The organism is Micromonospora sp. D93 (genome assembly GCF_018070365.1).
Taxonomy (GTDB): Bacteria; Actinomycetota; Actinomycetes; order Mycobacteriales; family Micromonosporaceae; genus Micromonospora; species Micromonospora ureilytica.
The window spans coordinates 56,899-110,977 of the sequence record NZ_JAGPXW010000006.1 but is presented as its reverse complement, the minus strand read 5'-3'; the positions used below and the strand labels follow the sequence as shown (position 1 = coordinate 110,977).

Annotated in this window: 62 protein-coding genes, 2 pseudogenes and 1 riboswitch (2 of these 65 running past the window's edge); of the genes and pseudogenes, 32 read left to right on the top strand and 32 right to left on the bottom strand. The window is 71.6% G+C overall.

Going from position 1 to position 54,079, the window contains the following annotated elements:
- Positions 1-616, bottom strand: partial view of an FAD-binding oxidoreductase gene (locus KBX71_RS09775; RefSeq protein WP_210817651.1) — the beginning only. 785 nt of this gene lie to the left of the window's left edge; 616 of the gene's 1,401 nt are visible here — the first part of the coding sequence; the start codon lies at positions 614-616; its stop codon lies beyond the left edge, outside the window.
- Positions 617-684: 68 nt separating this feature from the next.
- Here KBX71_RS09775 and KBX71_RS09770 point away from each other — a divergent pair, with 68 nt between their 5' ends.
- Positions 685-969 (top strand): DUF4031 domain-containing protein, encoded by a 285-nt coding sequence (locus tag KBX71_RS09770; protein ID WP_210817650.1) that lies wholly within the window; start codon positions 685-687, stop codon positions 967-969.
- On the opposite strand, the gene KBX71_RS09765 is transcribed toward KBX71_RS09770, so the two are convergent.
- Complete coding sequence (locus tag KBX71_RS09765; RefSeq protein ID WP_210817649.1) at positions 941-1,597, bottom strand: metal-dependent phosphohydrolase; 657 nt, start codon at positions 1,595-1,597, stop codon at positions 941-943. The genes KBX71_RS09770 and KBX71_RS09765 overlap by 29 nt on opposite strands.
- 139 nt (positions 1,598-1,736) lie before the next feature.
- Here KBX71_RS09765 and KBX71_RS09760 point away from each other — a divergent pair, with 139 nt between their 5' ends.
- Positions 1,737-2,939 carry an FUSC family protein gene (locus KBX71_RS09760; RefSeq protein WP_307847034.1) on the top strand — a complete coding sequence of 401 codons (1,203 nt, stop codon included), beginning with the start codon at positions 1,737-1,739 and terminating at the stop codon, positions 2,937-2,939.
- Positions 2,940-2,963: 24 nt separating this feature from the next.
- On the opposite strand, the gene KBX71_RS09755 is transcribed toward KBX71_RS09760, so the two are convergent.
- Positions 2,964-4,232 (bottom strand): aminotransferase class V-fold PLP-dependent enzyme, encoded by a 1,269-nt coding sequence (locus KBX71_RS09755; RefSeq protein ID WP_374102591.1) that lies wholly within the window; start codon positions 4,230-4,232, stop codon positions 2,964-2,966.
- Positions 4,233-4,278: 46 nt separating this feature from the next.
- Positions 4,279-4,399: riboswitch (SAM riboswitch) on the bottom strand.
- Between the two features lie 23 nt (positions 4,400-4,422).
- On the opposite strand from KBX71_RS09755, the gene KBX71_RS09750 reads away from it, so the two are divergent.
- The gene (locus KBX71_RS09750) at positions 4,423-5,913 is read left to right on the top strand and encodes a PrsW family intramembrane metalloprotease (protein WP_210817648.1); all 1,491 of its coding nucleotides are present in this window, start codon (positions 4,423-4,425) and stop codon (positions 5,911-5,913) included.
- A gap of 7 nt (positions 5,914-5,920) precedes the next feature.
- On the opposite strand, the gene KBX71_RS09745 is transcribed toward KBX71_RS09750, so the two are convergent.
- Both KBX71_RS09745 and KBX71_RS09740 read right to left on the bottom strand, forming a co-directional pair.
- Positions 5,921-6,088 (bottom strand): hypothetical protein, encoded by a 168-nt coding sequence (locus KBX71_RS09745; RefSeq protein WP_167493175.1) that lies wholly within the window; start codon positions 6,086-6,088, stop codon positions 5,921-5,923.
- Positions 6,089-6,181: 93 nt separating this feature from the next.
- The gene (locus KBX71_RS09740) at positions 6,182-6,520 is read right to left on the bottom strand and encodes a co-chaperone GroES (RefSeq protein ID WP_091402887.1); all 339 of its coding nucleotides are present in this window, start codon (positions 6,518-6,520) and stop codon (positions 6,182-6,184) included.
- A gap of 106 nt (positions 6,521-6,626) precedes the next feature.
- Between KBX71_RS09740 and KBX71_RS09735 the strand changes: the two genes are divergently transcribed.
- A complete protein-coding gene (locus KBX71_RS09735) occupies positions 6,627-7,991 on the top strand; it encodes an AI-2E family transporter (protein WP_247683205.1) in 1,365 nt (454 codons plus the stop codon).
- A 12-nt stretch (positions 7,992-8,003) separates the two neighbouring features.
- On the opposite strand, the pseudogene KBX71_RS34800 reads toward KBX71_RS09735, so the two are convergent.
- Positions 8,004-8,699 (bottom strand): annotated as a pseudogene (locus KBX71_RS34800) (ATP-dependent DNA helicase); the annotation flags it as partial.
- A gap of 111 nt (positions 8,700-8,810) precedes the next feature.
- A pseudogene (locus KBX71_RS34795) lies at positions 8,811-10,208 on the bottom strand (ATP-dependent DNA helicase); the annotation flags it as partial.
- A gap of 102 nt (positions 10,209-10,310) precedes the next feature.
- Between KBX71_RS34795 and KBX71_RS09725 the strand changes: the two are divergent.
- Entirely contained in the window at positions 10,311-10,817 is a 507-nt protein-coding gene (locus tag KBX71_RS09725) for a DUF402 domain-containing protein (protein ID WP_210817645.1), read from the top strand.
- A 28-nt stretch (positions 10,818-10,845) separates the two neighbouring features.
- Here the strand turns inward: KBX71_RS09725 and sigJ are convergent, their stop codons facing one another.
- Complete coding sequence (sigJ, locus tag KBX71_RS09720; RefSeq protein ID WP_210817644.1) at positions 10,846-11,811, bottom strand: RNA polymerase sigma factor SigJ; 966 nt, start codon at positions 11,809-11,811, stop codon at positions 10,846-10,848.
- A gap of 190 nt (positions 11,812-12,001) precedes the next feature.
- Here sigJ and KBX71_RS09715 point away from each other — a divergent pair, with 190 nt between their 5' ends.
- The 3 genes from KBX71_RS09715 (at position 12,002) to KBX71_RS09705 (ending at position 14,709) form a co-directional block, all read left to right on the top strand.
- A complete protein-coding gene (locus KBX71_RS09715) occupies positions 12,002-12,943 on the top strand; it encodes a PPK2 family polyphosphate kinase (protein WP_210817643.1) in 942 nt (313 codons plus the stop codon).
- A gap of 127 nt (positions 12,944-13,070) precedes the next feature.
- Complete coding sequence (locus KBX71_RS09710; RefSeq protein WP_030327784.1) at positions 13,071-13,697, top strand: DUF47 domain-containing protein; 627 nt, start codon at positions 13,071-13,073, stop codon at positions 13,695-13,697.
- A gap of 4 nt (positions 13,698-13,701) precedes the next feature.
- Entirely contained in the window at positions 13,702-14,709 is a 1,008-nt protein-coding gene (locus KBX71_RS09705; RefSeq protein WP_210817642.1) for an inorganic phosphate transporter, read from the top strand.
- Positions 14,710-14,766: 57 nt separating this feature from the next.
- On the opposite strand, the gene KBX71_RS09700 is transcribed toward KBX71_RS09705, so the two are convergent.
- Positions 14,767-15,735: a Gfo/Idh/MocA family protein gene (locus tag KBX71_RS09700; RefSeq protein WP_210817641.1), complete on the bottom strand. Its 969-nt coding sequence runs from the start codon at positions 15,733-15,735 to the stop codon at positions 14,767-14,769.
- Positions 15,736-15,894: 159 nt separating this feature from the next.
- Here KBX71_RS09700 and KBX71_RS09695 point away from each other — a divergent pair, with 159 nt between their 5' ends.
- Positions 15,895-16,728, top strand: a complete 834-nt coding sequence (locus KBX71_RS09695; RefSeq protein WP_210817640.1) for an NUDIX domain-containing protein — start codon at positions 15,895-15,897, stop codon at positions 16,726-16,728.
- Between the two features lie 171 nt (positions 16,729-16,899).
- Here KBX71_RS09695 and pstB read toward each other — a convergent pair whose 3' ends face one another.
- The 7 genes from pstB to KBX71_RS09660 form a co-directional block, all read right to left on the bottom strand.
- Positions 16,900-17,676, bottom strand: coding sequence for a phosphate ABC transporter ATP-binding protein PstB (gene pstB, locus KBX71_RS09690; protein ID WP_124820311.1), 777 nt, complete (start codon positions 17,674-17,676; stop codon positions 16,900-16,902).
- A 17-nt stretch (positions 17,677-17,693) separates the two neighbouring features.
- Complete coding sequence (pstA, locus tag KBX71_RS09685) at positions 17,694-18,782, bottom strand: phosphate ABC transporter permease PstA (protein WP_210817639.1); 1,089 nt, start codon at positions 18,780-18,782, stop codon at positions 17,694-17,696.
- Entirely contained in the window at positions 18,779-19,870 is a 1,092-nt protein-coding gene (gene pstC / locus KBX71_RS09680; protein WP_196919983.1) for a phosphate ABC transporter permease subunit PstC, read from the bottom strand. The genes pstA and pstC overlap by 4 nt, the downstream gene beginning before the upstream one ends.
- Before the next feature lie 34 nt (positions 19,871-19,904).
- Positions 19,905-21,011: a phosphate ABC transporter substrate-binding protein PstS gene (pstS, locus tag KBX71_RS09675; RefSeq protein ID WP_210817638.1), complete on the bottom strand. Its 1,107-nt coding sequence runs from the start codon at positions 21,009-21,011 to the stop codon at positions 19,905-19,907.
- Between the two features lie 290 nt (positions 21,012-21,301).
- On the bottom strand, positions 21,302-22,228 hold the full coding sequence (gene mshD, locus KBX71_RS09670) for a mycothiol synthase (protein ID WP_210817637.1): 927 nt from the start codon (positions 22,226-22,228) through the stop codon (positions 21,302-21,304).
- 58 nt (positions 22,229-22,286) lie between these two features.
- A complete protein-coding gene (locus KBX71_RS09665) occupies positions 22,287-23,162 on the bottom strand; it encodes a polysaccharide deacetylase family protein (protein ID WP_210817636.1) in 876 nt (291 codons plus the stop codon).
- 157 nt (positions 23,163-23,319) lie between these two features.
- Positions 23,320-24,039, bottom strand: a complete 720-nt coding sequence (locus tag KBX71_RS09660) for a response regulator transcription factor (protein ID WP_196930392.1) — start codon at positions 24,037-24,039, stop codon at positions 23,320-23,322.
- 241 nt (positions 24,040-24,280) lie between these two features.
- Here KBX71_RS09660 and KBX71_RS09655 point away from each other — a divergent pair, with 241 nt between their 5' ends.
- The 5 genes from KBX71_RS09655 (at position 24,281) to KBX71_RS09640 (ending at position 27,793) form a co-directional block, all read left to right on the top strand.
- A complete protein-coding gene (locus tag KBX71_RS09655; protein WP_210817635.1) occupies positions 24,281-25,339 on the top strand; it encodes a hypothetical protein in 1,059 nt (352 codons plus the stop codon).
- A gap of 104 nt (positions 25,340-25,443) precedes the next feature.
- Positions 25,444-26,232 (top strand): DUF2993 domain-containing protein, encoded by a 789-nt coding sequence (locus KBX71_RS09650; protein ID WP_196929303.1) that lies wholly within the window; start codon positions 25,444-25,446, stop codon positions 26,230-26,232.
- A gap of 105 nt (positions 26,233-26,337) precedes the next feature.
- Complete coding sequence (locus KBX71_RS34790) at positions 26,338-26,415, top strand: Ms5788A family Cys-rich leader peptide (protein WP_310503780.1); 78 nt, start codon at positions 26,338-26,340, stop codon at positions 26,413-26,415.
- Positions 26,416-26,621: 206 nt separating this feature from the next.
- Positions 26,622-27,470, top strand: coding sequence for a sulfurtransferase (locus tag KBX71_RS09645; protein ID WP_210817634.1), 849 nt, complete (start codon positions 26,622-26,624; stop codon positions 27,468-27,470).
- Positions 27,471-27,472: 2 nt separating this feature from the next.
- On the top strand, positions 27,473-27,793 hold the full coding sequence (locus KBX71_RS09640; RefSeq protein WP_124820321.1) for a DUF1416 domain-containing protein: 321 nt from the start codon (positions 27,473-27,475) through the stop codon (positions 27,791-27,793).
- 179 nt (positions 27,794-27,972) lie between these two features.
- Here KBX71_RS09640 and KBX71_RS09635 read toward each other — a convergent pair whose 3' ends face one another.
- Positions 27,973-28,425, bottom strand: coding sequence for a nuclear transport factor 2 family protein (locus tag KBX71_RS09635; RefSeq protein WP_210817633.1), 453 nt, complete (start codon positions 28,423-28,425; stop codon positions 27,973-27,975).
- Between the two features lie 182 nt (positions 28,426-28,607).
- Between KBX71_RS09635 and KBX71_RS09630 the strand changes: the two genes are divergently transcribed.
- Together KBX71_RS09630 and KBX71_RS09625 are read left to right on the top strand one after the other, a co-directional pair.
- Positions 28,608-29,054, top strand: coding sequence for a winged helix-turn-helix domain-containing protein (locus KBX71_RS09630; protein ID WP_247683204.1), 447 nt, complete (start codon positions 28,608-28,610; stop codon positions 29,052-29,054).
- A gap of 71 nt (positions 29,055-29,125) precedes the next feature.
- Positions 29,126-29,989, top strand: coding sequence for a hypothetical protein (locus tag KBX71_RS09625; RefSeq protein WP_210817631.1), 864 nt, complete (start codon positions 29,126-29,128; stop codon positions 29,987-29,989).
- Positions 29,990-30,008: 19 nt separating this feature from the next.
- On the opposite strand, the gene KBX71_RS09620 is transcribed toward KBX71_RS09625, so the two are convergent.
- The 3 genes from KBX71_RS09620 to KBX71_RS09610 all read right to left on the bottom strand — a co-directional run bounded on the left by KBX71_RS09620 (position 30,009) and on the right by KBX71_RS09610 (position 32,894).
- Positions 30,009-32,063, bottom strand: coding sequence for a glycogen debranching N-terminal domain-containing protein (locus tag KBX71_RS09620; protein ID WP_210817630.1), 2,055 nt, complete (start codon positions 32,061-32,063; stop codon positions 30,009-30,011).
- Positions 32,060-32,440, bottom strand: a complete 381-nt coding sequence (locus KBX71_RS09615) for an SCP2 sterol-binding domain-containing protein (protein WP_210817629.1) — start codon at positions 32,438-32,440, stop codon at positions 32,060-32,062. Before KBX71_RS09615 ends, KBX71_RS09620 begins: the two co-directional genes overlap by 4 nt.
- Positions 32,441-32,519: 79 nt before the next feature.
- Positions 32,520-32,894, bottom strand: a complete 375-nt coding sequence (locus KBX71_RS09610) for a DsrE family protein (protein ID WP_124820325.1) — start codon at positions 32,892-32,894, stop codon at positions 32,520-32,522.
- Positions 32,895-32,906: 12 nt separating this feature from the next.
- On the opposite strand from KBX71_RS09610, the gene mtfM reads away from it, so the two are divergent.
- A complete protein-coding gene (gene mtfM, locus KBX71_RS34400) occupies positions 32,907-33,011 on the top strand; it encodes a small membrane protein MtfM (RefSeq protein WP_030327764.1) in 105 nt (34 codons plus the stop codon).
- A gap of 55 nt (positions 33,012-33,066) precedes the next feature.
- Entirely contained in the window at positions 33,067-33,654 is a 588-nt protein-coding gene (locus KBX71_RS09605) for an FABP family protein (protein ID WP_091402847.1), read from the top strand.
- 21 nt (positions 33,655-33,675) lie between these two features.
- Here KBX71_RS09605 and KBX71_RS09600 read toward each other — a convergent pair whose 3' ends face one another.
- Positions 33,676-34,554, bottom strand: a complete 879-nt coding sequence (locus KBX71_RS09600; protein WP_210817628.1) for an aminotransferase class IV — start codon at positions 34,552-34,554, stop codon at positions 33,676-33,678.
- A gap of 69 nt (positions 34,555-34,623) precedes the next feature.
- Here KBX71_RS09600 and KBX71_RS09595 point away from each other — a divergent pair, with 69 nt between their 5' ends.
- From KBX71_RS09595 to KBX71_RS09580, 4 genes are all read left to right on the top strand, one after another.
- Positions 34,624-35,052 (top strand): Fur family transcriptional regulator, encoded by a 429-nt coding sequence (locus KBX71_RS09595; protein WP_210817627.1) that lies wholly within the window; start codon positions 34,624-34,626, stop codon positions 35,050-35,052.
- Positions 35,049-36,161, top strand: coding sequence for a folate-binding protein YgfZ (locus KBX71_RS09590; RefSeq protein WP_210817626.1), 1,113 nt, complete (start codon positions 35,049-35,051; stop codon positions 36,159-36,161). Before KBX71_RS09595 ends, KBX71_RS09590 begins: the two co-directional genes overlap by 4 nt.
- A gap of 23 nt (positions 36,162-36,184) precedes the next feature.
- The gene (locus KBX71_RS09585; RefSeq protein WP_210817625.1) at positions 36,185-37,012 is read left to right on the top strand and encodes a 3-keto-5-aminohexanoate cleavage protein; all 828 of its coding nucleotides are present in this window, start codon (positions 36,185-36,187) and stop codon (positions 37,010-37,012) included.
- 94 nt (positions 37,013-37,106) lie between these two features.
- A complete protein-coding gene (locus tag KBX71_RS09580) occupies positions 37,107-38,066 on the top strand; it encodes an asparaginase (protein WP_210817624.1) in 960 nt (319 codons plus the stop codon).
- Between the two features lie 7 nt (positions 38,067-38,073).
- On the opposite strand, the gene KBX71_RS09575 is transcribed toward KBX71_RS09580, so the two are convergent.
- Positions 38,074-38,871 carry an alpha/beta fold hydrolase gene (locus tag KBX71_RS09575; protein ID WP_210817623.1) on the bottom strand — a complete coding sequence of 266 codons (798 nt, stop codon included), beginning with the start codon at positions 38,869-38,871 and terminating at the stop codon, positions 38,074-38,076.
- 112 nt (positions 38,872-38,983) lie between these two features.
- Between KBX71_RS09575 and KBX71_RS09570 the strand changes: the two genes are divergently transcribed.
- From KBX71_RS09570 to KBX71_RS09545, 6 genes are all read left to right on the top strand, one after another.
- The gene (locus tag KBX71_RS09570; RefSeq protein WP_210817622.1) at positions 38,984-39,571 is read left to right on the top strand and encodes a helix-turn-helix transcriptional regulator; all 588 of its coding nucleotides are present in this window, start codon (positions 38,984-38,986) and stop codon (positions 39,569-39,571) included.
- Positions 39,568-40,200 carry a hypothetical protein gene (locus KBX71_RS09565; protein WP_210817621.1) on the top strand — a complete coding sequence of 211 codons (633 nt, stop codon included), beginning with the start codon at positions 39,568-39,570 and terminating at the stop codon, positions 40,198-40,200. Before KBX71_RS09570 ends, KBX71_RS09565 begins: the two co-directional genes overlap by 4 nt.
- A 71-nt stretch (positions 40,201-40,271) precedes the next feature.
- Entirely contained in the window at positions 40,272-40,586 is a 315-nt protein-coding gene (locus KBX71_RS09560) for a DUF2516 family protein (RefSeq protein WP_210817620.1), read from the top strand.
- The gene (locus KBX71_RS09555) at positions 40,583-41,470 is read left to right on the top strand and encodes an alpha/beta fold hydrolase (protein ID WP_210817619.1); all 888 of its coding nucleotides are present in this window, start codon (positions 40,583-40,585) and stop codon (positions 41,468-41,470) included. Before KBX71_RS09560 ends, KBX71_RS09555 begins: the two co-directional genes overlap by 4 nt.
- Positions 41,471-41,481: 11 nt before the next feature.
- Positions 41,482-42,219, top strand: a complete 738-nt coding sequence (locus KBX71_RS09550; protein ID WP_210817618.1) for an alanyl-tRNA editing protein — start codon at positions 41,482-41,484, stop codon at positions 42,217-42,219.
- Between the two features lie 55 nt (positions 42,220-42,274).
- Positions 42,275-43,189 carry an SDR family oxidoreductase gene (locus KBX71_RS09545; RefSeq protein ID WP_210817617.1) on the top strand — a complete coding sequence of 305 codons (915 nt, stop codon included), beginning with the start codon at positions 42,275-42,277 and terminating at the stop codon, positions 43,187-43,189.
- Here the strand turns inward: KBX71_RS09545 and KBX71_RS09540 are convergent.
- From KBX71_RS09540 to KBX71_RS09520, 5 genes are read right to left on the bottom strand one after another with little or no spacing between them, the layout of a single operon-like run.
- Complete coding sequence (locus KBX71_RS09540) at positions 43,180-44,148, bottom strand: YafY family protein (RefSeq protein WP_210817616.1); 969 nt, start codon at positions 44,146-44,148, stop codon at positions 43,180-43,182. The genes KBX71_RS09545 and KBX71_RS09540 overlap by 10 nt on opposite strands.
- A 23-nt stretch (positions 44,149-44,171) precedes the next feature.
- Positions 44,172-44,813, bottom strand: coding sequence for a response regulator transcription factor (locus tag KBX71_RS09535; RefSeq protein WP_124820340.1), 642 nt, complete (start codon positions 44,811-44,813; stop codon positions 44,172-44,174).
- Positions 44,810-46,078 carry a sensor histidine kinase gene (locus KBX71_RS09530; protein ID WP_247683203.1) on the bottom strand — a complete coding sequence of 423 codons (1,269 nt, stop codon included), beginning with the start codon at positions 46,076-46,078 and terminating at the stop codon, positions 44,810-44,812. The genes KBX71_RS09535 and KBX71_RS09530 overlap by 4 nt, the downstream gene beginning before the upstream one ends.
- Before the next feature lie 11 nt (positions 46,079-46,089).
- Positions 46,090-46,824: an ABC transporter permease gene (locus KBX71_RS09525; protein WP_210817614.1), complete on the bottom strand. Its 735-nt coding sequence runs from the start codon at positions 46,822-46,824 to the stop codon at positions 46,090-46,092.
- Between the two features lie 12 nt (positions 46,825-46,836).
- Positions 46,837-47,745 carry an ABC transporter ATP-binding protein gene (locus KBX71_RS09520; protein ID WP_210817613.1) on the bottom strand — a complete coding sequence of 303 codons (909 nt, stop codon included), beginning with the start codon at positions 47,743-47,745 and terminating at the stop codon, positions 46,837-46,839.
- A 197-nt stretch (positions 47,746-47,942) separates the two neighbouring features.
- Here KBX71_RS09520 and KBX71_RS09515 point away from each other — a divergent pair, with 197 nt between their 5' ends.
- Positions 47,943-48,734, top strand: a complete 792-nt coding sequence (locus KBX71_RS09515) for an EI24 domain-containing protein (protein WP_210817612.1) — start codon at positions 47,943-47,945, stop codon at positions 48,732-48,734.
- A gap of 1 nt (position 48,735) precedes the next feature.
- Complete coding sequence (locus KBX71_RS09510; RefSeq protein ID WP_210817611.1) at positions 48,736-49,260, top strand: O-acetyl-ADP-ribose deacetylase; 525 nt, start codon at positions 48,736-48,738, stop codon at positions 49,258-49,260.
- A gap of 298 nt (positions 49,261-49,558) precedes the next feature.
- On the opposite strand, the gene KBX71_RS09505 is transcribed toward KBX71_RS09510, so the two are convergent.
- The gene (locus KBX71_RS09505; RefSeq protein ID WP_247683202.1) at positions 49,559-50,290 is read right to left on the bottom strand and encodes a helix-turn-helix domain-containing protein; all 732 of its coding nucleotides are present in this window, start codon (positions 50,288-50,290) and stop codon (positions 49,559-49,561) included.
- A gap of 206 nt (positions 50,291-50,496) precedes the next feature.
- On the opposite strand from KBX71_RS09505, the gene KBX71_RS09500 reads away from it, so the two are divergent.
- Both KBX71_RS09500 and KBX71_RS09495 read left to right on the top strand, forming a co-directional pair.
- Positions 50,497-50,790, top strand: coding sequence for a hypothetical protein (locus tag KBX71_RS09500; RefSeq protein WP_307847025.1), 294 nt, complete (start codon positions 50,497-50,499; stop codon positions 50,788-50,790).
- On the top strand, positions 50,787-51,056 hold the full coding sequence (locus KBX71_RS09495) for a hypothetical protein (RefSeq protein WP_210817609.1): 270 nt from the start codon (positions 50,787-50,789) through the stop codon (positions 51,054-51,056). Before KBX71_RS09500 ends, KBX71_RS09495 begins: the two co-directional genes overlap by 4 nt.
- Before the next feature lie 7 nt (positions 51,057-51,063).
- Here KBX71_RS09495 and KBX71_RS09490 read toward each other — a convergent pair whose 3' ends face one another.
- From KBX71_RS09490 to KBX71_RS09475, 4 genes are all read right to left on the bottom strand, one after another.
- Entirely contained in the window at positions 51,064-51,960 is an 897-nt protein-coding gene (locus KBX71_RS09490; protein WP_210817608.1) for a GNAT family N-acetyltransferase, read from the bottom strand.
- Between the two features lies 1 nt (position 51,961).
- Complete coding sequence (locus tag KBX71_RS09485; RefSeq protein WP_210817607.1) at positions 51,962-52,375, bottom strand: RidA family protein; 414 nt, start codon at positions 52,373-52,375, stop codon at positions 51,962-51,964.
- A gap of 238 nt (positions 52,376-52,613) precedes the next feature.
- Positions 52,614-53,621, bottom strand: coding sequence for a LacI family DNA-binding transcriptional regulator (locus tag KBX71_RS09480; RefSeq protein ID WP_210817606.1), 1,008 nt, complete (start codon positions 53,619-53,621; stop codon positions 52,614-52,616).
- A 19-nt stretch (positions 53,622-53,640) separates the two neighbouring features.
- Positions 53,641-54,079 carry the final stretch of a GH1 family beta-glucosidase gene (locus KBX71_RS09475; RefSeq protein ID WP_210817605.1) on the bottom strand. Its footprint extends 941 nt past the window's final position, so only the last 439 of its 1,380 coding nucleotides appear in the window; its start codon lies beyond the right edge, outside the window; it ends in the stop codon at positions 53,641-53,643.

The window sequence follows — 54,079 nt, the reverse complement described above, 5'->3', positions numbered from 1 at the left end:
CGCCGAGGGTGCCCTCCGAACCGACGAACAGCCTGGTCAGGTCGTAACCGGCCACCCCCTTTGCCGTACGCCGCCCGGTCCGCAGCACCTCGCCGGAGGCGAGCACCACCTCCAAACCGAGCACGTACTCGGTGGTCACGCCGTACTTCACACAGCACATGCCCCCGGCGTTGGTGGCCACGTTGCCGCCGATCGTGGACGACTCCCAGGAGCCGGGGTCCGGCGGGTACCAGAGGCCCTGCTTGGCCACCGCCCCGGCCAGCGCGGCGTTGACCACCCCCGGTTGGACCACAGCGATCCGGCTCACCGGGTCGATCTCCCGGATCTCGTTCATCGCGACGGTGCTGAGGACCACCGCGCCGTCCACCGCGTTCGCCGCGCCGGCAAGCCCGGTCCGCGCGCCCTGCGGCACCACAGGTACGCCGTGCCGGGCGGCGGCCCGGACCACGGCGACCACCTGCTCGGTGGTGCGCGGGCGGGTCACCACCAGCGGGATGCCGGCGGGGCACAGGTCGGCCTCGTCCCGTTGGTGCATGCGCAGCAGGTCCGGGTCGGTGAGCACGGCGTCGGCACCGAGCGCGGCGCGCAGGTCGTCGAGGAGCGCGGTGGGGGCCATGCAGCCGAGGCTAGGTCGCCGACCGGCGATCATCAACATGATCGACTGGGCGGGATAACTTGGGCACCATGCTCTACCTGGACCAGCCGGCCTGGCCGTGGCGCGGTCGGCTCTGGTCGCACCTGATCAGCGACGTCTCGTACGCCGAGCTGCACGCCTTCGCGGAGGCGCTCGGCGCGCCCCGGCGCGGCTTCGACCGGGACCACTACGACATCCCGGCCGACCGGTTCGCGGCGGCGGTGTGGCTCGGCGCCCAGGTGGTGCCGAGCCGGGAGCTGGTCCGGTTGCTCCGCGCCGCCGACCTGCGGCGGCCAAAGCACCTGGTCAGCCCGCGTTCTCCGGCTCCTCGGTGAGGGTGGCCAGCTCGCGGCGCACGTTGTCCCGGGCGGGCTCCTCCCACCGGCTCGCCAGCGGTGGCGACCGGAACAGCGCGGGCAGCGCCAACAGGTTGGTCAACACCGCGGCCCGCCCGGCCCGGAAGGCTCGCTCCGGCACGTGGGCGTACTCCCGGCGGATCGCCGCCGCGTAACGCTCGTAGCGGGCCGGCGGCGCGGCCAGCACGGCCAGGTCCGCATCACAGAGCAGCGCGCCGTCCCGGTCGTCCGCCGCCACCGCGTGCCCGGCGGTGAGCAGCACCAGCCGGCGCACCTCGGCCACCGTGGGCGTCGGCACCCCGAGCCCGGTGAGCACGCTCTCGGCCAGTGCGGCGCTGTCGCGTTCATTGGCGTCGCCAGCGGCCCGGGGGTCGTAGACCGCGTCGTGGAACCAGGCCGCCAGCCGGACCACGTCGGCCCGAGCGGCCAGGTCGGCGTGCTGGTCCACCACGTCGAGCACCGCCGTCAGGTGGGCCATCGTGTGATAGTGCCGGTGCGGCTCCCGCCACCGGACGATCACCTTCTCCCCGGCCCGTGTCGTATCCGGATCGGATGTCGCGCCGGCATCCCGGGCCGCCGCCCGAAACCGGTCCAGCAGTTCAACCACCGCCCGAGTCTGCCGCATCCGCCCGTGCCGCGCGGGAAGGGAGGATTCAGCGGGCCCACCCCGGGTAGTCGCGCCCATGGCCGTGGCGCGAGACAAGCGACAGCCGGTGGTGCGACGTACCGCGCTGCGCGAGGGGCTGGTGGACATCGACGGCGCGCGGATCGCCGAGGCCACCGAACAGCTGCGCCATCGCGGCCGAGCCACCCTGCACGACCGGCTGCACCGGGTACGGATGGCCGGCGGACTCGCCGTGCAGGCCGGGCTGGCCGCCGGGCTCGCGTACCTGATCTCGCACAAACTGCTCGGCAACCCGCAACCGGTCTTCGCGCCGATCTCCGCGGTCGGCACGCTGGCCGCGTCGGTCGGCCAGCGGTTCCGCCGGACCATCGAGTTGATCGTCGGGGTGGGAGTCGGGGTGGCCGTCGGCGACCTCCTGATCTACCTGCTCGGCACCGGGGCGTGGCAGCTCGGCCTGGTGGTCACCGTGGCGATCCTGCTCACCATCTTCGCCGGGGCGAGCGTTGCCATCGTCATCCAGGCGGCGGCCACGGCGGTGCTGATCGTGACGCTGAGCCCGTCGACCCAGAACCTGGAGATCCCCCGCTTCGTCGACGCGTTCCTCGGCGGTGGGATCGCGCTGCTGGTCACGGCGGTGTTGCTGCCGCTGAACCCGCTGCGAGTGATCAACCGGGCCGCCCGACCCGCCCTGGACCTGCTCGCCGCCCAACTCGACGCCACAGCGGACGGGCTGCGTAACCGGAACCGCGCCACCATCCAGGCCGCCCTGGAGAGGCTGCGCAACAACAAGGCGGAACTGGCCACGCTGGGCGAGGCGATCGAGGGGGCGAAGGAGACCGCCACCCTCTCCCCGGCCCGCTGGCACCGCCGCGACGAACTGACCCACTACGCGGAGGCGGCCGACCCGATCGACCGGGCGATGCGCAACAGCGGCACGCTGATCCGCCGGTCCGTCACGTTGATCGAGGACGAGGAACCGGTGCCCGATCCGATGCCGGACTCGATCGGCCACCTCGCCGAGTCGGTCCGGCTGCTCAAGCACGAGTTCGCCGCCGGCGAGGAGCCGGAGAAGGCCCGCGAGCGGTCGCTGCGGGCGGTCAGCGAGGCCGGCCGGGCGTACGGCGCCGGGGTCGGCTTCTCCGGCAGCGTGGTGATCGCCCAGATCCGCACCACAGCGAGCGATCTGCTTGTCGCCTCCGGGATCGAGCAGGAGGAGGCGAACCGGTGGATCCGCACCGCCTTCGGCGAGCAGGAGCGCCCGGTCGGTGAGCCCGCCGAGCCCGGCGAGACACCGAAGCCACCCACCGCCCCGCCGGTCGGCTGAGCGCGGGCCGCCGCCGGCCGGGCCTCAGCCCAGCTCGGCCAGCGCCGCGAGCAGCCGGTCCACCTGCGCTGCCGTGCTGCCCAGCCCGATGCTGGCGCGCAGCGCGGTGGGCGGCAGGTCCCGCCGGCCGGTACGTCCCGCCGCCTCACTGAGCAGACGCCGGGCCAGCGGGTGGGCACAGAACAACCCGTCCCGTACGCCGATGTGGTGCTCGGCGGCCAGTCGCGCGGCCACCTCGGTGGAGTCCCGTCCGGCGACCACGAACGAGACGATGCCGACCCGGGGCGCGTCCGGGCCGAAGGTGCGCAGCTCGACGACGTGCGGCAGGGCGGCGAGGCCGGTCCGCAGCCGGGCCAGCAGGGCCTGCTCGTGGGCGGCCAACGCAACCTGGTCCGCGTCGTCGAGCGCCGCGCACACCGCCGCCAGCGCGACCGCGCCGAGCAGGTTCGGGGTGCCGCCCTCGTGTCGCGCCGGGCCGGTCGTCCAGGTCACGTCGTGGGTGGCCGGCCCGACGTGGCTGGTGGCCCCACCACCGGCCAGGTACGGCGGGGCGGCGTCCAGCCAGTCCGCCCGGCCGATCAGCACGCCCGCGCCGAACGGCGCGTACAGCTTGTGGCCGGACACGGCCAGGTAGTCGACGTCGAGCGTGCGTAGGTCCACCGGCGCGTGCGGGGCGAGTTGCGCGGCGTCGAGCACGATCCGGGCGCCGTGCCGGTGGGCCACCCGCGCGAGTTCGGCGACCGGCCACCGCTCACCTGTCACGTTGCTCGCACCGGTCACGGCGACCAGCACCGGCAGCGCCGGGCTGCTGCCCCGGCGCAGCTCGGTGAGGGCGGCGGCGAGATCGCGTACCGCCCCGTCGGGGTCGGCGGGCACCGGCAGCCGCACCGACCCGCGCGGCCAGGGCAGCAGGTTGGCGTGGTGCTCGGAGGCGTTCGTGACGACTGTCGTGCCGGCCGGCACGGCCCGCGCCAGCAGGTTGAGCGCGTCCGTCGTGTTGCGGGTGAAGATCACGTGATCCTCGGCGCGCGCGCCGAAGAAGTCGCCGATCGTCTGCCGGGCCTGCTCGTACGCGAGGGTGCAGCGCCGCGACAGTGCTCCCGCTCCGCGATGCACGCTGGCGTACCAGGGCAGCAGCTCGGCCACGGCGTCGGCGGCCGCCCGCGCGCACGGCGCGGTGGCCGCGTAGTCCAGGTTGATCTCGCCGGGCACGCCGAGGACGTCGAGCGGCGCGGACGGCGCGGTGGGCAGGGTGGGCAGGGCGGGCAGCGAGGGGACGAGAGTGACGGACACGCCGGAACCTCCGGGGTCAGGGACCCCGGGTGCGACATCGGGACGGGGTCCGCGCTTGCCCAGCACACCGATCGGGCTGGGCCCGGTCATCACCCGGGGCACCCCACCGCGAACTCGACGAGGGTTGCCGGCCAGCAAGCCGGGGCTGAACGCTGGCACTCGTGACCTGCCGGCAGCATAGCGGCTACCGATGCGACCGAACCAGCCGGCGGCGGATGGCTACGCTGACCGCATGGCCGACACCCCGCCCGGTTCACCGCTGCCGCCGTCGCCCGCCGCCCCGCCCGCGCCCGCCGCCCCGCCCGTGGGCGAGACGCCCCGGATGCCGCTGCGCCGGCTCGGCTGGCGGCGGTTCCTGGTGCTGGCCGGGGTGGTGCTGCTCATCGCGGCGTGCGCGGTGTTCATGGTTTTCACGCTCGGCCAGTCGCTCGGTGCGCAGGCCCTGCTGATCGGGGTGGTCGCCGCCATCCTGCCGGTGCCGGTGCTGGTCGCCTGCTTCCTCTGGCTGGACCGGTACGAACCGGAGCCGCTGAAATATCTGATCTTCTGTTTCGCCTGGGGCGCGTTCGTCTCCACCGCCGCCTCGCTCACTGTGAACGACTTCGCGGCCAACCGTTTCGAGGACTGGGGCCTGCCGTCCGCGCTCACCGGCGTGCTGGTGGCACCGTTCATCGAAGAGCTGACAAAGGCGCTGGGCCCGATCCTGCTGCTCGTGTTCCGGCGGCGCGAGTGGTCCGGGATCACCGACGGCCTGGTCTACTGCGGGCTCGCCGCGGTCGGCTTCGCCATGGTGGAGAACATCCTCTACCTGGGCGGGTTGGGGTACGCGTCCGGCGCCGACCGCTACGGCCCGGCCACCGGCATCCAGCAGGTCATCGCGATCTTCATCCTGCGGATCCTCCTGTTCGGGTTCGCCCATCCCCTTTTCACATCGATGACAGGTGTGGGGCTGGGTATCGCCTCCCGAACGGCCGACCGGCGCATCCGGGTGCTCGCCCCGATCGCCGGCCTGCTGTTGGCGATGATGCTGCACGGCACGTGGAACCTGCTGCCCACGCTGACCCAGGCCACCGGCGAGGCCATGATCATGCTGTACGGCTTCCTGGGTCTCATGGTGCCGGTCTTCTTCGGCACCGTGGGGCTGGCGCTGTGGCTGCGCGCCTGGGAGGGGCGGCTCACCGAGCGGGCCCTGCCCGACTACGTACGCGCCGGCTGGCTCAGCCCGCCCGAGGTGGCCGCCCTGAGCAGTCTCGGCAGGCGGCACGCCGCCCGCAGTTGGGCGCGGCGGGTGGCCGGCGACGCCGGGGTGCGGGCGATGCGGGGTTACCAGTCCGCCGCCACCCGGCTGGCCCTGCTGCGCGACGGGACGCTGCGCGGCCTGGACCGCAAACCCGCCGACCAGGAGCGGACCGCCCGCGAGGAGCGGGAACTGCTGGACGCGATCAGCGCGTACCGGTCGTTCTTCGTCGGTCGCGACCCGCAGGCCCCGGCCGGGGTCTGGGACGGCAGCCGCTACCACCTGCGTTTCCCGGACGGCACCCAGCGCGCGGTGGACGCCCCGGACGAGCCGGTGGTGCCGATCCCGGTGGTGCTGGCTCCCGCCCCGGCTCCGGTGGGGTACGCCCCGCCCGGTTGGCCCGGCCCGCGATCGGCGCCGCCCTGGCCGCCGACGCACCCCTGACAGCGGTTCAGGCCAGCAGCGACGTCAGGAAGTCACCGAGGCCCTGGAACATCGCGATCAGCGCGGCCCCGATTCCCCTGAACAACTGCGCGGCGCCGTCCGGCCGAAAGGCCATGAAGTAGATCAGGAACGCGACACTGCCCCAGGTCAACAGCTTCTTCACGAATACCGGCATCGTCCCTCCCCAGGGCCACGGTCGCCGGATGGCTTCCCGTCGTGCGGCCGGGCAAACGGTGCGCGACGGGGCCCGGTGGCCGGGGTAGGTGCGTCAGAGGTAGAGGCCGGTCGAGTCGTTCTCGATCCGTTCGGCGGCCACGGCGTGCACGTCCCGCTCTCGCAGCAGCACGTAACCACGGCCGTGCAACTCGACCTCGGAGCGCTCATCCGGGTCGAAGAGCACCCGGTCGCCGGAGACGATGGCGCGGACGTTCGGCCCCACCCCGACCGCCGTGGCCCAGGCGAGGCGCTTGCCGACAGCTGCGGTCGCCGGAATGACGATGCCGGCGGTGGAGCGGCGTTCGCCCTCGCTGCCCTCCATCCGCACCAGCACGCGGTCGTGCAGCAGGCGGATCGGCAGGCCGGCGTCGAGATCGTTGTCGGCGGTCACGTCGCAGACGCTACCGTGTGGCCGACGGTGGGTCCGCCGGTGGTTACGCCGGAGGTGCTCGGGGCATTGTGTGGCGGAACCGCCCTACGGTGTCGGGAACGGACGTATGCTGTCCGACCTGTCGCCGTTGGCGGGCCGGGTTTTCTGCCAGGAGGTGCGCTTGAGCCGCTTCGAGCGGGTACGCGGGCGGCTTCGCCGCGCCTACCAGTCACGACAGGCGTCGACGCGCGCCGACGAGGGCGCGTCGACTGAGGCGTTGAACGACGTGTCGGAGGCGGCCCGGGTGGCGTCGCCGGCCGTGCCGGGGCCGACCGCGCCGCCGAGCGCCACTGTCTACGGCGCGGAACCTCAGGTGGACCTGCACAGCTCCACCACCAGTCGGGATGACGCCGACGTCCCGCACGGGCTGCGGATCGCCGCCGCGTGGTGTTGGCGACTGATCGTGATCGGCGTGGTGGCCTGGGCGCTGCTGCGGATCGTCGGCACGATCAAGATCGTGATCATTCCACTGGCCATCGCGCTGTTGCTCTCCGCGCTGCTGGCCCCGGCGGTGGGCTGGCTGTTGCGGGTCCGGTTCCCCCGGTCACTGGCGACGGCGGTGGTGCTGGTCGGCGGCCTGGCCGCGGTGATCGGCACGCTGACGCTCGTGGTCAACGAGTTCATCCGTGGTGTGCCGGAGCTGAGCGAGAAGTCGTCGGAGGGTGTCCGGCAGATCCAGAACTGGCTGAAGACGGGCCCGCTGCACCTCTCCGACACCCAGCTCGACAGGTACATCGACGAGGCGCAGGCCTGGATCAACGACAACACCTCGAAGTTCACAAGCGGGGCGCTGAGCACTGCCGCGACGCTGGCCGAGGTGCTGACCGGCACGCTGCTGGTCCTCTTCGCGACGTTCTTCTTCCTGCGCGACGGCAACCGGATCTGGCGCTTCCTGGTCCGGCTGCTGCCGGTGGCCGCCCGGTGGAAGGTCGACGACGCCGGCCGCGCCTCCTGGCACACGCTCGGCGCCTACGTCCGGGCGACAGTGCTGGTCGCCTTCATCGACGCGGTGGGCATCGGCATCTTCCTGGTCGTCTTCGACATCCCGTTCGCCTTCCCGCTGGCCGCGCTGGTCTTCCTGGGCGCGTTCATCCCGATCGTCGGTGCGGCGCTCTCCGGTGGCGTGGCGGTGCTGGTGGCACTCGTCGACAGTGGCCCCGTCACCGCGTTGATCATTCTCGGCGCGGTGATCGGTGTGCAGCAGATCGAGGGGCACGTGCTCCAGCCGCTGATCATGGGCCGGGCGGTTGCCCTGCACCCGCTCGCGGTGATCATCGGCATCGCCGCCGGCGTCGTACTCGCCGGCATCACCGGCGCGCTGGTCTCCGTGCCGCTCATCGCGGTGCTGAACACCGCGGTCCGCAGGCTTGCCGCCCGAAGGGTCCCGGACACCCCGCCCGACGCCGTGGTCGTCGCCTCCCAGGCCCCCTAGAACATAGGGGGCTCAGGACTTGGCCAGGCGTTCCAGGGCGCCCCGAGCCACCTCGGGGCGGGTCGTGTACCAGAACGGTGGCAGCGAACGGCGCAGGAACGGCCCGTAACCTCGGGCCGTCTCCAGCCGGGAGTCGAGCACCGCGACCACGCCCCGGTCGCCGGTCGCCCGGATCAGTCGGCCCACCCCCTGGGCCAGCCGCACCGCCGCGATCGGCACGCTGACGGCCGAGAAGCCGGAGCCGCCGCCCGCGTCCACGGCCGCCGCGCGGGCAGCCGCCAGCGGTTCGTCCGGGCGCGGGAAGGGCAGCCGGTCGATGACGACGAGCTGGCAGGCGTCACCGGGCACATCCACCCCCTGCCAGAGCGACATCACCCCGAACAGGCAGCTGGCGCGCTCCTCACGGAAGCGACGCACCAGCAGCGGCAGCGCCTCCTCGCCCTGGAGCAACACCGGCAGGTCGGTCCGCGCGCGCAACAGCTCCGCCGCCTGCTGCGCGGCCCGCCGGGAGGAGAAAAGCCCGAGAGTACGACCACCGAGTGCTCCGACCAGCCCGAGTAGCTCCTCACCGGCAGCCTCGGGCAGCCCGGAGACACTGGGGCGGGGAAGGTGCGCGGCGACGTACAGGATGCCCTGCCGGGCGTAGTCGAACGGCGAACCGACGTCGAGTGACCGCCACCCGGGGCCCTCGGTGGCGGGTACGACGGCGTTCGTCGTGACGTCGCCGGCCAGACGACGGCCCGGCGCCTCGGCGGCCGGACGGCCCGGGCCGGTGCGGGCGGCCAACGCGGCCGCCGCAGGGGTCGGCGGCGCGGGCGGTGGCGCGTCCAGCCCGAGGGCGCGGGCGACAGTGTCGAACCGGCCGCCCAGCGCCAGGGTCGCCGAGGTGGCGACGACTGTGCGTTCGTCGTACAGGTGGGTGGCGAGGGTGCCGGCCACCGACAGGGGTGCGACCACCAGCGCGCGGCGCGTGCCGCTGTCGTTCTTCTCCACCCAGGCCACGTCGTGGTCGCCCTCCTCCAGCAGCCGCTGCGCGGTGGTGGAGAGCTCGTCCAGGGCGGCCTTGGCCTGCTGCTTGCGGACCGGGTCGGGGTCGTCGGACTTGACGTCGCCGATCGCGTCCAGGGCGGAGCGGGTCGCCGCGTCGAGCAGCGTGCACGCCTCGCGCAGTGGCGTCGGCAACCCCGCGGTTATCCGCCCGGCCGGCGCCTCGGCGAGGCCGACCGCGAGGGCGTCGCCGGCGGCGGTGAGCGCCTCGGCCGTCTCCGGCCGCAGCAGCGTACGGGCCCGCCGGGTGGTCCGGTCGATCAGCTCCGGCACCAGCTCCGCCTGGGCCGCGGAGGAGACCCGGTCGGCCAACTCGTGCGCCTCGTCGACGATGAGCAGCTTGTGCGGTGGCACGATGTGCCGGTCGGCGAGCATGTCGACCGCGAGAAGGCTGTGGTTGGTCACCACGATGTCGGCCTCGCGGGCGCGGGCCCGCGAGGCCTCGGCGAAGCACTCCTGCCCGAACGGGCAACGGGTCGCGCCGACGCACTCGCGGGCCGGCATGGACACCAGCCGCCAGGCCTGGTCGTCGACGCCTGGGTCCAACTCGTCCCGGTCGCCGGTGGCGGTCTTCTCGGCCCAGTCACGCAGCCGCTCGACCTGCTTGCCCAACCGGCCCGCCTCGCCGAGCCACTTCGTCCCGCCACCGGGACGCGCCGCCGGGGCGTCGAAGAGGGTGTCCTCCGGCTCCTCCTCGGTGGAGTTGTCCAGTCGGGCGAGGCAGAGGTAGTGGTGGCGGCCCTTGAGCACGGCGAAGGTGGGTCGACGGCCGAGCAACGGCTCGACCGCGTCGGCGAGCCGGGGCAGGTCGTGGTCGACCAGCTGGGACTGCAACGCGAGGGTGGCGGTGGAGACCACCACCGGGCCGTCCACAGTGAGCGCCGGCGCGAGGTACGCCAACGACTTGCCGGTGCCGGTGCCGGCCTGCACGAGCAGATGCTCGCCGCCGGCCACGCAGTCCTCGATCGCCGTGGTCATCTGCAGCTGGCCGGGGCGTTCCGCGCCGCCGGGCACGGCGCCGACCGCCGCCGCCAGCAGCTCCGTGCCACTGGGCCGGGCACCCCGCCGCCGCCCCTTGGCACGGGCCGACGGGGTGGCGGAACCGGTGGCGGTGCGGGGCGGAGTCACCGTGCGACGGTACCCGGCGCCGCCGACACCGGCCGCGCCCATCCGCCGCGTGGCGCGATGCCGACCCGGCCGGCGTCGCGACCGACCCCGTCCGGTTACGGCCGCGCTACGACGCGTTGGGCCGTATCGGTTAGGGTGCGAATCATGCCGAGCGACATGGTCCGCGTGATCTACCGCAAGTACGACGGCAGCGCCCACCGCGACTACCCGGCCCGTCGGCTCACCGAGGACGACCTCGGCATCTGGCTCGGCGTGCCCGAGGGCACCCAGTCGGTCTACCACGGCCGGCCCTCGGTGGAGAAGATCCCGTTCGTGCTGCTGGTGCCTCATCGTGCCTGGTGGACGGCCATGTTCAACCCCCCGCCCCGCACCAGCGAGGTCTACTGCGACATCGCGACCCCGGCCCGCTGGGAGTCCGACGACACAGTCCACCTGATCGACCTGGATCTGGACGTCGTCCGGCGTCGGGCCACCGGCCTGGTGGAGCTGCTCGACGAGGACGAGTTCGCCGAGCACCGGGCCCGGTTCGGCTACCCGGACGACGTGGTGGCCGAGGCCGAGGCCGCGGCGCAGCGGCTGTTCGGGGCCCTGGGCGACGGGACCGAGCCGTTCGCCACCGCGTACCGCAAGTGGTTGGCCCTGGTGGTCTGACGCCGCACGCCCGCCCGGTCGGGCCGGTTCACCAGCGTGGGGGCCAGCCGTCGTCGGCGTCCAGCGGCGGCAGGTCCGTCAGCTTGTCTGGGTTAAGCTGGTTGTAGATGGCGGTGATCCGGCCCTGGTCCACCGCGAACGCGGTGACCAGACGGATCGGCCGCCCGTCGCTGTGCGCCGTCTCCAGCTGGAGGCCGAGCGCACCGTCGACGAGCACCGGCCGAGCCAGCACCCGGTCGGCGTACCGACCGGTGCGGCCGAACAGGCCGAGCGTGAGGCGAGCCACGGCGTCCGCGCCGAGCACCGGCCGACGGGCTGCGGGGAAGTGCCCGCCGGAGTCACCGACGAAGACCACGTCCGGCGCGAGCACCTGGAGCAGCTGGTCCAGCTCGCCGGACTCGGTCGCGGCGACGAACGCCTTGAGCACCCGGCGCTGCTCGGCCGGGTCGGCGGTGTGCCGGGGTACGTCCGGCGCGGTGACCGCCCGACGAGCCCGGGAGGCGAGCTGCCGGGCGGCCACCTCGGTGGTGCCGAGCACCCCGGCGACCCGGGCGAACGGCAGCGCGAACACGTCGTGCAGCACGAGGGCGACCCGTTGCTCCGGCGCGAGCCGCTCCAGCACCACCAGCAGCGCCGTGCCGACCTGGTCGGTGCGGACCGCCCGCTCCGCCGGGTCGGGCGCGTAGCCGTCGGCCGCCGGCCGGCCGCCCAACGGGCTCACCACCGGCTCCGGCAGCCACTGCCCTGGGTACGCCTCCCGGCGGACCCGGGCCGAGCGGAGCACGTCCAGGCAGATCCGGGCGCAGGTCGTGGTCAGCCACGCGGACAGGTCGCGGATCTCGGCGCGGGCCGCCGGGTCGGTCAGCGCCCCGGCGTAGCGCAGCCAGGTCTCCTGCACCGCGTCCTCCGCCTCGCTGCGGCTGCCCAGCATCCGGTGGGCCACCGCGAGCAGTCGGCCCCGTTGGGCCTCGAACTCCGTCGCCAGCTCCCGCACGACCCACCACCCCCTCCGGTCGGCGTCCCGGCCTACATCCTCCCGCCGAGCGGGCATGCCGGCAGCCCCGGAACGGCCCGGCGGGCCGATGCTTTCGGCGAGCGAAGGTCGGTCGGTGCCGATCAGCGGGCCCAGGTCCGGAGGCGGCTCTCGGCGGGCGGAACGGCTGTGGGTGGGCGATGATCCGTGCATGAGCGCACCCCAGCAAGGGCAGATCGAGGCACCGGACGGCGGCTCCGTGCGAGACCTGCTGCGAGTCACCGCGCCGGTGGATCTCGGCGCGATCGACCCGCGGTCCATGCCCGGCCTGCCGGGGCCGGCGGGCCGCGGCGAGCGTCGTAAGACCTGGGCGCGGGAGCAGGTGGAACTGGTCGGCGAGGAGCTGGGCCGGCAGCAGGAGATGCTCTTCGCGATGGCCAAGACCGGGTCGGAGCGGCCGGCGCACCGGGTGCTGCTGGTGCTCCAGGCCATGGACTGCGGCGGCAAGGACGGCACGATCAAGCGGGTGGCCGGCGCGATGAACCCGTTGGGCCTGCACATCCGCTCGTTCGGGCCGCCGACCCGCCAGGAGTTGCGGCACGACTTCCTCTGGCGGATCCGCCGGGAGCTGCCGCCGCCGGGGTACGTGGGGATGTTCAACCGTTCGCACTACGAGGACGTGCTGATCGCCCGGGTCGGCTCGTTGGTGCCGGAGACGACCTGGCGAGCCCGCTATGACGAGATCAACTCGTTCGAGCGGGAGCTGACCGAGGGTGGCGTGACCCTGATCAAGGTGATGCTGCACATCTCGTACGCCGAGCAGGGCAAGCGCCTGCTGGAGCGGCTCACCGACCCGCGCAAGCACTGGAAGTACAACCCCTCCGACATCGACTCGCGGGGGCACTGGGACGACTACCAGGCCGCGTACGCCGAGGCCCTGAGCCGGTGCGGCACGGACGCCGCGCCCTGGTTCGTGGTGCCTGCGGACCGCAAGTGGTACCGGGACTGGGCGGTGGCCCACCTGCTACGTGAGACGTTCGACACGCTCGATCTGGGGTATCCCGCTGCCGATTTCGACGTGGTTCGGGAGCGGAAGCGCCTGCTGGCTGGGGGAGCGGGTGCGGGTGGGGCAGCCGAGATGAACGGCAGGTGAACGAGTGGTGAATGGTGCCTGGCCAGGGGTGGGCCGGCGAATTCCCCGTTCTGCCGTTTCCTAGCATTCACCGAGCGGGCGCTCTCGGGCGCCGCCACCCTTCCACCGACGCGACGAGGTCTGTGCTGTGAAGTTTTCCTTCCGCCCCACCGAGGGCGCCTTCTACGAGCTCTTCACCAGGGCCGCGCAGAACCTGGTCCGGGGCACCGCGCTGCTCAACGAGCTGGCCCTGCCCGGCGTGGACGTGCAGTCCGTCAGCGAGCGGCTGACCGAGGTCGAGCACGACAGCGACCAGATCACCCACGAGCTGTACAAGAAGATCAACTCGACCTTCATCACCCCGTTCGACCGGGAGGACATCTACCGGCTCGGCTCGCTGCTGGACGACGTGATGGACCACCTGGAAGCGGTGGGTGACCTGCTCTACCTGTACGGGCTGACCGAGCTTCCGGCACTGCCCCGCGAGCTGCACGAGATGGTCAACGTGCTCGACCAGCAGGCCAAGCTGACCGCCGACGCGATGCCCCGGCTGAAGTCGATGAAGGATCTCGAGGACTACTGGATCGAGTGCAACCGGCTGGAGAACGAGGGCGACCGGATCAACCGGCAGCTCCTCGTCCGCCTCTTCTCCGGTGAGTACGACGCGTTGACGGTGCTGAAGATGAAGGAGGTCGCCGACGAGCTGGAGGCCGCCTGCGACGCCTTCGAGCACGTGGCCAACACCGTCGAGACCATCGCCGTCAAGGAGTCCTGAGCCGGTGTCCCCTGAACTCATCGCCGTGCTGGCGGTGATCGCGGTGGCCCTGGCGTTCGACTACACCAACGGTTTCCACGACGCCGCCAACGCGATCGCCACAAGCGTCTCCACACGGGCGCTGACACCCCGGATCGCCCTCGGACTCGCCGCGGTCGGCAACTTCATCGGTGCCCACTTCGGCGCCGGCGTGGCCAAGACCGTCGGCGACGGCCTGGTCACGCTCCCCACCGGGGTGAGCAGCCTCGGGGTGGTCTTCGCCGGGGTGCTCGGCGCGATCGCCTGGAACCTGATCACCTGGTACTTCGGTCTGCCCTCGTCGTCCTCGCACGCGCTCTTCGGCGGCCTGGTCGGCGCGACCCTGCTGTCCGCCGGTGGCATCGTGCAGTGGGGCAACATCGGTGTGAAGGTCATTCTGCCGATGATCCTGTCGCCGATCGTCGGCCTCACCCTCGGTTACCTGCTGATGCTTGCCATCCTCTGGCTGTTCCGGAAGGGGCAGCCGGGCAAGCTCAACCGGGGCTTCCGCTGGGCGCAGACCCTCTCGGCGGCCGCCATGTCGGTCGGCCACGGCATGCAGGACGCCGCCAAGACCATGGGCATCGTGGTCCTGGCGCTCTACACAGGTGGTTTCCAGGAGAGCAAGACGCACATCCCGGGGTGGGTGTTCTGGACCTCGGCGACGATGCTGGCCCTCGGCACGTACGCCGGCGGTTGGCGGATCATCCGTACCCTCGGTCGCAAGATCATCGACCTGGGGCCGCCGGAGGGCTTCGCCGCCGAGACCGTCGCCAGCGCGGTGCTCTACTTCAACGCCCTGGTGCTGAAGGCCCCGATCTCCACCACCCACACCATCACCTCGGCGATCATGGGTGTGGGCGCGACCAAGCGACTCTCCGCGGTTCGCTGGAACGTGGCCGGCAACATCGTGCTCGCCTGGATCATCACGTTCCCGGCCGCCGCACTGATCGCGTGCGTCACGTACCTGCTGGTCCGGCCGCTCTTCGGCTGAGTTTCTGGAAGGGTCCCCGGTCACGGTCTCGCCGTGGCCGGGGACCCTTCCGCTGTTTCAGACGTATCGCACGCCGATCTGCTCGCGGACCGTGTCCAGCAGGGCCATCACCTCAAGCGTCGTGGCGTGCGGCACCATCGGGCTCTCGGTCAGCCCGGCGGCCAGGCAGCGCTGCACCTCGATCGCCTCGTACTGGTAGCCGTTGCCGGCCCCGTCGGCGACGATCGTCTCCGGCTCCGCGCCGGCCCGGTGCACTGTCACCGAACCCGGCCGGAAGAACGGTTCCGGCAGGTCGATCCGCCCCGTGGTGCCGGTGATCGAGGCGGTCTGCCCGCTCAACCCGACCATGCCGCAGCTCAGGGTCGCCAGCGCTCCGGTGTCGTAGCCGAACAGCATGCCGGTGTTCTCGTCCGTCCCCTCCGGGCCGAGCTGCGCCCAGGACCGGACGTCCTGCGGCACCCCGAGCAGCAGGTGGGCCAGACTGATCGGGTAGATCCCCAGGTCGAGCAGGGCGCCCCCGCCCAGCGCCGCGTTGCGCATCCGGTGCTCCGGCGGGAACGGCCCGGCCACCCCGAAGTCGGCCCGGACGCCGGTCACCGTGCCGATCGCCCCGTCCGCGATCAGCTCGACCACCCGCAGGATCATCGGGTTCAGCCGCATCCACATGGCCTCCATCAGGAAGACCCCGGCGGCGCGGGCAGTGTCGACCAACTCGGTGCTGGTGGCCAGGTCGAGGGTGAACGGCTTCTCCAACAGCACCGCCCGCCCGGCGGTGAGGCAGGTCATCGCCGCCTCGTAGTGCGCGGAATGCGGCGTCGCCACGTAGATCGCGTCCACCTCCGGGTCCGCGGCCAACTCCACCCAGGAGCCGTAGGCGCGCTTCGCGCCGTACGTGTCGGCGAAGCGCCGGGCGCTCTCCGCGGCGCGGGAACCGACCGCTACCAACTCGGCGTCCGGCACCAACCGGAGGTCTTCGGCGAAACGGCTGGCGATGTGGCCGGTGGCCAGGATGCCCCAACGAGTCATGCCGAAACGCTAGCCGGCCAGCTAAACCCCGCGCTCCCCGCCCCGCGCGTCGATCATGAAGTTATTGCCCGGTGGCGCGGCGGGTCGTGGCAACAACTCCATGATCCTTCAACGCCTGGCGGGCGCCGGCGACCGCGCTGTCGGAACTAGGCTCGCGGGATGACGATCGACAGTGACGGCTTCGACGCCCCGGCCGCCCTGGTCGAGCACGCCCGCCGGTTCCAGGCCGAGGGTGGCATCCCGGCGACGCCTCGGGTCGCGGCCACCGTGCTGCTGCTGCGTCCGACCGACGCCGACTTCGAGGTGTACGTCATCCGCCGGGTCGCCGCGATGACCTTCGGCGGGATGTACGCCTTCCCCGGAGGCGGGGTGGACCGCTCCGACTCGGACACGCACCTGGACTGGGCCGGCCCGACTCCGGGCGAGTGGGCGGACCGGCTCGGAGTGGCCCCGCAGGCCGCGCAGGCGGTGGTCTGCGCGGCCGCGCGTGAGGTCTTCGAGGAGGCCGGAGTACTGCTCGCCGGCCCGAACCGGGAGACAGTGGTGGGCGACGTCAGCGGGGACGACTGGGAGGCGGCCCGGCAGGATCTGGAGGGACGCCGGCTGGGCTTCGCCGCGCTGCTCGCCGACCGTCGGCTCACCCTCCGATCGGACCTGCTGCTGCCCTGGAGCCGGTGGATCACTCCCGAGTTCGAGCCGCGCCGCTTCGACACGTACTTCTTCATCGCCTTGTTGCCGGAGGGGCAACGGACCCGCGACGTCTCCGGCGAGGCCGACCACACCCTGTGGATCCGGCCGGCGGACGCGCTGGCCCGCGCGTTGGCCGGCGAGCTAACCATGCTGCCACCGACCCTTGTCACGCTGGCCGAGGTGGCGGCGGCCGGCGACCTGGCCGGGGTGGCGCGAGCGGCGGCCGATCGGGACGCCGCAAGCCCGATCACCCCGCGCCTGGACCTGCCCCCGAACGGCAAACCCCGCTTCGTCCTGGGCTGACTGTGAGGCTGGGGCGCTCGCGGCCGGCGCGTGCCGTCAAGATCCGCACAACTTCAGGGATACTGGCCTTGATCGAGGACGATCTTGGGGCGCGACGCGGTGGCGCGGCGGCGGATATGGCACCGGCGCCCACGCCGGGAGGCGGGGCGCCGGTGACCGGACGTGGTCGGCTCAGCCGAAGCGGCCGGTGATGTAGTCCTCGGTCTTCTTCACGCTCGGGTTGCTGAAGATCTTCTGGGTGTTGTCGTACTCGATCAGCCGGCCCGGATCGCCGGTCTTCTCGATCGAGAAGAAGGCGGTCCGGTCCGACACCCGCGCGGCCTGCTGCATGTTGTGCGTCACGATGATGATCGTGAACTTGTCCTTGAGCTGGAACATCAGGTCCTCGATCGCCAGCGTGGAGATCGGGTCCAGGGCTGAGCACGGCTCGTCCATCAGGACGACCTGCGGCTCGACAGCGATGGTCCGGGCGATGCAGAGCCGCTGCTGCTGACCGCCGGAGAGGCCCGCGCCGGGCTTGCCCAGCCGGTCCTTGACCTCGCCCCACAGGTTCGCGGCGCGCAGGGCCTTCTCGGCCGCGTCCTCCAGGAGCGACTTCTTGCGGACCCCGTTGAGCTTCAGCCCGGCCACCACGTTCTCGAAGATGCTCATGGTGGGGAACGGGTTCGGCCGCTGGAAGACCATGCCGATGGTGCGCCGGACCGCTGTGACGTCCACGTCCCGGTCGTAGATGTCCTGGTCGTCGATGGTCAGGCTGCCCTCGACGCGGGCCCCCGGCAGCACCTCGTGCATCCGGTTGATCGACCGCAGGAACGTCGACTTCCCGCAGCCGGACGGCCCGATGAGAGCGGTGACCGTCTTCGGCTCGACAGTCAGGTTGATGTTCTCGATTGCCTTGAAGCCGCCGTAGTACGCGGTGACGTTCGAGGCGGACACGCGCTTGGCCATGGTGGTACCTCCGGGGTTCATCGGCTGAGCCTGTTGCGACGGGCCAGCAGCTTCGCCGCGATCGTCAGGATGAGCACGAGGGCGACCAGGGTGAGTGCCGCGGTCCACGCCCGTGCCGGGGCGTACTTCGACGCGTCACCGGCCTGCTGGTAGACGAAGAGGGACAGCGACGACTGGTTGTTCTCGAAGGGGTTGGTGTTGATCGCGGCGCCGCCGCCGGCGACCAGCAGCACCGGCGCGGTCTCGCCGGCCGCGCGGGCGATGGCGAGCATGACGCCGGTGACGATGCCGGGCAGCGCCGTCGGCAGCACCACCCGCAGGATCGTCTTCCACTTGGGTACGCCGAGCGCGTACGCGCCCTCGCGCAGTGGCGCCGGTACGAGGCGGAGCATCTCCTCGGTGGACCGGACGATGGTGGGCAGCATGAGCACGCTCAGCGCGAGCGCGGCGGCGAAGCCGGAGAAGCTGGGCCGGCCGTCGTTGAACCATGGCGACACGATCAGCACCCAGAACGCCAGGACGAAGAGGCCGGAGACGATCGACGGGATGCCGGTCATCACGTCCACGAAGAACCGGATCGCGAAGGCGAACTTGCCCCGGCCGTACTCGACGATGTAGATCGCGCAGAGAACGCCGAGCGGGACGGTGATCAGGGTGGCGATGCCGACCTGCTCCAGCGTGCCGACGATCGCGTGGTACGCGCCGCCGTTGGCGTCCCGGGCCCCGATGTTGTTCATCGAGGTCTGGAAGAAGTTGACGTCCAGCCGGTCGGCGCCCTTGCTGACCAGCGTCCAGACCACCGACACGAGCGGCAGCACCGCCAGCACGAAGGCGGAGTGGATCAGTGCGCTCCAGGTGCGGTTGCGGGCCGATCGGCGCCCCTCGACCGCGTTGGCCGCGGCGAAGAGCCCGACCAGGTAGAGGATCGCGCCGAGGACGACCACGAGGACCGGGCCGCCGATGCCGATGCCGTAGACGAGCACGGCGGAGAGCGCCAGAGCCGCCACGGCGATGACCGGGGCGGCGTACCAGGGCAGCCGCTTGGCCCGCAGCGAGTCGGGCTGGGCCGGCGGCCGGGTGCGGTGGGAGGTGACGGTTGTGGTCATGCGGCCGACTCCGTGAACTCCCGGCGGCGGTAGATGATCGCCCGCGCCGTGATGTTGACGATCAGCGTGATGGCGAACAGCACCAGGCCGGAGGCGATCAGAGCGCCCCGGCCGGTCTCGTTCGCCTCGCCGAACGCGTTGGCGATGTTGGCGGCGATGGTGTTGCCGCCGTTCTGGATCAGGTTGAACGAGATGCCGAAGGTGATGCCGAGGGTCAGCGCGAGGGCGATGGTCTCGCCGAGCGCCCGGCCGAGGCCGAGCATCATCGCGGCGATGATGCCGGGGCGGCCGTAGGGGAGCACCGCGGTGCGGAGCATCTCCCAGCGGGTGGCGCCCAGGGCGAGGGCGGCCTCCTCGTTCGCGGTTGGCGTCTGGAGGAACACCTCGCGGGAGAGCGAGGTGATGATCGGCAACACCATGATCGCGAGTACCAGGGCGCCCAGCATGACGGACGCCCCGAAGGGGCCGTCGCCGCCGAAGAGCGGGATCCAGCCGAAGTGCTGGTTCAGCCAGACGGAGAAGTCCCGGACGGGGCTGCTGAAGACGTCTCGTCCCCAGAGGCCGAAGACCACGCTCGGCACTGCGGCGAGGAGGTCGACCAGGAAGCCGAGCGCGGTGCCCAGCCGGCGCGGCGCGTAGTGCGAGAGGTAGAGGGCGATGCCCAGCGCCACCGGCACCGCCATGAGCAGTGCCAGCGCCGAGCTGAGCACGGTGCCGAAGGCGAGCGCACCGATGCCGAACTTCGGCTCCGTCTCGTTGGGCGACCAGCCCTCGTAGGACCAGAAGTTCTCGGTGTTGGCGCGTAGGGCCGGCACCGCCTTGACGACCAGGAAGATCGCGATGGCGGCGATGATGACCAGAACTGCGGTGCCGGCGGCCAGGGTGAGACCGCGGAAGGCCCGCTCGGCGCCGAACCTACGGCTGCGCGGCAGCGCGCCGCCGCCGCCCAGCCCGGTGCCGCCCGGGGAACGGGTGCTGACTGGTGCCTCGGCCACACGCGCCGAGGCACCGGCGGGCCACTCGTGACTCTGCGTCACGCGGGTCCCGCCGGTGCCGGCGTCGGCCGAGCGGTGGGGGGTGTCACCCATCTGCTCGCTCGATTCGATTGCGGAGTGGTGTCGGTCAGGAGATGTTCTTGACTGCGGCCTCGACCTTGGTGCGGACGCTCTCCGGCAGCGGGGCGTAGCCCAGCTCGGTCATGGCCGACTGACCCTCGGTGCTGGCGGCGTAGCCCAGCAGACCCTTGACCAGCGGCAGCTTGTCGGCGGCGAGGCCCTTGCTGCAGACGATCTCGTACGTCGCCAGGACGATCGGGTAGGCCCCGGCCTCCTTGGTGTTGTAGTCGATCGACAGCTTGAGGTCGTCGCCCTGGCCCTCGACCTTGGCGCCGGCGATGGTCTTGCCGGCCGCCTCGGCGGTCAGCGCGGCGAACTCGCCCGCACCGTTACCGATCTTGGACATCTTCAGGCCGGCGTTCTCGGCGAACGACCACTCCATGTAGCCGATGGAGCCGTCGGCGCCCTTGACCCGGCTGGCCACGCCGTCCGAGCCCTTGGCGCCGGTGCCGCCCGGGGCCTTCCACGCCTTGGCCTTGCCGAGGGTCCAGTCGGCCTCGGCGGTCTTGGAGAGGAAGTTGGTGAAGTTGTCGGTGGTGCCCGACTCGTCCGAGCGGTGGACGGTCTGGATCGTGGTCGCCGGGAGGGTGGCACCCGGGTTGTCGGCCTTGATCGCCGCGTCGTCCCACTTGGTCACCGTGCCGGCGAAGATCTTCGCCAGGGTGGCCGGCTTGAGCTGGAGGTTGTCCACGCCGCTCACGTTGTAGGCGACGGCCACCGGACCGATCACCATCGGCAGGTGGATGGCCTTGCCACCGACGCACTTGGCGTCGGCCTGCGGCTGCTCCTCCGGCTTGAGCGCGGAGTCGGAGCCGGCGAAGTCGGCGGTCCCGGCGATGAACGCCTGGATGCCGGCGCCCGAGCCGCTGGGCTCGTAGTTGATCGTTACACCCTGGCACTTCTGCTGGTACGCCTTGATCCATTCGGCCATGGCGTTCTTCTGCGCCGACGAGCCCTGGGCGTTCAGCGTGCCGGTAGCGCAGTCGACCGCGGCGGCCGAGCCCGAAGCGCTGGCGCCGGGGGTGGGCTCGTTGTTGTCCGAGCCGCATGCGCTGAGACCGAGCGTCGCAGCAAGGGCGAGGCCGGCAATCGCGCCGTACCGCTGGAGCTTCACCTGAGGGGTTTCCCTTCGCGTCTGACTTGGCGCCCCGATCCCGGGGCCCGAGGACCGGCACTGACCGGCTGACACGAAAGTTAGAAGTGCCAGGTAGCCGGTTCGCCGGTCGCAAGTGAACGCAAGGTGAACACGTACGGCCGCTCAGGTGACCGCTTGCCGAGGGTGAGTTGTCCGTTAAGTGAACCGGGGTACACCTGTCGGAAGTATGGGTATATTTCCGGTTCGCCGTTATGTTGCCGACGCCCGGCCGTTACCCCCCGGTGACCCGGTCGCGGCGACGCCGCCGGTCAGCCCAGGTGGTAGTTGATGTGCGCGGACCAGCGGGCGAAGCCCAGCCGTTCGTAGAGCGCCACCGCCCCGGTGTTCGAGTCGTCCACGTAGAGCATCACTCGGTCCAGGCCGCGCTTGTCCCGCAGGTGTGTCAGCCCGGCGGTGGTGAGGGCCCGGCCGAGCCCGCCGCCGTGCGCAGTCGGCTCCACACCCAGGACGTACACCTCGCCGATCCGGGCCGACCCCGGCCGCTCGTGCACCTTGGTCCAGTGGAAACCGAGTAGGCGGCCGGTCGCGGTCTCCTCGGCGAGCAGGAAACCCGCCGGGTCGAACCACGGCTCGGCGAGGCGTACCCGCAGGTCGTCCAACGTCCACCGGCCCTGCTCGGGGTGCTCGGCGAAGGCTCGCGCGTTGAGGGTCAGCCAGGCCGCGTCGTCCGCCCCGGGTCGGAACGCGCGCAGCACCACCCCGTCGGGCAGGCGCGGCTCACCCAGCGGGGCGGCCAACGGCCGGCGCAACTGCCAGAGCACCCGGGCGCGGGTGAAGCCGAGGTCGACGGCGAGCGCGGCGGCCGAGGGGTGGTCGCCGTGCGCCCACGCCCGCAGCGGCCCGGTGGCCGAGGCGAGTACGCCCCGGGCGAGCGCACGCCCGGTGCCACGTCGCCGGTAGGCGGGGTGCACCACCAACTCGACCCCGATCCCACCGACCGGGTCGGTGGTGTCCAGGTGCGCGTACCCGGTGAGGGTGCCGTCGTCGGCGCGGGCGATCAGATGCACGGCGGGGGCGTCGGCGTCGCGCAACCGGAGCAGGACGTGTTCGTCGAGAGGGTCCGCTCCGTCCGTGTCACCCGCGGCGCTGGCCAGGGCCAGTACGTCGGCGATCTCCGCCGCCGCCAACCGGTCGCTCCGGGTCACCTGGTCGCTGGTCGGCTCCGCGCTGCTCATTCCGCCACCGTATCCGCTGAGCGTCGTGGCGCCCGGACCGTCGCCCCAAAGCAGCGGCTCACGTCGGATCGGTGGGGAGTGCCTCCAACTCGAAGCGGGCGGTCAGGTCGGGCAGGATCCGGCGCAGCGCCTCGACAGTGCCCTGCCGGTCCCCACCGGCGTCGTGCAGCAGCACCACCGAGCCCGGCTCGGCCTGGCTCAGCACCGTCGCGCTGATCTTGTTGGCGCCGGGCAGCTCCCAGTCCGACGGGTCCACCGACCAGTGCAGCGGGGTCATGCCGAGTTGCCGCGCCACCGACACCACCGGGTATGTCCAAGCCCCGCCTGGCTGGCGGTACCAGACGATCGGCGCGTTCGGCACCGCCGCCCGGATCGCCGCGTTGGTGCGCAGAAGGTCGGAGCGGATCGCGTCGGCCGACCGGGCGCCCAGGCCGACGTCGTGGTGCCAGGAGTGGTTGCAGAGGGTGTGCCCGGCGTCGACGATCGACCGGACCAGGTCGGGGTGGTTCTGCGCGTTCTCGCCGACCACGCAGAACGTGGCCTGCACGTCGTACTCGCTCAGGAGGGCGAGGACCTGCGGGGTGTAGCGCGGGTCCGGCCCGTCGTCGAAGGTCAGCGCGAGCCGCGGGCTGCCGGTGGTGGCGTGCGCGCCGAATAGGTTGTCGCCGCCGGCGTCTCGTCCGGACCCGTCCTGGCCGGTCTCGACCGGGCGGGCGCTGTTGCTGGCACTGGCGTTCCGGGTTCCGCCCGGTTCGCCAACGCTGGGTTGGTCGGCGTAGTGCGGCCCGTCGGCGCTCGTGGTGACGCCTGTGGAGTGCGGAGGCGTCTGGTCGGGAACGAGGCTGCGGCCCAGCACGTACGCCGAGCCGAGCAGCCCCGCCACCACAAGCGTCACGATCCCCGCGGCCCGCGCGGTGGAACCGCCCCGCGTCACGACTTCCGCCCAGCTCGCCGGTCACGCCGGCTCGTCGCCCCCGTGTTCAGTGCGCGCACCATCACCCCTTTCTACGACAAACCCGGCAGTCAGAATAGAGCTGCCAAGCCGCGCAAAAAGGGCATATGGGAAATCGGCCGGGGTGGCGGTCCGCGGATCAGACCGGCAGGGACACGTGCTCCGCCTCGGCCAGCGCCCGCGACGGCGGAACGACGAACTTGTAGCCGACCTGGCGAACGGTGCCGATCATCGACTCGTACTCCGAGCCGAGCTTGGCGCGCAGTCGCCGGACGTGCACATCCACGGTGCGGGTGCCGCCGAAGTAGTCGTAGCCCCAGACCTCGCGCAGGAGCTGGTCCCGGGTGAACACCCGGCCCGGGTGCTGGGCCAGGAACTTCAGCAGCTCGAACTCCTTGTAGGTGAGATCGAGCGGACGGCCCTTGAGCTTGGCCGCGTAGGTGTCCGGGTCGATGTTCAGCTCGCCGGCCCGGATCGAGCCACCCGCGCCAGCTGTCGCGTTGCTGAGCCGGCCCACAGCCAGCCGCAGCCGTGCCTCGACCTCGGCGGGGCCGGCCGAGGCGAGGATGACGTCGTCGACACCCCAGTCGGCGTTCAGTGCGATCAGACCGGCCTCGGTCACCACCGCGACCAGCGGCACGCCGAGCCCGGTGGCGTGCAACATCCGGCAGGTCGCCCGGGCCTCGCTCAACTCCGATCGGGCGTCCACCATCACCGCGTCCGGGCTGGGGCCCGCGACCAGTGTGCGAACATCACGCGGCGCGGTGCGAACCGAGTGCGGCAGCAGGTCGAGTGCCGGCAGCACAGCCGACGGCTCACCTGCGCGCGCGGTCACCAACAGCAGGATCTCCACGATCACCTCCGTCCCGGCGGCGCGAGGCCGCACGCGACCAGTCGCACTCATCAAGGAGTGCGCTGAGAAATTGCGTGGTCCCGGCGTCGCTGACGGGCGGGTAACGCGTTGAGCGTAACCGATCGCCTCGGCCGCGCCGTCAGGCCGTTTCCCGTTTGTCTATCTTGCCCCTGATCGTGGCCCGGATTTTAACGTCGCCGAAACCCTTGACCACCGCGTCGGGCCGTCGGTCTGGCACGATCGGGTCGTGTTTCCCTCCACCTCGCCCGAGGCCGGCCGCGAATCGTGGCCCGCCGGGCCCCAACCGGGCCCGGCCGCCGCAGCGACGCGCGGCCAACCGCCCGCGCCGCGTACCGGTCCGGCCACCACCGATGGCGATCGCCGCGAACGGGGTGGGCCTCGCCGTGCCCGTCGCGCCGGCGAGCCGGCCCGCCGATCCGAAGACGAGATCGACGAGCCGGAAGAGGAGGTCATACCCCCGGTCGCTGTGCACCGCCAGCTGGCGCTGACCATCGCCGGTTTCGCCGCGCTGCTCGGCGTGGGCCTGGTGCTCGGCGCGCAGACCTCGGGCCCCGGTCACCGGCTGCCGTTCGCCTTCATCATCTTCGGCGTCCAACTGCTGTTCGTCCTCGCCTGGACGATGGCCATGCGTCCGCCCGCGTTGCTGGTGGTCGCCGGGATCAGCGCCGCGGTCGCGGCCCTGGCCGACGTCGCGGCGGTGCAGACCGACGTCGCCGGCCTGGCGCCGCTGGGCTACCTGGCCGCAGGCGGGTTCCTCGCCGCGGTGCTCGGCCAGTTGGTTCGCCGGGTCGACCGGGTTCGGGTCACCGACTCGCTCGGCGCCACGCTGCTCATCGTCGTCGGGGTGGTGGCCTTCGGCACCCTGATCGTGCTCAGCCGGATTCCGGCCGGCACCCAGGCGATCACCGTCTGTCTCACCGCGAGCGGTGTCGCGCTCACCGTCGCCCGGCTCACCGACGCCGTGCTGCCCTGGCCCCGGCTGGCCCCACAGGTGCCCCGGGGCGCCGCCGGCGTGGTGGCCGGCGCGATGGTCGGCACGTTGACCAGCGCCCTCCTCGGCAGCTACCTGGTGGCTCCCTTCACGCCGACCCGGGCCGCCGTGATCGGCCTGGTCGCGGCGGTCACCGCCGTCCTCTCCGACCTCGCAGTGGGGTACGCGGAGGCGGGCCGGTTGATGGCCGGTGAACCGCCCACGATGTGGGTGGCCCGGCACATGCAGGGTCCGCTCGGCGGCTTCGCCCTGGCGGCGCCCGCCGCGTACGCCATGTGCATGCTCTTCCTCTGAGTCACGGTTGAGCGCGGAGCCGGTCGGGTACCTACGGGTGCGCCGCCCTGCGGCGTCGGTACGAACGACCCGTCGCGGCGCGGCGGGCGGAGACAGGAGGCGGCGTGGCGCGGGACTATCCGGTGGACGAGGCGCGACCCCGACGGCGTGGCCGCAAGCTGCTCATCGGGCTGTTCGTTCTGCTCCTGCTGCTGGCGGGGCTGTTGGTGGTCGCCGACCGGGTGGCTGTCGGGGTCGCCGAGCGGATGATCGGCGACCGCGTGCGTCAGGAGATCGCCAAGCAGGGCGCGCAGTCCGCCGCGCCCGACGTGGAGGTGGGCGGAACTCCGTTCCTCACCCAGGTGCTGGATGGCCGTTACCAGCGGATCACCATCAACCTGCGGGACGTGCAGGCCTCGGTCGAGGGCGACGCCGTCCGGCTGCCGGTGCTGGACGTGACCGCCCGCAACGTCCGGGCCTCGCTGGACACCCTGCGCACCGGCCAGGGTGACGTCGTGGCGGACACCGTCAACGGTGCCGGCACGATCAGCTACGAGAGTCTGGCCGCGCTGCTGAACCGCCCGGGGCTGGCCCTCGGCGAGCAGAACGGCAAGCTCACCGTCACGGCCCCGGCCGACATCCTCGGTCAGAAGCTCACCATCAGCGGAACCGCCGACGTCACGGTCGCCGACAACGGCGCGGTCGCCCTGCGATTCAACGACCTGGACGCCGCGGGTCTGCCGAACCTGCCGCTGGCCCGTGCCTTCCTGAGCAACTACGCCAAGAGCATCTCCATCGACGTTCCCCTCCCGGAGTTGCCGTTCCAGCTCGCGGTCCGGGAGGTCCGTCCACTGCCGGAAGGGCTTGCGGTCACCGCCGACGCGAAGAACGTGCCGATCAACTCCGCTGGCTGACGCCGGAGGCGCGGTGGGACGCCGAAATCCTCGGCGTCCCCGTGGATTCCCGGATGGTGGTCGGCCCAGTGGCAGCACGGTCACTGGCTGGTAAGCTCCCTGGCCATGGGGACCCACCTCACCAAACGGCGCGCGGTCGACCTGTGCCGCGTGGCCACCTGCCTGTGTCGCCCCGTCATCTGACGGCGGGGCTGTCTCCGGCCGCCTGACGGCGGCCACCGGCACAGGGTTCTCGCACCCTCCGGTTATCCCACCGAACGCCCGGCAGCGGCGCCGTCGCACGAACCCGTGATCCCGTCCTTCCGCTGGGTCCCGCGCGTGGTGCGACAGATACATCCATCGATTCGCGCGCGTTGGCTCACCATCCATCCTCACCAGGGAGTGATTCGATGAGTCGCGACACCGCACTCGTTTCGGCCGAGTGGGCCGAGAAGAACCTCGACGCCCCGGGCGTCGTCTTCGTCGAGGTCGACGAGGACACCTCGGTCTACGACACCGGCCACATCGCCGGCGCCATCAAGATTGACTGGAAGACCGACCTCCAGGACCCGGTCCGCCGGGACTTCGTCAACAAGACGCAGTTCGAGGCGCTGCTCTCCGAGCGGGGCATCAGCAACGACGACACCGTCATCCTGTACGGCGGCAACAACAACTGGTTCGCCGCGTACGCCTACTGGTACTTCACGCTCTACGGCCACCGCGACGTGAAGCTGCTCGACGGCGGCCGCAAGAAGTGGGAGCTGGACGCCCGCCCGCTCGTCACCGACGCGGTGTCCCGCCCGGCGACCCAGTACGTCGCGCAGGAGCCGGACACCTCCATCCGGGCCTTCCGCGACGAGGTCGTCGCCGCGATCGGCACCAAGAACCTGGTCGACGTGCGCAGCCCGGACGAGTTCGCCGGTCGCCTGCTCGCCCCCGCCCACCTGCCGCAGGAGCAGGCGCAGCGGGCCGGCCACATCCCCACCGCGATCAGCGTGCCGTGGTCCAAGGCGGCCAACGAGGACGGCACCTTCCGGTCCGACGACGACCTGCGCAAGATCTACGGCGATGCGGGGCTCGACGACGGCAAGGAGACCATCGCCTACTGCCGGATCGGTGAGCGTTCGTCGCACACCTGGTTCGTGCTCCAGGAGCTGCTGGGTCACCGCAACGTCAAGAACTACGACGGCTCCTGGACCGAGTACGGCTCGCTGATCGGTGTGCCGGTCGCGCTCGGCGACGAACCCGGGGAGGCATGATCATGACTCTTCCCACCGCCGCGAGTTGCGCTGCACCGGACCAGGCCGCGCCGTTGCCGGCCAGCCTGGATCTGGAGAAGGAAACCGTCATCACCGGCATCGTCCGCTCCGCCGAGGCCGAGCCGGTGCCGGGCGCGTACGTCCGGTTGCTCGACTCGACAGGTGAGTTCACCGCCGAGGTGGTCACGTCGGCCGCCGGGCAGTTCCGGTTCTTCGCCGCGCCGGGCTCGTGGACGCTGCGGGCGTTGTCCCGGCACGGCAACGGCGACACCGCTGTCACTGCCGGCCGAGGTGTCAACGAGGTCGCCGTCACCGTCGCCTGACCTACCGCTCTGATCGACCGGGGCCGGTCACCCTTTCCGGGGTGACCGGCCCCGGTCGTCTGTGCTGCGTCTTCCGTTGCATGGCAACGGGATCGGGGTGCCGCCATGTCGCAATGCGAGATGAACTACTCAGCGTCACCCGAGGTTGGATGGAACGGCTCAGCCCCTGACTGGGCGTGTCAACGACCATCCGAAACGCGTGGTGTGCAGGCGTTGGCGATCGCGGCGGTGTCCCAATAGAACGGGTGAACCTCGGTGATCCGCCCGTGCTCTACGGTGATCGTCTGCAAGATCGAAAAGTCAAGTTCGCGTCCAGTGGTTCGGGCACGTGCGTGTACGCGGGTCAGCACGACAAGTGGACTGGTGGTGGCAAGGAAGTGCTGCTCGACCATCTCGAAGCTGTCCCACATCTGGCTCATGGCCAGAAAGAACCTTTCCATACCTTCGTGCCCCCGCCAGATTCCCCCATAGGGCAGACCCGCTGCCTGGTGCAGTACGACGTCCGGCGAGAAGAACGGTTCGAGCGGTGCGAAGTCTGCGGTCCCTGGCCCGCCCGCGGCTAGGTACTCGGTCTCGGCCGCGTACATGCCCTGCAGTACGGAAAGTTCGGTCGTTGTCGTAGGCGTGATCATGCCTTACACACTGGCCGACGAGGCCCGCATGTGCTGGCGGAAATCGGTCGTCACGTTACGCCGGTCCAATCAGACCCATCGGCATGCGTCATTATCTAGGGGTGGCGATCACGGTTGGTGCGGACAGCGGCGTGTCCGGTCAAGAGGTTCCGATCATCCTTTGCGTCAGCGCGGATGCCTTGATGCTCGATGAGGTGCGGCAACAGCTTGCCGGGGTCTGCCAGGTGGTGAGTTGCGCAGACCTGGTCCAGTTGCGGGCAATGTTGTTCCCGTCGTCGGGTGCCCCGACGCCGGCCGTCTGGCCGGTCACCGAGGCGCAGGGTCTGGTCGAGTGGGGTGAGCTGGTCGTCGACCGGGCCGGCCACCGGGTCACCTGGCGCGGTGAACCGCTCCCGCTGGCCCCCACCGAGCGGGAGTTGCTCGCCCTGCTCATCGGCCCGCCGCTGGTGGTGTGGAGCTACGAACAGCTCTGCGCGTCAGTGCTGGGTGGCGTCGACACCGCGGCGTTGCAGTCCACGGTCAGACGGCTTCGCCGCAGGTTGCGGGGCTTACCGGGCGGGCCGCAGGTGCACACCGTGCGAGGTGTCGGCTATCGACTCGACCCGGCGCCCCGGCTGAACGGCCGCTGACCCGCCGTCGCCCCGCCCTGCCGACCGCCTCCGCCGCCGCCCCGGCGGCGTGAGCGTGACACCATGGCCGGGTGAGCGGTGTTGTCCAGACGGGTTGGGCCTCTTCGGCCGGCCCTGCCGCGCCGACACCGACCCGGTCGCGGCGACGTTGGCTGCTGGCCGTGACCGTGGCCTGGGCCGTGTTGCTGGGCGGGCTCACCTGGATTTCGGTGCGGGACGACCCGCCGACCGTGCGCGAACAGCGTTCCCTCGATCAGGCCGGCCCGGTGGTCGATCGGGCGGTCGGCGAGTTGGCTCGCGCGGCTGGTGTTGCCGGTCTGTTGGAGTTGGGCCCGGCGCGGGTTGCGTCCGGTTGTCGGGTCACCCCGTTCGCCGACGGGGCGCGGCTGCGCCGCGAGGTCGGTGTGCTCGCGGCCACCGGTGACGAGCGGGCCGTGCTGGCCGGCATCGCCGAGCGGCTGCCGGCGAGCTGGCGGGCCGGGGTCGGGCCCGGGGTGGACGGCCCCGAACTGCGCGCCGACGCCGGAGAGTTCGTGGCCGTCGAGGGTCGGCCGACAGTCGACGGCCGGGTGCGACTGCTCGTGGACACCGGTTGCCGGCCGGTCGGCGCCGGCTACACGCCGGCCCCGGCCACCGCTGCCGGCCCGGAAACCGCCGCGCTGACCGCCGCGCTGACCGCACTCGACCGGCCGGGTGATGCCGCTCCGGAGCTGGTCACCGCTCCCTGCCCGGGCGGCGGGCTCGCCCGTACCGCCCGGTCCGCGGACGGGCCCGGTCCGGCGGCCTCGACGGCCGCGCTCGCCACGCTGGCCGGCAACACCCCACTGCTGGACCAACCCCCGGTGTACGCGTACCGCAGCGGTGCCGTCACGGTGCTGGCCGAGATCGGCGAGGACGCCACCCGAGTGGCCGCCACCGTCGGCTGCCCGGGCTGAGCCGGGCCGCCCGCTCGGGTCACCCGTTGCCCGGCTGATCCTCCGGGCCACGGCTGCGGCCCAACGCGTCGACCATGCCCCACCGGCCGGGGATGTCCAGCAGCTCGACCCGGCCCATCCCCGGTGGCACCGCCGGGTCGATGATCAGGTGCTCGCCCTGCGGCTCCAACCCCAACATCACCCGCAGCAGCAGCAGTGGGGTGCCTGTCGACCAGGCCTGCGGGCTGCACGCGGTCGGGTACTCCACCGGGTAGTCGGTGAGGTCCCGGGCGTAGCCGGCGAACGCCTCCGGCAGCCGCCCCTCGAAGTACCGGGACGCCGCCAGCATGGTGTCGCAGAGCAATCCGGCCTCCTCCCGGAAGCCGTACCGCCACAGGCCCCAGGCGATGATCGAGTTGTCGAACGGCCAGACCGTGCCCACGTGGTAGCCGATCGGGTTGTACCGTCCCTCGTCCGAGGCGAGCGTCCGCACCCCCCAGCCGGAGAACAGTCGTGGCCCGAGCAGGTGCTCGACCACCTTGCCGGCGCGCGACTCGTCCACGATGCCGCTCCACAGCAGGTGCCCGATGTTCGAGGTCAGCGCGTCCACCTGCCGGCCGTCGGCGTCCAACGCGAGGGCGTAGTGCTCGCGGTCGGGGATCCAGAAGTCGCTGTCGAACCGCCGTTTGAGATCGGCGGCCTGCCGCTCCAGCTCGTCGGCGAACTCCGGGTCGTTCCAGAACTTCCGGGCCAGCCGGGCCGCCCGGATCTTCGCGTCGTACGCGTAGCCCTGCAGCTCGCAGGTGGCCCGGGGGAAGCCGGGCAGCTGGCCGTCGGCGTACGAGATGGCGTCCCAGGAGTCCTTCCAGCACTGGTTCTGCAGACCGCTCTCCGGGTTGCGGGTCTGGTACCAGAGGTAGCCGGTGCCGAGCAGGTCACCGTAGGTGTCGATCCACTGCAACGCCGCGCGGACCTGCGGCTCCAGCTTGCGGACGAGCGCGCTGTCACCGGTCCACCGCTCGTACTCGTCGATCAGGATGATGAACAGGGGCGTCGAGTCGGCCGACCCGTAGTACGGCGAGTGTGGCTGCTCCTCGAAGCCGGCGGTCTCGCCGTACCGCAGCTCGTGCAGGATCTTGCCGGGTTCCTCGTCCCGGAAGTCGTCCACCCGCTGCCCCTGTAGGCCGGCCAGCATCAGGATGGTCGGCGGGACCAGCTCCGGCAGGAACGGCAGCACCTGCAAGGAGGTGATGATGCTGTCCCGGCCGAACAGGGTCATGAACCAGGGCAGCCCCGCGGCGATCAGCCGCACGCCCAGGGCGATCGACTCGTAGCGCAGTGCGGCCAGGTCGTTGAGGCTCTGCCGGTACGCCCCGGCCAGCGGCTCGCAGTCACAGCCGAGCTTCGGCGCCCGGTCGATCAGCTCCTGCTGCTCGGCTCGGATGGCGTCCGCGCTGCGGCTGCCGCCGTACGGGAGGGTGGCCCGGATGTCCTCGCCACGGGCGCCGTAGACGACGCTGGACACGTGCAGCCGGGTGGTCCACCTGCCGTTGCGGCCTATCCGGATCCGGAAGGTCATCCCGGTGTCGTCGACCTGTGCCGGTGCGGTGGTGCTGACCACCGTCTCCCGGTGGAAAGCCTCCCGCCGGTAGGTCAGCCGCAACTCGTTCTCGGCGACCGTGACTGTGGTCCGGCCCCGCTTCTGCCGAGAATTCTTGATCTCGAACAGGTCGGCGAAGTCGGCCCCGATCTCGATCCGGACGGTGCACTCGACCTCCGCGCCGAGGTGGTTCAGCACGGTCAGCTCCTCCTCGAAGCTGCCCACTATCGCCCGGCTGCGGATCACCGACACCTTGGCGTCCAGATAGTGCGTGGGTTCCCCGGGGGCAAGGAAGAACTTGGTGCGGTACGACTCGGCGTCGTCGACGGAGAGGGCGTGCAGCCGTTGATCGTCCAGGGTGAGTACCCACGTGGACAGGAAGCGGGTGTCGAAGGAGAACAGCCCGGTGGGGAAGTCGTAGGACGGCTCGATGTCCCCACGCCGGTCGCTGACCAGGAAGGTGTTGCCGTCCAGAATGCTGACGAGGTCCTTCACCCGAGTCGCCCGGCTGCTCGGCGGGCCGTTTCACGGGGGTCGCGGGTGCCGGGCGGGTCCGGAAAGAACCGGCGGAAGGCGAGGAAGAGCACCACGTTTCCGCTGAACGTGCTCTCGTTGCGCAGCACCGCCGCGACCCCCTGGGCCTCGCCGGCGATCAGTCGGTCGAAGAGGGCGGCGCTGCTGTACCAGATGGCGTCGGCCGGGCCACGCCCCCGGCTGACCTGGACGAACCCGGGCCGCATCCGGACCAGCCAGTGTTCGGTCCGGTGGTCGTCACCGAGGTCGATCTGAAGGGTGCCGTGGGCCAGGCCGCCCAGGACGTCGGGGGCGCGCGACGGCAGTGCTTCGAAGAACCTCTCCGCCGCCTCGGTCACATCCGAATCGTAGGCAGCCGTCCGAGATGTCGGGTCGGTATCGGCACTCCGCTCGTATCGACCCACCGCCGCCCTGCGGTCAGTAGACGAGTGCCTGCGCGCCCTCGGCCAACGCCTCCTCGACGAAGACCGCGGCACCGGCGATCCGGACCCCCGGGAGTACGTCGTCCGGGCCGATCTCCCGGCGGGCCGCGCACTGCGTGCAGGCGGTCACCCGGCCGCTGGTCAGGATGACGTGCAACAACTCGGCCAGCGGGGCGGAGTGCGGCAGGTCGAACTGCTGGGCGCGACCGGGCAACGCGAACCAGGTCGACTCACCGGTCAGCCAGAGCGAGACGTCCACCCCGGCCGCCACCGCCGTCGCGGCGACGGTGAATGCCTGCGCGCACCGCTCCGGGGCGTCCGCCCCTGCGGTGGCCTTGACGACGAGATTGCGGGCCATGTGGCCCAGCATAGGATGGCCGGGATGGTTACCGAGATCGGGTTTGTCAGCCTGCTGGTCGCTGGCCTGGGCGGGCTCGCCGGTGGCCTGGTCTACCTTGCCGTACGCATTTCGAGAGGACGTTGGTGAGCGCGAGGAGTGAGCCGGGTTTGCGAGCCCCGCAGTCGCGAACGAAGGTGTCAGAGTGAGCGAGAACCCGCTGCAGCCACCGTGGCTGAACGCGCCGCCGGTCGAGGAGTACCCGTTCGAGGAGAGTCACGACCTGCGGGTCGGGCCGAAGCTGCACCCCGCGCTGGATGCCCTGCTGCCGTACATCGGTCTGTGGCGCGGTCGGGGCAAGGGCGGCTTCCCCACCATCGAGGACTTCGACTACGCGCAGGAGATCCGGATCAGCCACGACGGCCGACCGTTCCTGCACTACGAGTCGCGTGCCTGGATCCTCGACGAGCAGAGCAAGCCGGTCCGTCCGGCCGGTCGCGAGGTCGGCTGGTGGCGGCCGGTGCTGGTGGACGGGCGGGCGACCGACGAGCTGGAGGCGCTGCTGACCACCCCGACCGGGGTGATGGAGCTGCACCTGGGCAAGCGCACCGGCACACAGCTCGAGTTCGCCACCGACGCGGTGATCCGGACTCCGACCGCCAAGGAGGTCACCGGCGGGCACCGGCTCTTCGGCATCGTCGAGGGTGCGTTGCTCTACGCCCAGGAGATGGCCGCCATGGGGCACGGGCTCAGCCCGCACCTCTCGGCCCGACTCGTCCGGGTCGGCGGCTGACCTCCACGGGTCGGCGGTCGTCTAGACGGGGAAACCCAGCAGGGCCTGTAGGGCGGGGGTGCGCGGGCAGCGAGCCCGACGTACCCCGTCCAGGGTGTGGACCTCGGCGGCTCCGCGCAGCGACGAGGTGAACCACACGCCGTCCGCCGCGTGCAGCTCGGCGGTGGTGACCATCCGCTCGGCGGCGCTCAGGCCCAGCTCGCCGGCGCGGGCGAGCAGCCACGCCACGGTGGTGCCGGCGAGGATGCCGGTGGTGGCGGCCGGCACCGTGCAGAGCATGTCGTCGGTGAGCCACACCACATTGGCGGTGGGGCCCTCCAGCGCGTACCCGTCGGAGGAGATCCAGAGCACGTCGTCCACGCCGGCCCGGCGGGCCCAGCGGCGGGCGGCGCTGTTGACCGCGTACGACGTGGACTTGATGCCGGCCGGCAGCCAGGTCAGCTCGTTCCGGGCGGTGGCGGGCAGCCCCAGCGGCAGGGTGGCCACAGTGATTCCGTCCCGTCGGGCGGCCCGGGAGGATGCCGGCACCTCGGCCAGCGTGGCGTAGACAGTGGGCGGGCCGCCGGCCTCCGGGCCTCGGGTGCAGACCAACCGAAGTGCGCCTTCCACAGGCGCTGGCCAGCCTGTTCGCACCTCGTCCAGCAGGTCGATCAGTGCGGCGGTGGGGGGCAGGGCCAGCTCGACGGCGCTGGCCGCCGTGGCCAGGCGGGCCAGGTGTTCGTCGCGCAGCCACGGCTGGCCGTTCCGCAGGTGCATGGTCTCGAAGAGGCCGTCGCCGTGCAGCACCCCGAGGTCGTCACCGCGGAGCACCGGGTCGCCGGGCGGCACCGGGCCGCGTCCCAGGACGGCGATCCGCGCGGTCGGGTCGGCCGCGTTCTTCCCGACGGACGACCTCACCATGACCGTCGAGCGTAGCGGTGATCGATCGCGGTGCGGGGAACAGCCTGGTGGCCGAACTATGATCGGAGCGTGTCCGAATCCTCCCTCGCGGAAATGCTGCGGGCCCGTGGGCTGCGGCTGACGACCCAGCGGCAGCTCGTCCTCCAGGCGGTGCTCGATCTGGGCCACGCCACACCGGAGCAGGTGCACACCGCGGTCCGGGAGGTAGCCGCCGGCGTCAACATCACCACCATCTACCGCACGCTGGAGCTGCTGGAACGGCTCGGTCTGGTCACCCACACGCACCTGTCGCACGGTTCACCGACCTATCACGCCGCCGGTGAACACCAACACGTCCACCTGGTCTGCCGGGAGTGTGGCGCGATCGACGAGATCGATCCGGAGCTGCTCCGCCCTCTCGCCGACCAGTTGGCCGCGCAGCGCGGTTTCCGGGTGGACATCGGGCACGTATCACTCTTCGGCGTCTGCGCACGCTGCGAGAACGGGGACGAAAAATGATCGACATCGCGGGTGCGGTGGCCGTCGAGGGCATCGACGAGGCCAGCCGTGACCAGCCGGATCCGGCGCACGTCGCGGCCGGCGTACGGGGGGTGGCCGCGCACTACGGCGACCCGCTGCGCGAGCAGCGCACCCTCGACACCGCTGTCGGTCTGGTCGACCGGTCGCACCGAGGGGTCATCGCGGTGGCCGGGGAGGAACGGGCCAGCTGGCTGCACACTGTCACCTCGCAGCACCTGACCACGCTCTCCGCGGGTGAGGGCACCGAGTTGCTGGTGCTGTCGCCGCACGGCCACATCGAGCAGCACGCCATGGTCGCCGAGGACGGTGAGACCACCTGGCTGGACACCGAGCCCGGCGCCACCCAGGGCCTGTTGACCTACCTGGAGAAGATGCGGTTCTTCAGCAAGGTCGAACCACGCGACGCGACGGCCGATCGCGCGCTGTTGTCGCTTGTCGGACCGGCGGCCATGGAGGCGCTCGGCACGCTCGGCGTGACCGGGCTCGCCGCACCGGACGTGGTCGCGGTGCCGGGTCCGAAGTTCCCGCACGGTGCCGTGCCACTGCGGGCGAGCGCGCGGTACGACGTACGGCCGCTGCCGATCGGCGGCTGGGCCCGACGTGGTCCGCTCGGGGTGGACCTGCTGGTGCCCCGGTCGGCGATGGACCAGGTGGTGGCGGAGCTGCGCGGCGCCGGCGTGCCGGTCGCGGGGCTGTGGGCGTACGAGGCGATCCGGGTGGCCGCCCGGCAACCCCGGGTGGGGGTGGACACCGACCACCGGACCATTCCGGCCGAGGTCGACCTGATCGCCCCGGCGGTGCACCTGGACAAGGGTTGCTACCGGGGGCAGGAGACGGTGGCGCGGGTGCACAACATGGGCCGGCCGCCGCGTCGCCTCGTACTGCTGCATCTGGACGGGGTGACCACCGACCAGCCGCCGGTGGCCGGTACGCCGGTGACCCTCGACGGCCGGGCGGTCGGCTTTGTCGGCACCGCAGTGCTGCACCACGAGTTGGGCCAGGTCGCCCTCGCGGTGCTGAAGCGGAACGTCCCGGATGATGCCGCGTTGCTGATCGGCGAGACCGCGGCGGCGATCGACCCGTCCTGAGCGGGCCGTCTAGGATCGCCGGCATGACGACAGGGACGTTGATCACGGTGGCCCCGACCGGCGCTGAGTCGGCCAAGGCGGAGGTGCCGGCGCTGCCGGTGACCCTCGACGAGTTGCTGCTCACCGCCAAGGAGTGCGAGGCGCTCGGCGCCGCCGTGATCCACGTCCACATCCGCGACGACGAGGCCCGGCCGACGCTCGACCCGGTGCGTCTGGCCGACACGGTGGCGGCGCTGCGCGAGAGCACCGACCTGATCGTGCAGCTCTCCTCGGGCGGTGCGGTGACCGACCCGGAGGCCGCCCGGCTCGCCGTGCTCGACGCCCGTCCGGACATGGCCTCCTGCACGATGGGCACTGTCAACTTCGGCGACGACGTGTTCCTCAACCGCTGGGAGTTCATCGTCGACCTGCACACCCGGATGCAGGAACGCGGGATCGTGCCGGAGTACGAGATCTTCGACCTCGGCCACCTGACCGCGTTGCAGCGGTTGCTCGGCAGGTACGGGCTGCCGGCCGGCGGGCACGTGCACGTCGACTTCGTGATGGGAGTGCCGGGCGGCATGCCGGGCACCACCGACACGCTCGTCGCGGCGCACCGGATGCTGCGGGACCTGCCCGAGGGCACCACGTTCTCGGCCACCGGGGTCGGCCGCAGCACCATCCCGGTGCTGTTGGCCTCGCTGTCGACCGGCGGGCACCTGCGGGTCGGCATGGAGGACACGGTGACGTACGCGAAGGGCCGCCCGGTGGAGTCCAACATGCAGTTGGTCGCCCGCGCGGTGGGTTTCGCCCAGCTCGCGCAGCGCCCGCCGCTGACCACCACCGAGGCCCGCTCGCTGCTCGGGCTGTAAGGCCGGGTCTGTCCCGCGCCCCTGTCACCCGGGCGGTGGACCTCCTGGTCACCCCGCCGCCGGGCACCCCCGGACCGTCGGTACCGTCCAGCGCGTGACGAAGACGTACGAGGGCGGCGCGCCGCTCGCCGAGGTGGTCCGGTCCGGGTTCGTGGAGGGTGCGCACCGCGGCTCGGTGGTGGTGCTGGACGCCGCAGGTGTGGCGGTGGCGTCCGCCGGCGACGTGTCCTCGCCGATCTTCCCTCGTTCGGCCAGCAAGCCGATGCAGGCCATCGGGATGCTCCGGGCCGGCCTGACCCTGACCGACCCGGCCGACGTGGCGCTGGTCTCGGCGAGTCACGCGGGCGAGGAGTTCCATCTGGCCCGGGTCGGTGCCCTGCTGGAGCGCGCCGGGCTGGACGCGTCGGCGCTGCACTGCCCGCCCGACCTGCCGGTCGGCGCCGCGGCCCGGGAGGCGGTGCTTCGCGCCGGTGGCGGCCCGAGCAGGGTGCAGATGAACTGCTCCGGCAAGCACAGCGGGATGCTGCTGACCTGCGAGGCGGCCGGTTGGCCGCTCGACGGCTACTGGCGGCCGGAGCACCCGCTACAGCAGCGGTTGCGGGCCGCCATCGAGGAGTTCACCGGCGAGCAGGCGGCGGCGGTGGGTGTCGACGGCTGCGGTGCCCCGGTGCTCGCGGTGTCGCTGACCGGCCTGGCCGGGGCGTACCTCCGAATGGTCGAGGCCGAGCCCGGCTCGGTGCCGCGCACGGTGGCCGACGCGATGCGCGCCCACCCGGAGATCGTGGGTGGCACCCAGGCCGACGACACCCGGCTGATGCGGGGTGTCCCGGGGCTGCTGGCCAAGGTCGGCGCCGAGGGCGTGATCGCCGTGGCGCTGCCGGGCGTCGGCGCCGTCGCACTGAAGATCGACGACGGCGCCGACCGGGCCCGGATGCCGGTGCTGGTCTCCGCGCTGCGCCGGCTCGGCGTGGAGGCCCCGGTGCTGACCGAGTACGCGGAGGTGCCGCTCTTCGGCGGCGGCGTGCCGGTCGGGGCGGTCCGCCCGCTGTGGTGACTGCGCTCTAGCCCAGGAAGTCGAGCAGCGCGGCGTTAACCGGCTCCGGACGCTCCAGCGGCAGCAGGTGCGCGGCGTCCGGCACGTCTGGCAGTCGTGTCGAGTTGGGAACCTCGGCGGCGATCCGGTCGGCGAGGCGACTGATGTCCGGCACGTCCGCGGCACCGGCGGTGACCAGGACGGGGATCTTCAGCTCGCCGAGACGGCCGATCGCCGGTGGCGTCAGCTCTCCCACCTCGACCGCGCCGAGCGCCAGCTCGGCGGCCAGGGCACGCTGGTCCATCTCCTGCGCGAACGCGACCAACTCGCTGTCGACGTCCTCCGGCTGGCGTCCCGGGCCGACCACCCAGAACCGCACCTCACCGGCCGCGCCCGCGACGAAGTCGTCCGGGTCGACCTCTCCGACCAGGTCGTCCCAGAGGTCGTTCGCCTCGTCGGACCACTCGTTGCCGGAGACCGCCGTGTCGAACAGCGCGAGCGCGCTCACCCGGTCGGGGTGGGCCAGCGCGGTGTCGATGGCGACCGCCCCGCCGAAGGAGCAGCCGACCAGGGCGGCCCGGGGCAGGTCGAGCGCGTCCAGCAGCCCGGCCACGTCGTCGTGGTGGGTGAACGCTGCCGGGGGGAGTTCCGAGTCGCCGTAGCCGCGCAGGTCCGGGACGATCACCCGGTGCCGGGCCGCGAGCGCGGACACCTGCCCCCGCCACATCCGCCGGTCGGCGATGCCGGCGTGCAGCAGGACGACTGGCGAACCGGTGCCGGCCCCGTCGTACGCGATGCTTGCTCCATTGACTGTGATCTTGTGCACGGACGGACCGTACGGATCGGCCGAGCGGCGCGCAAACGGGATGCTGAGACCTTGCTAACTACGGCTAGCGTTTTGCTTGCAAGAGCTAGCGCGGGCGGTTAGCGTCGCTGTCATGGCCACACCCAAGGACCTTCCCGACGTCGGCGGGTTCATCCGCGATCTGCGGCGCAACGCCAAGATCTCGCTACGGCAACTCGCCGAGCAGGCGGGGGTCAGCAACCCGTACCTCAGCCAGATCGAGCGCGGCCTGCGCAAGCCCAGCGCCGAGGTGCTCCAGCAACTGGCGAGCGCGCTGCGCGTCTCCACGCCGGCGATGTACCTGCGCGCCGGGCTGCTCGACGACAAGGAAGGCCACGGGGTGCTCGCCGCCATCGCCGTGGACGCCGACCTGACGATGGCGCAGAAGCAGTCGCTCAGTCAGATCTACGAGACGTTCCGCCGGGAGAACACCCGGCTGTCCGAGACCCAGGCCGAAGCCGAGGCGGCTCAGGCCGACCAGCCCAGCGGGCCGGCCGCCAGTCAGGCCGCCGACCTGGCCAACGTGGCCGCCACCGGCCCCACCACCGCGGGCGGCACCCCGACCGAGGCCGTGCTCGAGTCGGTCGCCGTCACCGAGGCGGGCACCGCCCCCGCTCCGGGCAGCACCAGCATCCCCCAGAAGAAGAAGGCCGCCGAGGCGGCCGAAGAGGAGACGTCATGAGCGAGCCGAAGACCAACCGCATCCCCGCCCCGATCTACGCCGCCGCCGGCGCCGGTGAGCTGGCCATCGAGCAGCTGCGCAAGCTGCCGGCCGTGGTCGGCGTCCTCAGCACCCGGGTCGTCGCCGACCTGGGTGGTCGGGCCGTGCTGACCGGCTTCGAGTTGAAGCAGAAGGCCACCGAGACGCTGCGTACCGCCAACGAGACCGCCGACCTGGCGAAGCTGCGCGAGGTGGCCGACATCGACAAGCTGCGCGCCGCCGCGACCCGCAACGCCGCCCTGGTGGTCGCGGGCGCCCAGGTCGCCCAGGAGCGCGCGTTCGCCGCGTACGGTGCGCTTGTCGCCCGGGGCGAGCGGGTCGTCGGCTCAGGCGTGCTGGAGGCCGCCGAGACGGTAAACGCCGACATCGAGGCCACCGAGGCCGTGGCGCCGGCTGCCACCACCGCCCCGACGGCCCCGGCCGTGGCCCCCGCCGACGTGCCGACCCCGGCCGACGTGGCCGAGATCGCCGAGGCCAACCCGGCCGCGGTCAAGAAGGTCGCCCGCGCGCCGAAGGCTGCCAAGCAGGCCGAGACCCCGTCGGCGAAGCTCCCCCGGGCAACCAAGCGGACCCGCCCGGCCGCCGAATAGCTCATCGTGCCCACGACCTCGGCGGCGTCCTTGTCGGACGTAGCCGGGGTCGTGGACATAAACTTGCCGACATGGCCAACGCCGCGCCGATCTTCGCCTATGCCGTCCGTGACGTGATCGAGCTGATCCTGCTCGTCTTCGCGCTGATCGTTCAGGGCGTCGCCCTGGTGCACGCCATCACGCAGCGCTCCGACGCTTTCCCCGCCATCGGGACGCTGCCCAAGGGCGGCTGGATCGCCATCCTGGCGGTCTGCCTGGTGCTCACCCTGCTCGGCTTCGGTCCGATCAGCCTCTTCGGGCTGATCGGCATCGCCGCCGCGCTCATCTACCTGCTCGACGTCCGGGTCGGTCTCCGCGACCTGAGCGACGGCAAAGGGTTCTGGTGAGAGGTTTTCGCTGGCCGCCCCCACCCGACAGCGGGCCCCGCACCTGGGGGCCCGGGCCGGGTGGGCCGCGTACCGGCCGGCCGGCGCTGCCAGAGCCGGAGACCGAGCTGGTCACCACCCCCCACGGCGTACGGCTGGAGCGGCTGGTCACCGGCACCGGTGATCCGGTCACCGTGTTCGCACACGGGCTGGGCCAGGGCATCGCCACCACCCGCCCGTTCGGCAGTGGGGTGAACGGCCGCAAGGTGTTCTTCCAGTTCCGCGGGCACGGCCGATCCGTTGCCCCGGACGGGCCATGGGACTACCTGGACCTGGCCCGGGACCTGCGGGCGATCGCCGACCTCGGTGGCGCCAGCCGGGCGTTCGGCGCGAGCCTCGGCGCGGGTGCCCTCTGCCGACTCCTCGTGGAGAGCCCGGAGCGTTTCGACAAGCTGGTCTTCTTCCTGCCGGCGGTCCTCGACGAGCCACACGGGCCGACCGCCCGGGAGCGCGTCACCGACCTGCTGGAGGCGGTGGAGAGCGGCGACGCCTCGGCTGTCGCCGACATCGTCACGCTGGAGTTGCCCCCGGCGGTGCGCAACACCCCGGCCGGCTGGGCCTACCTGCGGCAACGGCTCGACCAGCTGCTCCGCGACGGTCTGGCCGACGGTCTGGCCACGCTCACCGACCAGACACCACTGCGCCAGATCGGTGACCTGACGGCTGTCACCGCGCCGGCGCTGGTGATCGGTTGCGCGGGCGACGACCTGCACCCGGTCGAGGTCGCCGAGCGGCTCGCCGTCGCGCTGCCCCAGGCCAGCCTGCACGTGTACGACAGGCCCGGCGTGCTCTGGTCGGAACGCGCCGATCTGCGGGACCGCATCTCCGGTTTCCTGAACGAGTAACCTGCCCTGTCATGGGCGTCACACAGCATGGCCGTACGCACCGGCTGGACCTTGCCGACCCGACAGTGCGCGAATGGACGTGCACGGTCCTGCACGCCGATGCGGAGCAGGGCATCGTGCTGGACCGTTCGGCGTTCTACCCGGGCGGCGGGGGTCAACCACCCGACCACGGCGTGCTGCTCTGGCAGGGCGTACAGACCCGGATCGTTGGCACCCGCAAGGGCGACGACCCCTACCTGATCTCCGCCGAGGGTGACCCGTTGCCGCCGGTCGGCACCGCTGTCGTCGGCGCGGTGGAGGACGAGCGCCGCACCCGGCTGATGCGTACCCACTCCGGGCTGCACGTGCTCTGCGGTGTGGTGTTCCGCGACTTCGGCGCGCTCGTCACCGGCAACTCGATGGAACCGGGCGAGGCCCGGATGGACTTCAACCTCCCCGAGGTGCCGCCGGACTTCAAGAGCCGCATCGAGGAGCTGGTCAACGCCGAGGTGGCCGCCGACCGCTCGGTCGCCACGCGGGTGCTGCCGCGCACCGAGGCGCTGGCCCTGCCGGACATCATCCGCACCCAGTCCAACCTCATCCCGCCGGACGAGCAGGAGGTCCGGATCGTCGACATCGTCGGGCTGGACGTGCAGGCCGACGGTGGCACGCACGTCGCCTCCACCGCCCAGATCGGCAAGGTGCAGGTGGTCAAGGTGGAGAGCAAGGGCCGGGCCAACCGCCGGGTCCGGGTCCGGCTGGTGGATTAGATCGAGTAACGAATTCGGACGTCGGTTGTCAGGTATTCCTGACAACGTCGCAGGCATGACGCAACCGCTCAGAGGAAAGATCGCGCTCGTCGCCGGTGCCACCCGTGGTGCCGGGCGGCAGATCGCCGTTCAGCTCGGCGCGGCCGGTGCCACTGTCTACGCCACCGGCCGCAGCAGCCGGGCCGGCCGCTCCGAGATGGACCGACCGGAAACCATCGAGGAGACCGCCGAGCTGGTCAGCGCCGCCGGCGGCACCGGCATCGCCGTACCTGTCGATCACCTGGTGCCCGAGCAGGTCCGCGACCTGGTCGCCCGGATCGACGCCGAGCAGGGCCAACTCGACGTGCTGGTGAACGACATCTGGGGCGGCGACCCACTTGTCACCTGGAACAAGCCGGTGTGGGAGCAGTCGCTCGAGGCTGGGTTCCGCACCCTGCGACTGGCCGTCGACACGCACATCATCACCAGCCACTTCGCCCTGCCACTGCTGATCCGCAAGCCCGGCGGGCTGGTGGTGGAGATGGGCGACGGCACCAAGGCGTACAACGACGAGAACTACCGACTGTCGGTCTTCTACGACCTGGCCAAGGTGTCGGTGAACCGGCTCGCCTTCAGCCAGGCGCACGAGTTGAAGCCGCACGGCTGCACGGCCGTGGCGCTCACCCCCGGCTGGATCCGTTCCGAGGCGATGCTGGAGCACTTCGGCGTGACCGAGGAAAACTGGCGCGACGGCGCTGCCACCGACCCGAACTTCCTCATCTCGGAAACCCCGGCCTTCGTCGGCCGGGCGGTGGCCGCGCTCGCCGCCGACGAGGAGAAGGCCCGCTGGAGCGGCAGGTCCGTCGACGCCGGCACGCTGTCCAAGGTGTACGGGTTCACCGACCTGGACGGCAGCCAACCCGAGGGCTTCCGGTACATCACCGAGGTGGTCGACGCGGGCAAGCCGTCGGACGTGACCGGCTACCGGTAGAGCGCAGCGAGCCGGTCGGCGCTCTCCGCGAACAGCCGCCGCAGCTCCGGAGGGTCGAGGACCTCCACCTCGGGGCCGAGCCCCAGCAGTTGGTGGTACGCCACCTGGACCGACTCGACGGGCAGCCGTGCCACCACCCAGCCCTGCTCGTCGGGTGGGCTGGCGGCGGCGACCAGTTCGTCGTACACGAAGGGGGCATCGACCTGGTGCCGGAGCTGGCGCAGGCCGGCGGGGCTCAGCCGGACGGCGACCTCGGCCCGCAGCATGGTCCGCAGGAACGACCCGGCCTGCTCGCGCCAGTGCCCGGCCAGGTCGAAGCCCTCGTCGCGGTCGAAGTGCTCGTCGCCCACCTCGACCCCGGTGACCCGGTCCACCCGGTAGGTGCGCACATCGTCGCCGACCCGGCCGACCAAATACCAGACCCCGCTCTTGAGCACCAGACCGTACGGCTGGACCCGGCGGGTCACCTCCCGGTCGCCGCGTCGGTAGCGCAGCTCCACCACCCGGTCGCCCCAGACCGCCCGCGCCAGCTCGGGCAACCAGGGCGGTGGCGCGGTCTCCCGGAACCAGCCCGGCACGTCCAGGTGGAACCGCTGCCCGGCGCGGGCCGGCGCATCACGCAGGGCGGGTGGCAGCGCGGCGAGTACCTTCAGCTCGGCGGACGCGACAGCGTCGGCGAGACCCATCTCACCGGCCGGCCCGGGCAGCCCGGTGAGGAAGAGCGCCTCCGCCTCGTCCCGGGTCAGCCCGGTCAGTCGGGTGCGGTACCCGCCGAGCAGGCGGTAACCACCGGCTCGCCCCCGGTCGGCGTAGACCGGCACGCCCGCCGCGGAGAGCGCCAGGACGTCCCGGTAGACGGTCCGCTCGGAGACCTCCAGCTCCCGTGCCAACTCGCTCGCGGTCATCGACCCACGCGACTGCAACAGCAACAACAGCGAGATCAGTCGGGACGCGCGCACCCACCCATCCTGCCCGGTGCCGCTCACCGCCCGCCGGGCGTCAGCAACCCCCTGTCGTACGCGGTGGCCACCGCGGCAGCCCGGTCGTTGACCCCGAGCTTGGCGTACACGTGCAGCAGGTGCGTCTTGACGGTGGCCTCGCTGATGAACAGCTGACTCGCCGCCTCCCGGTTGGAGGCACCCCGGGCGACCAGGGTGAGCACCTCCAGCTCCCGTTGGCTGAGCGGCTCCTCGACGGGAGCGCGCAACCGGCCCATCAGCCGACCGGCGACGCTCGGCGCGAGCACCGACTCACCCCGTGCGGCGGCCCGGACCGCGCGAACCAGATCTTCCCGAGGGGTGTCCTTGAGCAGGTAACCGGTCGCACCGGCCTCGATCGCCGGCAGCACGTCCGCGTCCGTGTCGTAGGTGGTGAGCACCAGCACCCGGGCGGCGCTGCCGGCGCGAGCCAGCCTGCCGATGGCGGTCACCCCATCCATCCCGGGCATCCGTAGGTCCATCAGCACCACGTCCGGCCGCAGCGTCGCGACCAGGACCAACGCCTCCGAGCCGTCCGCGGCCTCGCCCACCACCTCGAAATCGGGGTCGCCGGTGAACATCCCCCGCAAACCGTCGCGCACCACCGGATGGTCGTCGACGATCAGCAGTCGAACCGGGGCGGTCAACCGGCACCTCCGGGCAGCGCGGGGACGGACGCCGAAATGGCGGTGCCGCCGCCCGGCTCGGATTCGACTGCCAACTCGCCACCGACCCGGCTCACCCGTTGCCGCATGGCGGTCAGCCCGTACCCGCCGCCTGGCTCGCGGGGCGCCGGCCGGTCGGTGACGTCGAAGCCGGCCCCGTCGTCGCGAACATCGAGCGTGACCACGTCCGCCATGTACGACAGGGTCAGCCCGACCCGCGACGCGGCGGCGTGCCGGGCCACGTTGGACAGCGCCTCCTGGGCGGCCCGCAGCAGGGTCACCTCCACCTCCGGGTGCAGCGGACGGGGGGTGCCGGTGGTGGCCACGTCGGCCCGTACCCCGTTCAGGGCCGACCAGCGCCCGCCCAGATCGACGAGGGCGTCCGGCAGCCGGGCCGTCTCCAACGGTTCCGGGCGGACCGCCTGTACCGAGCGGCGGGCCTCGGTGAGGCTCTCCCGGGCCAGGGCGAGCGCGTTGTCGACGTGCCGGCGCCAGTCGGCGGACCTGTCGCGGGTCTGCTCGGCCGCCTCCAGCTGGGTGATGATGCCGGTCAGCCCCTGCGCCAGGGTGTCGTGGATCTCGCGCGCCATTCGTTGTCGCTCGTCCAGCACGCCGGCCTCCCGGGCCTGAGTGAGCAGTTGGGCGTGCAGCCCGGCGTTCTCACTGACCGTCTCGGTGAGCTGGCGGTTGGTCTCGCCGAGTTCCGCCACCAAACGCTTGCGTTTGGCGTCCTCCTGTTCGGCAACCATCGCGAACCAGCTCACCGAGCCGGCCACCACCAGGTTGAACAGCACCAGCACCAGCCAGAGCGGCCAGTGCGACAGCACCACCGACAGGCCACCGCCCTGGGAGGTGGCGACGAGGGTGGCCGTGGTGACCACGCCGGCGACCCGCCAGCGCCCGGGCAGCACCGGAAAGGCGTGGATGTAGCCGATCCAGGCGAAGAAGCCGTACCACGGACTGGCGGCCACCAGTGCGGCGGCGAACGTGAGCAGCCCGGCGTAGTAGACCGCCATCAGCGTGCGCCGGCTCTGCCAGCCGGGGTGCACTGTGACGAACCAGGCGACCCAGCATCCGGCCGCCACGGCGATGGCGAGGGTGGGCAGTGCCCCGAGATGATCGGGTGCCGGTGCGACGAGGGCCAGCAGTGTGCCCAGGGCCAGCCCGCCGAAGGGGAACACCCGATAGAGGCTCGCCTCGCGCTCTCGCCAACTGGCCAGACGGTCGTGCCCACCGTTGCAGGTCATCGCATCTCCGCTCACTCCCAGCGGAACAGTTTCGCCGCGCCGGCGCCGGCCACCACGGCGATCACCGCCATTATCCCCAGATGCAGCGGCTGCGGCGGGGTGCCGGTCCAGGCGTCGAGGAGCGCCTGCACCCCCGGCGGCGTGTAGTCGCCGATCCGCGCGACGACGTCCGGAAGCAGGAACCGGGGAAGGTAGACCCCGCCGAAGAACATGGTGATCAGGAACAGCGGCACGGCCAGGGCCTGTGCGGCCCTCGTCGTGCGGGCCACGGCGGCGACCAGCAGGCCGAGCGACAGCAGGGCGGCCGTGCCGAGGATGAACGCCAGCGTGAAGCCGATCGGGTGCCGGGGGAGCGGCACCCCGAAAGCCAGCCGGGCGACGACGATGAGCAGCAGCGCGCTGGCCAGGATCCCGGCCAGGGCCAGCACCAGTTGGGCGGCGAGCAGCGCCGCCGGATGCGCCGGGGTGGTCGCCAGTCGGCGCAGCACGCCGCGTTCCCGGTAGGTGGCCAGCACTGCCGGCAGGATGTTCACCCCCACCATGGCGAGGGTGACCACCAGCAGCGACGGGGCGAAGTAGCTGACGAAGGTCTGCCCGTCGAAGGTCGGATCCGGCTTGCGCAGCGAGGGAACCAGCCCGAGCACCACCAGGATCACTGTGGGCAGCCCGACGGTGAGGAGCAGCGTCGGCAGGTCCCGCAGATAGAGCCGCGCCTCGATTCTCAGGATGTTGCGGAAGGCGTGCATGCTGGCTCCCTCTCAATTGGCGGGCCGGTGCCCGGTCAGCTCGACGAAGGCGTCGTCGAGGGTGGACTGCTCCAGCCGCAGGTCCGCGGCGACGATCTGGTGACGGGCGAGCACCGAGGTGACCGCGTGCAGCAACTCGCCGGTGCCGATCACCACCACCTGACTGCCGGTGCGTTGCACCGCGGAGACCTCGGGCAGGTCGGTGAGGAGCCGGTCGTCTACCGGAGCCGAGGGCCGGAACCGGATCCGCTGCTCCGGAGCCACCGTCGACACCAGGCCCGCCGGACTGTCCAGGGCGACCACCCGACCCCGGTCGATCACCGCGACCCGGTCGCAGAGCCGCTCGGCCTCCTCCATGAAGTGGGTGACCAGCACGATCGTCACCCCGCTGTCCCGGACCTGTTCGATGAGGCCCCAGGTGTCCCGGCGGGCCTGCGGGTCCAGCCCGGTGGTCAGCTCGTCGAGGATCGCGATCTCCGGGTTGCCCACCAGGGCCAGCGCGATGGAGAGCCGCTGCTTCTGACCGCCGGAGAGCTTTTTGTACGCGGTGTTCCGCTTGTCGCCGAGGCCCAGCTTGTCGATCAGCTCGGCCGGGTCGGCCGGGTTGCTGTAGAACGAGGCGTACAGCTCCAGTGCCTCGGACACCCGCAACCGGTCCGGCAGTTGACTCTCCTGGAGTTGCACCCCGACCCGCTGGCGTAGCTGGGCCGCGTCCCGGCGGGGGTCGAGCCCGAGGACCGACACCCCGCCCCCGTCTGGGACACGCAGCCCGGCGACACACTCCACGGTGGTGGTCTTGCCCGCGCCGTTCGGGCCGAGAACGCCGAAGATCTCCCCGGCCTCCACGGCGAGTGACACGTCGTCCACCGCCACCAGATCGCCGTACAACTTCTTGAGGTGGGTCACCTCGATGACCGGCATGGTGCCGCCTTCCGCCGCTGACTTCGTACCCCTCAAGGGTTGTCGCGGTGGCCCGCCGGCGAATCGACCGGTCGGCGACGAACCTCGGCGTCCCCGGTGGATCGCTGCCGTCCGTCAACCGGTTGATGCATACGTCGTGGGTCGCTGCTAGCGCTCCGCCCGGCGGATCCGATCACGGCTGGTTAGGCTGCTCGATCGTGGATGCCAGCAGAATCGCCAGCCCGGTGACCGGGGTCGTCGGACGCTTCCTCGCCGGGGCGGGGCTGCTCCTGCGCGGGTTGGGCCTCTACGTCCGCAGCCCGGGGTTGATGCTGCTCGGCATCGTGCCGGCGCTGATCTCCGGCGTGCTCTTCCTGGCCGCGCTCGCCACGCTCGTGTACTTCGTGGACGACCTCGCCGCGCTTGTCACCCCGTTCGCCGACGACTGGTCGAGCACCGGCCGCAGCCTGGTCCGGGTGATCGCCGGGCTGGCCTTCCTGGGGCTCGGCGGCCTGCTCGGCGTGCTCACCTTCACCGCTGTCACCCTGGTCATCGGCGACCCGTTCTACGAGAAGATCTCCGAGCAGGTCGAGCAGCGGTACGGCGGCACGCCGGGCGCGGTGGACGTGCCGTTCTGGTCGTCGCTGCGCCGCAGCCTCGCCGACTCGGTACGCCTGGTGGCGCTCACGGCGCTGGTCGGCATCCCGCTCTTCGTGGCCGGCTTCATCCCGGTGGTCGGCCAGACTGTCGTCCCGGTCATCGGTGCGGCCGTGGGCGGCTGGTTCCTCGCCGTGGAGTTGGTAGGTGCACCGTTCTACCGACGGGGGATGCGGCTGCCGCAGCGCCGGACGATCCTGAAGGCCGACCGACCCACAGCGCTCGGTTTCGGAGTGGCCGTCTTCCTCTGCTTCCTGATCCCGCTCGGCGCCGTGCTGATCATGCCGGCGGCGGTCGCCGGTGCCACGTTGCTGGCCCGCCGCTCGATGGGTCAGTCGATCGAGGAGAGCTGACATGGAGATCACCCTTGTCGAGGGGGACATCACCGCCCAGCGGGTGGACGCCGTCGTGAACGCCGCGAACTCGTCCCTGCTCGGCGGCGGTGGGGTCGACGGTGCCATCCACCGGCGCGGCGGGCCAGCGATCCTGGCCGAGTGCCGGGCGCTGCGGGCGTCCCGCTACGGCAGGGGCCTGCCCACCGGCCAGGCGGTGGCGACCACCGCCGGGGAGCTGCCGGCGCGCTGGGTGATCCACACAGTCGGGCCGGTCTGGTCGGCCACCGAGGACCGGTCGGCGCTGCTGCGCGACTGCTACGCCAACAGCCTCCGGGTGGCCGACGAGCTGGGCGCTGGCACCGTGGCCTTCCCTCTGATCTCGGCCGGCATCTACGGCTGGCCGGTCGACGACGCGGTCGGTCAGGCGCTGTCGGTGCTGCGCGTGGCCACTCCAGCGGCCGTCACCGAGGCCCGCCTGGTGCTCTTCGACCCCGACACCTATGCCACCGCACGCCAGGTGATCGGGGAGCGACCCTCCCCGTGATCACTTGCCGTCGCCGTGATCACTTGATGCTGAGTAGCCCAACATCCACGCCGCCGCGTCGATCATGGAGTTGTGATGGGTGACAAAGCACCCGTGTCGCGCCAAAACAGGCACCACAACTCCATGATCGACGAGGTTGAGCTGCGCCCGCTCCGCGATCTTGCACTTTCTGTTGCGGCATAGGGGGCATTTCGCGCATTCCGGCGACAGAAACTGCAAGATCGGCGCGCGCCGGGGGGAGATCGCTAACGCAATCCCGGAATACCGGTCAGGTCATCGTGACTTCGGGACGGTGGGCCTACGCCGCCCGTGCGTCATCCCACAGGGACTCGAAGTGCTCCACGTAACGATCAAACGGACCGTCGGCTTCCCGGCGTCGGAAGTGCATCGTTACCGAGTCCTGCCCCAGCCCCGCGCCGATGTGCGTAGCCACAATCGCCTCGTCATCGAAGACCCAGACGGACATGGCAACGTGCCGTTCTGACATTCGGGCGGCAAGGGGTTCCGGAGACTTCGCGATCTCTGCCTGGGTCATGGCGATGCGGGTCGCGAGTGTGAGGGGAGTTGCCTCGATACGCTCTCGCGCCGCAGTGACCTCGCCGCCAGGGTCGCCGAGGAGGAAGCGCACGTCGGCGCCGTTCTGTGCCTTCGCGCTGAGCGTGGTGGCGGCGTTGGGGACCTCAAGCCATACGAAGTAACTCGTGTATCCGCCGAACCACAACCTGGTACCCGCTTTGTCGATCAATTCGCGGAACAGTGAACGCGGAAGGTCCGATCGGCGCGCGTACATGCCGACCAACTCACGGTCTGAACCGACCTTGACAGCGCGGCGGACGACTTCGGGCCATAGCACCCCTACATCCTGACCCAACACCCCCGCAGCCCGCATCCGGGAGCGAGGGTGAGGAATGCGGCCTCTGCTGATCCACCGCTCAACCGTCTTCGGGTCCACCCCGCACTTCTCGGCGAGGTCAGCAACGGTCAGGCCCGTCGATCGTAGGGCGTGTCCGAGGGTGTCGTTTCGCGTCATCGTAAGGGGACCTTTCCTAGACGTCCCCGATGGTCGCACACGGACGGTGCAGGCGTCCGATACGCGCTGAGACCGTGCAGTTGAGCAGTACCGCGAGCGGAGGCGACGCCCGGCGGCGGTGCTAGCCACCCAGGGCCGCCACGTGGGCGAGAACTCAGTGTGGCCCCTCCTAACGATCAGAGAGGAAGGCGTCGATGGGTGGCCGGGTGAGGGGATCTGCGCGGGAGGTGAAGTCGGGCGATGTCCTGCACCTGACCCGCGCGGCGAGTGTGCAGTTCCTCCGGCCGATCTTCGTCCGCGTGATCCGGCTCCCCGACTGGGTGACGTATGACGGCTGGCTCTGGATTGAGGGCTACGAGCTGGGCCCGAAGGGCGAGGCCGTCGTACGGCGGTCGCTGTTCGTGCAGAAGGCGGGGCTGATCTGGCAGGACCCTCCGCTGCCAGCCGCCCGGCCGACGGCCCGCCGGCAGGTACGCCGTGGACCGGTGAGGGTCGGATGACCGCCCGCCCTCGGCCACACCTGCCGATGCGCCCCGCGTGGCTGTGTCGCAACTGCGCTGCGCCTTGGCCGTGCGGTCCGGCTCAACTCGACCTCATTGTCGAGTTCCACGGTCACTCGATCGCTCTGGCGTTCTACCTGGCCTCGTCGATGCAGGACGCCGTCGACGACATGTACGCCCTGGGCGGCCGCCCGGATCCCGCCGTGCTGCACACCCGCTTCCTCGGGTGGCTGTCCCTGGCCCGCCGATCGCGCCGGGCAGGGTGATTCCTGATCAGGTCAGTTCGGCCAGGCAGGACCACTCGGCTGCCACCGGGCGGTAGCCCAGCCGGGTGTTGATCGCGAGCATCGGCCCGTTCGCCTCGTCGTTCGAGGTGTACGCGACGCGCACGCCGTTCGCGGCGGCCCGGTGCAGTGCCGCCGTCTTGGCGAGCCGGGCCAGCCCTCGGCCGCGGTACGCCGGGAGGCTGCCGGTGAAGTCCGACCACATCCGGTCCCCATCCCGCTTCACCAGGCTGAACGCGGCCACCTCCCCGTCGACTTCGACAGCGGTGCTGGCCTCCTTGTCCAGGCCCAGGTTGTCCCAGACGTCGTACTGCCAGGTCTGGTAGCTGATCGAGTCGACAGGTACGTCGCCCGGCTCGTCCAGGGCCGCGGCCACGTCCGCCGCGTAGAGGCGGTGCGGGTCCAGTTCCGCGATCTGGCGCAGTCGTACGCCTGAGGGCGGCTCCGGCAGCGCGGGTGCCGGATTCAGGTCGAGCGCTGAGAAGCGCAGCTCACGACTGGGCTCGTAGCCGTGCCGACGGGCGAACGGCAGCGCTTCCGGCTGGGCGAAGGCGCGGAGCCGGCGGACGCCCAGCGGGGCGAGGTGACCTGTCGCGGTCGTCAGCAGCGCGGTGCCGATGCCGCGCCGCCGGTGCTCCGGGTGGACGTGCAGGAGGCTGATGTCACCGAAGTTCGCCGTCGAGGTCGAGTCGTTGCGTTGGGCCGTCACCCAACCGACGACCTGGGCATCGACCTCGGCCACGAAGGCGACCCAGTCCCTGCCCGGTACCGGCTCGGCGATCATTTTCCGGGTCGACTCGACCCCGCGCACCTGGTACGGGTAGACCATCGCCCGCAGAGCCACCACGCCCGGGGCGTCATCCGGCTGCGCTACACGAATGCGCATGTCAGGTCCCCATCCGTACGGCGGCGACGGCCTCGACCTCGACGAGTTGGTCGGTGTAGCCGAGCACGGCCACCCCGAGCAGGGTGCTGGGCGGGTCGTGGTCGCCGAAGAAGTCCCGTACCACCTCCCAGACGGTCACCAGGTCGGCCTGTCGCGACGACGCCACGTAGACAGTGGTCTTGACGACGTCGGTCAGCCGCGCGCCGGCCGCGTCGAGAGCGGTCGCCAGGTTCGTCATCACCTGCCGGGCCTGCGCGGCGTGATCGCCCGGCGCAACCGTGCGTCCCTCGGCGTCGAGCGGGCACGCCCCTGCGGTGAACACCAGCCGGGCAGGTGACTCGACGGTGGCCGCGTACGCGTACTCGGCTGCGTCGGAGAGGGCGGGGACGTGCAGCAGCGCGACAGGATCCGGCATGTCGGCGAGGCTAACCAAGACCGCCCACCCGAGCGACGCATTAACCACGCGCCGGGCCCCGCCGCGACCAGCCACCAGGCAGCAACTTCACGGAAATAGTGGCCTCGCGGCGCTCGGAGGGCACTACTTCCCTGAAGTTGCGCGGATCTTGCGGCGCGCGGCGCGCGGGGCGGGGCGCGCGGCGGGGCGGGGCGGGGCGCGGGGCGGGGCGGACCGCGGGGCGGGCGCGGAGGCGCGGTCAGGCGGAGGCTCGTCGGATCAGCTCGGTGGGGAGCATGATCGACTGCTCGATGGTTTCCCCGGCGGCCAGCCGGAGCAGTTGTCGGGTCATCCGGCGGCCGAGTTCCACGATCGGCTGCCGGACCGTGGTCAGCGGCGGCTCGGTGTAGGCGGCGGTCTCGATGTCGTCGAAGCCGACCACCGCCACGTCCTCGGGCACCCGCCGACCGGCCTCGCGCAGCGTCCGCAGGGCGGCGTGCGCCATGAGGTCGGAGGCGGCGAAGACGCCGTCGAGGTCGGGATGCTCGGTGAGCAGGCGGCGCATCGCCGCCGACCCGGATTCCCGGGTGAAGTCACCGATGGCGATCAGCTCGGGCAGGCCCGCATCGGTGACCGCTCTGCGGTAGCCGCGGAGCCGTTCGATTCCGGCGACCATGTCCTGTGGCCCGGCGATTGTCGCGATCCGTCGGCGACCGTTGTCGATCATGTGCCGGACGGCCGCTGTCACTCCGCCCACGTGGTCGACGTCGACGTACGGGACGGGCACGTCGCCGAGCGGCCGGCCGCTGACCACCACCGGGATGCCGAGTCGGGCCAGTGTGCCGGGCAGCGGGTCGGCGCCGTGCAGGGACGCGAAGAGCACACCGTCGACGTGCCGGCCGGTGGTGTACCGCTCGACCCGATGGTGCCCGGCCGGCGAACCGGCGAGCATCAGCACCAGTTGCTTGTCGGCCGCCTCCAGTTCCTGGCTGACGCCCCGGATGATGCCGGGGAAGACCTGATCGTCGGAGAAGACCCGGGTGGCCGCCTCCGGCATGACCAGAGCGATCGAATCGGTGCGCTGGGTGACCAGGCTGCGGGCGGCGAGGTTGGGGACGTACCCCAACTCGGCGACCGCCCGGGTGACCGCCTCGCGGATCGGTTCGGCGACGGTGGTGGAGCCGTTGACCACCCGGGACACGGTGGCGCGGGACACCCCGGCCCGCGCTGCCACCGCTTCGAGCGTCGGCCGCTGCGCCGTCGTCATCGCGCCTTCCCCCCGCTCGTCACAGCCCGTTCCGGGAGATCACCTCCTGGTACCACCGGGCGCTGGCCTTCGGTGTGCGCCGCTGGGTCAGGTAGTCGACGTGCACGATCCCGAACCGCTTGCGGTAACCCTCCGCCCACTCGAAGTTGTCAAGGAATGACCATACGAGATAACCGCGCAGGTCCACGCCCCGGGAGATCGCTTCGTGCGCCGCACGGAGGTGCCCGTCGAGGTAGGCGATGCGATCGGCGTCGATCACCTGCGCCGGACCGTCGGGCGAGTCGGCGCCGGGTTTGTCGGGGAATGCGGCACCGTTCTCGGTGATCAGCAGCGGCACACCTGGGTAGTCGGCGGCGATCCGCTCCAGCAGCCGGGTGAGCCCGGCCGGCTCGATCATCCACCCCATGTCGGTGAGTGGCCCGGCCGGTGGGAGGAAGTGCACGGCGCCCTCGGTGCCC

Excerpts from the sequence above, each read along its gene's own strand:
- KBX71_RS09550 (WP_210817618.1), top strand. The coding sequence starts at position 41,482 with ATGGGCGTCACACAGCATGGCCGTACGCACCGGCTGGACCTTGCCGAC.
- KBX71_RS09770 (WP_210817650.1), top strand. The coding sequence starts at position 685 with ATGCTCTACCTGGACCAGCCGGCCTGGCCGTGGCGCGGTCGGCTCTGG.
- KBX71_RS09645 (WP_210817634.1), top strand. The coding sequence starts at position 26,622 with ATGAGTCGCGACACCGCACTCGTTTCGGCCGAGTGGGCCGAGAAGAAC.
- KBX71_RS09520 (WP_210817613.1), bottom strand. The coding sequence starts at position 47,745 with ATGCCGGTCATCGAGGTGACCCACCTCAAGAAGTTGTACGGCGATCTG.
- KBX71_RS09635 (WP_210817633.1), bottom strand. The coding sequence starts at position 28,425 with ATGATCACGCCTACGACAACGACCGAACTTTCCGTACTGCAGGGCATG.
- KBX71_RS09610 (WP_124820325.1), bottom strand. The coding sequence starts at position 32,894 with ATGCTGGGCCACATGGCCCGCAATCTCGTCGTCAAGGCCACCGCAGGG.
- KBX71_RS09590 (WP_210817626.1), top strand. The coding sequence starts at position 35,049 with ATGATCGACATCGCGGGTGCGGTGGCCGTCGAGGGCATCGACGAGGCC.
- KBX71_RS09630 (WP_247683204.1), top strand. The coding sequence starts at position 28,608 with ATGCTCGATGAGGTGCGGCAACAGCTTGCCGGGGTCTGCCAGGTGGTG.
- KBX71_RS09565 (WP_210817621.1), top strand. The coding sequence starts at position 39,568 with ATGAGCGAGCCGAAGACCAACCGCATCCCCGCCCCGATCTACGCCGCC.
- KBX71_RS09480 (WP_210817606.1), bottom strand. The coding sequence starts at position 53,621 with ATGACGACGGCGCAGCGGCCGACGCTCGAAGCGGTGGCAGCGCGGGCC.
- KBX71_RS34790 (WP_310503780.1), top strand. The coding sequence starts at position 26,338 with ATGGGGACCCACCTCACCAAACGGCGCGCGGTCGACCTGTGCCGCGTG.
- pstB (WP_124820311.1), bottom strand. The coding sequence starts at position 17,676 with ATGGCCAAGCGCGTGTCCGCCTCGAACGTCACCGCGTACTACGGCGGC.
- KBX71_RS09505 (WP_247683202.1), bottom strand. The coding sequence starts at position 50,290 with ATGACGCGAAACGACACCCTCGGACACGCCCTACGATCGACGGGCCTG.
- KBX71_RS09640 (WP_124820321.1), top strand. The coding sequence starts at position 27,473 with ATGACTCTTCCCACCGCCGCGAGTTGCGCTGCACCGGACCAGGCCGCG.
- KBX71_RS09545 (WP_210817617.1), top strand. The coding sequence starts at position 42,275 with ATGACGCAACCGCTCAGAGGAAAGATCGCGCTCGTCGCCGGTGCCACC.
- KBX71_RS09560 (WP_210817620.1), top strand. The coding sequence starts at position 40,272 with ATGGCCAACGCCGCGCCGATCTTCGCCTATGCCGTCCGTGACGTGATC.
- KBX71_RS09735 (WP_247683205.1), top strand. The coding sequence starts at position 6,627 with ATGCTGTCCGACCTGTCGCCGTTGGCGGGCCGGGTTTTCTGCCAGGAG.
- KBX71_RS09485 (WP_210817607.1), bottom strand. The coding sequence starts at position 52,375 with ATGCCGGATCCTGTCGCGCTGCTGCACGTCCCCGCCCTCTCCGACGCA.
- KBX71_RS09750 (WP_210817648.1), top strand. The coding sequence starts at position 4,423 with ATGCGACCGAACCAGCCGGCGGCGGATGGCTACGCTGACCGCATGGCC.
- pstC (WP_196919983.1), bottom strand. The coding sequence starts at position 19,870 with ATGGGTGACACCCCCCACCGCTCGGCCGACGCCGGCACCGGCGGGACC.
- KBX71_RS09600 (WP_210817628.1), bottom strand. The coding sequence starts at position 34,554 with ATGGTGAGGTCGTCCGTCGGGAAGAACGCGGCCGACCCGACCGCGCGG.
- KBX71_RS09745 (WP_167493175.1), bottom strand. The coding sequence starts at position 6,088 with ATGCCGGTATTCGTGAAGAAGCTGTTGACCTGGGGCAGTGTCGCGTTC.
- KBX71_RS09725 (WP_210817645.1), top strand. The coding sequence starts at position 10,311 with ATGCCGAGCGACATGGTCCGCGTGATCTACCGCAAGTACGACGGCAGC.
- pstA (WP_210817639.1), bottom strand. The coding sequence starts at position 18,782 with ATGACCACAACCGTCACCTCCCACCGCACCCGGCCGCCGGCCCAGCCC.
- KBX71_RS09570 (WP_210817622.1), top strand. The coding sequence starts at position 38,984 with ATGGCCACACCCAAGGACCTTCCCGACGTCGGCGGGTTCATCCGCGAT.
- mtfM (WP_030327764.1), top strand. The coding sequence starts at position 32,907 with ATGGTTACCGAGATCGGGTTTGTCAGCCTGCTGGTCGCTGGCCTGGGC.
- KBX71_RS09525 (WP_210817614.1), bottom strand. The coding sequence starts at position 46,824 with ATGCACGCCTTCCGCAACATCCTGAGAATCGAGGCGCGGCTCTATCTG.
- mshD (WP_210817637.1), bottom strand. The coding sequence starts at position 22,228 with ATGAGCAGCGCGGAGCCGACCAGCGACCAGGTGACCCGGAGCGACCGG.
- KBX71_RS09510 (WP_210817611.1), top strand. The coding sequence starts at position 48,736 with ATGGAGATCACCCTTGTCGAGGGGGACATCACCGCCCAGCGGGTGGAC.
- KBX71_RS09530 (WP_247683203.1), bottom strand. The coding sequence starts at position 46,078 with ATGACCTGCAACGGTGGGCACGACCGTCTGGCCAGTTGGCGAGAGCGC.
- KBX71_RS09490 (WP_210817608.1), bottom strand. The coding sequence starts at position 51,960 with ATGCGCATTCGTGTAGCGCAGCCGGATGACGCCCCGGGCGTGGTGGCT.
- KBX71_RS09700 (WP_210817641.1), bottom strand. The coding sequence starts at position 15,735 with ATGACTCGTTGGGGCATCCTGGCCACCGGCCACATCGCCAGCCGTTTC.
- KBX71_RS09495 (WP_210817609.1), top strand. The coding sequence starts at position 50,787 with ATGACCGCCCGCCCTCGGCCACACCTGCCGATGCGCCCCGCGTGGCTG.
- KBX71_RS09585 (WP_210817625.1), top strand. The coding sequence starts at position 36,185 with ATGACGACAGGGACGTTGATCACGGTGGCCCCGACCGGCGCTGAGTCG.
- KBX71_RS09695 (WP_210817640.1), top strand. The coding sequence starts at position 15,895 with ATGACGATCGACAGTGACGGCTTCGACGCCCCGGCCGCCCTGGTCGAG.
- KBX71_RS09715 (WP_210817643.1), top strand. The coding sequence starts at position 12,002 with ATGAGCGCACCCCAGCAAGGGCAGATCGAGGCACCGGACGGCGGCTCC.